This is a genomic window from Pedobacter nanyangensis (genome assembly GCF_003313505.1).
GTDB classification, from domain to species: domain Bacteria; phylum Bacteroidota; class Bacteroidia; order Sphingobacteriales; family Sphingobacteriaceae; genus Pedobacter; species Pedobacter nanyangensis.
In genome coordinates, this window is the sequence record NZ_QMHO01000002.1 from 476003 (window position 1) to 533673 (window position 57671).

The following is a 57671-nucleotide window of genomic DNA, read 5'->3' on the forward strand; positions in this document are numbered from 1 at the left end:
GTATAATCAGCGAAGCGGCAGATCTGGCACCGGCGTAAACATGGCCATAAACAGCAACGGCAGGTTTACCAGCGCTTACTTTGATATGTATGCCCCTATCGGTTAAATTTTTGTTGGCCTCACCACTTTCTATATACGAAACCGCCCGGGGCACGGCAAACACCACTACGGTATTTGCGGGAATGGTTTGGGTTTCTGAATAGGTACCGCAACTTACGGTCACTTCCGAAGTTCTTTTAGAGGTAATAAAGATATTCATGTTGGCCAGCTGATTATTACTGGGGTCATGTGTTGGAAAAACGGCCCAAAAATCAGTTCCCTCGTTAGATATATTCTGAGCTTGAGATTTTTCAGATAGGCCGAAAAACAGCATCAACAATAGGCAGAAGGAATAGTAAGGTTTCATTGTTAACTTAATCTAACAAAGCTGTTAAGTTATCAATAAAACCCAATAAATCAATGGCTGGCCTAAAAAAGTAGCCTCAGTGTAATTTCATGTGAGCCAGATGAAGCGGTCCTTAATTGCGAGGTGGTATAATCGTAAGCGTAACCCACTCCCACCATTTTGGCGATATTAAAGCCTACGTTCCCAAATAAAGCGTCGTTTTTGCGGTAGCCGCCTCCAACCCAGAAATTATCCCGGTAGGCAAATTTAAGGTTCAGGTCAAATGCTTTGGGCAATGGGTTTACCATTTTCAGCATTACTGATGGTGTTAGGGAAAAATCGTTACCCATCCAGAACTTGTAGCCAGCAGTCAAAAAATAATGGGCAACTTCCTTTCCGGTATTAAAAGAGCCATCAAAAGCGAGTTTATTTTTAATGATTTGCTGCATGGACGCACCTACAAAAAATTCTGCACCATACAGGTAAATGCCGGCGTTTAAATCCGGAGAAAATTTATTGATTTGCCCCGAAGTTGAGGTTACCGGATCTCCGGGCTCGTCAAACACCAACGACTGTGCATCTAAACCTAGCCTATTTACCCCTACACCAAGGCCAACAGATAAATTGATCCTATCCCCTATGGCTAAATGATAGGCGTAGGTTAGGTTGCCCGTAATGCGATTCAATGGCCCGGACTTATCATTGATAAACAGCACACCAAAACTATGATGCGCCATAGAGGCAGTATAATCAAACATTTCGTCCTTGGTTTGAGGTTCGGTAACGCCCAAATCATTTGAACGATAGTTGGTCATATCACCACCGAAGGAAACAGGCATGCTAAAACTCACATAACTTGTTTTGGGAGCATTTTCTAAACCTTGCCATTGGGTGCGCAAACCCAACCTCAAATCTTTACCACTATACAAACCCGTAACTGCGGGATTCAAAACAGACATATTTTGTACGTATTGCGAATAGTGTGGCCGTTGTTGTGCAAATACCGTAATCGATATCCATTTAAAAACGATCAAAACTACAAACCTTTTCATCTTAAAATAGTTACTGATCCTGTATATTTTTTACGGCCGTTGTTAGGCTCAATGATGTAGTAGTAAACACCTACGGGCAAATCTGTTCCATTTAATTTTCCATCCCAGGGCGTGTTATAGGGCGAAGCTTCGAAAACCTTTTGCCCGTACCTATTAAATATGTTGATCGTGCCTTGTTCAAAAGTTTCTAAATATTTAATATTCCAGGTATCATTTTTACCATCCCCATTGGGGCTAAAAACATTGGGTATGCTTGGGTTTTCATGTACGTTTACCAAATACTCGTAAACCAGCTGGCAGGCATTGGAAGTAACCGTTAAGGTGTATCTGGTGGTTTTTGTTGGATTGGCAATTGGATTCAAGACATTATCGGCACTTAAACCTTCAGAAGGGCTCCACTTATATTTGATATTTGTACCTGTTGCAGCGGCCTCAATAAGCTTTTGTCCGCCCAATAAAATATCTATTCCAGGTGGCAAAGTTATTTTCGGGAGCTTATTAACAATAACATTGATGTTTTTTTCTTCGATACAGCCTTCGTTGGTTGTAAATACATATTTGACATTAAAGTTGCCCGCACCACTTATTCTTGGGCTAAAAACACCAGTACTCGAAACCCCGGTACCACTATACCGGAAACTACCTGCTACGGCATGCTCATCGGTAACGGTGAGTTGGACAGGATCAGAGGTTTCGCAAAGCGGAGAAACTTCCTCAACTTTTAAAACGGGAACGGGATAAATACTTACTGTTACAAGTTCACTTTCAGTAAAGCATAACTTGCCCGAGTAGGCTCTCATTACTACTTTATAGTCTTTTTTAACTGCCAAATTAGGATACTTATGCGTATATATTTTACCTAAACTGGGGTTATCATCCGTAACAACAATATTTGGTCCGCCATTTTCGTAGTCAAATATCCATTCAATTTTACTGATTTTTCCAAAGGGAATACTGCTTTTATTTTCAAAGGAAACTTCATTATTGGCACAGGACGCTATACCATTTTTCACCTCAAAACCCGCTGCTGGGTTAGCGCCGCTAATGGTGACCTGTTGCGTAAATACGGCTGAACAGCCCTGATCTGTGGTACCTGACAAGGTAATATGGTAAGTGCCTGCGGCCTGAAATTTATGGGTAGGTCTTTGTTTGATATCTTGCAGCAAATCTTTATTGCCATCGCCAAAATCCCATTGCCAGGTTACAAAATTGCCCTTTACGGCAGTAGCCTCAAACTGAACGATATCATTAACACATGAACCAGGGTCCTTAAAGGTAATTTCTGGGTTTTCCGCAATGGTTATGGTTTTCATAACTGTGTCCGCACAACCGCTTGACGAAACTGAAATGAGTTTTACCTGATAGTTTCCCGCGGCCTTATATCTGGTGCTTGGAGCGTACTCAGAAGACTCAGGCTGTCCATTTCCAAAGTTCCAGGTTTGGCTAGCCACATTTGAATTTACCGAAGTAGTTTGGTTCGAAAATTTAATATCGCTATCGATACAAAATGGGCCAATTGCATTAAAATCTGCCTTTGGCGCAACAATAACATCAATATTTTTAGTTGCAAACAAGTTACAGCCCATATCGGTTAATACCTTTAGTTTTACCGTTTTAGTTCCATAGGTAGCGTACTTATGAACCGGGTTTTGCAATGTTGATTTCGTTCCATCTCCAAAATCCCATTCCCAGGCACTGATATTGCCCCCTGTTTTGGGCGAAACATCTGTAAATTGGATATCGGTACGGATACAGGCCTGGGCCGGGGCGTTAATTTCAGGAAAAAAAACGTCAAAAGTGGTGAAAATATCTTCATCAACCGCACAAATTGCCAATGCAGGTTTCTGGATCAATACTTTTAAAACATAATGTCCTGCGTGGTTAAACGAAGCTTGAGGGATCACATATTTATACAAATAATAGGTTTGCCCATCTTCTACGTGAGTGGTATAACTGGGAGTAGTTACCACTTCGGTTATAGCCCCATTATTGAAATTCCAAGTGAGCTTATCAGTGATGTAAGGCAACTTCAACACAAAATCCAAATTAGTACCTAGGCAAAAATTATTAGATGCAATGCTACCCCCGGCAGGAAAAACCTGTATGTTGCTCTTAAGGTTTTTAAGGTCGGTACCAGCCAAATAGGCGTATGACTCTACTGAACCGTAACCATAGGCAATGGCCACAAAACCGCCGTTGGCTATTAATCGATGCTGGTCTCCGGCATTGGTCACATCTACAACGGCATAGCTATATTCACTATTGGCAACAGGCTTAAACTGGCTGGAAATAGTTCCGCCATCCAAAGTAAAGCCCTGGATATCTGCCGTTTTAATGATAATATTTAGAAAGTACTTGGAGATATTGGTATTAACGCCCTGTACGCTATTCAACCTGGAGTAAACCGCAATGTCTTTTAAGGTTTGTTCAATGGGGTTAAGAATCGTCATCTCTGGATCTCCCAAAAACGGGCCACCCAACTGACTTTGCGCATTGTTTGCCAAATTGCAGGTTTGCGAAGTTTGATATTGTGCCACAGCAATAGCCGATGAAGCCTTAATCACATTTGGCGAAGCGGTGTAAAAAGTAATTACACTCCCCTTTTTATAAGGATTTAACAGCGGAGTGCCACTGGCCATGGTGGTGCTACCATTCACGTTAACGGTTGTATTGTCCTCGGCTACAATAATTTTAATGATATCGGTATTTCCATTTAATGTATTGTAAAATGGTGCCGATACGAAGTTGCGCCCCCAAGCCGTTACGGGAAACATCTGTTGGAAAAGGTTATCGCCCCCACTAGGTGATCTCAAATTTCCCAATTCGCAAAAAGCAGCCCAGGTAGTTCCAGAAAAAACTGCGATGGGCGTACATCCGCTAACCGCTTTAATTAAAGTACCTGTTAAATCATAAATGGATTGATATTGATAAACATCGCCTTTGTTCAGGGTAATTTGAAACTTGGCGTTTGCGGTTCTTAACCCGTCAGTACTTTCCTGTGTTGGGGTAATATCTACCACCGTACCGTCTTTGGTGCCTACAATTGCAAACTGGGAATATACGGGCTGTCCCGTTAGGGCCTTATTTTGTTCCGAAAAAACGTAATACTCCTGTTCAAGTGTTGCTGTTGGCAATACCAGTGTGGAGCCTGTCCTGGCATTATTGGAAATAACGCAATACAAGGAAATCGGCTTTGCCGAGCTAATGTTTATTCCCTTATCAAGCTCCTTTTTGTTGGAAGAGCCTATATAAACGTTATGCTGGTTGGGATTGATAAAAACCGGGGTAACCACATTGGCTACGATAGTTCCGCTGGCAATTGTTCTTCCGCCCGATTTTACTTCGTAAGTAGTATTCACATCAGACGACAAGAACAAAGTCATCCGAGAGACCAAGCCATCCACATGCCCGGTATAAGCCAACCAAAAATCAGTACCCCTATTTGAAGTAGACTGGGCTTGTAAACTTATATTAAAACAAAGCAGCGATAGGAACAGTATCGCCAATAGTAGCCGATTTTTCATTTCAGCTCAACTAAGCAACAGGAGATGGGTACCAAATCTTCATTAACGAATAATAAATATACGACGAAGCACTATACAATTAAATAAAAAGCATAGGTAAATTAAAACAATAAAGCCTGAGTATTTATGACAATAGATTTTGACGAGCGATAAATTCTAGCTGTTGGTTGGCTATTAAAAGCTTTTCGGTCAACTCCCTGTTCTCTTTTCTGAGCGTGTAAATTTCGATGGCTTTATCGATATTGATGCGTAAATCTTCTTCCATCCATGGCTTTTGAATATACCTGTAAACCTGTCCTTTATTGATGGCATCTATCACCGCATCGATATCGGTGTAGCCAGTCAGGATCATCCTGATAGGTTCTGGATATTTTTCCAAAATAGAAGCTAAAAACTCAACCCCAGTAGTTTTGGGCATTCTTTGGTCGGTTATGATTACCTGTATATCTTCGGTATCCAAAATCTTTCTGCCATCTTCTGCAGACTCCGCCGTAAAAACTTTGTACATTCTACGAAACGTTGCCGCAAAAGCGCTTAAATTATGTGGTTCATCATCAACGTAAAGGATATTCGCTGTCATTTCTTTCCTAATAAAAAGTTAAAAATACTTTTTTAATGTAATTCTAAAAAACTAATTTAGTCTTTTAGCCTTGAAAAAACATGTTTCTTCCGCAATATTTTATTTTTCCTAGATCAAACAATGCATTCTAAAGCCGCCCCCCACTCGTTAAAAGAGCTTATTGGGAAAACCCAAAAATTAAACGATATCTACAAGCCTATCAAACTGAATTTGAGCAATCAAGACGACCTCGATCAGTTCGATAAAATCCTCACAAATCAACCCAATATACAGGTTTATGACACCATCAAATTACAGGTTAAAGAGCTTGTAAAATGTTTGCAACCTTTTTTAGCGCTAAATCCTGCAAGTGTAGACGAAGCCGTTGAAAGGCGTTTCGCTGATACCCCCCAACATGCCTACGGAAACTGGTTTTACTATCCTTGGTCAAATAAACTGGTACATCTTTTAAACGAAGAAGAATTCACCATTGTAAGAACCAACCGAAATAAGTATAAAATAACCGCAGAAGAACAGCAGGCTTTAGCCACCAAAAAAATTGGGGTAATGGGCTTATCTGTGGGGCAATCTGTATCCTTAACTTTAGCTATGGAGCGTGGTTTTGGGGAGCTTAGGATTGCCGATTTTGATGAACTTGACCTCAGTAATATCAATAGAATTAGAACGGGCACACACAATATACAATTGAAAAAAACGGTAATTGTGGCCCGTGAAATTGCCGAAATAGATCCCTATCTAAATGTAGTTTGCTACCATGAGGGGATTACCGAAGATAATGTCCATCAATTTCTCACACAAGGTGGCAAACTAGACCTCCTGATTGATGAATGCGACAGTTTTGACATCAAAATCAACAGCCGGAAAATTGCCCGCCAGCTTCAAATACCAGTTCTTATGGAAGGTAGTGACCGCGGTACGATAGATATTGAAAGATTTGACCTTGAGCCACAACGCCCGATATTGCACGGACTGGTGGAGCATTTGGACATGGAAAAGTTCAGTTCGCTGAAAACTTTTGATGAAAAAATCCCTTACATTACCGCAGTCACTGGCCTAGAAACACTTTCTCCGCGAATGAAAGCCTCTGCAGTAGAGCTTATGGCTACCATTTCTACTTGGCCCCAACTGGCCAGTGCCGTTACCTTTGGAGGGGGCGTAAGCGCTGATCTGTCCAGAAAAATATTGTTGAATAGTTTAAAGATTTCTGGCAGGTTCTTTTTAGATTTAGACGAGCTTATTGCCGATCCACCGTTGGACAATGCCCCCAAACAGCCCGAAACTGAAAAGCAAATACTAAGCGTAGATGACATTACGGCCTTTATCAGCGAAAATGAGCTCGATAACTGGGACCATACCGGGAAAGAATTGTCTGAAGATGAGCTGTTGTTGTTAATAAATGCCGCCAAGCAAGCCCCCTCGGGAGGTAATAACCAACCTTGGAGATTTCATTATCAGCACAAGCAATTGCATTTGTTTTTGGAAGAAAGTGCCACTGGAGCATACCTGGACCCCCAGCATATTTCATCGTACACCTCTATTGGTGCAGCTATCGAAAACCTCCTACTTACGGCTGCAACACAACATTTAGCCGTAAATTGGCAGTTAACGCCCCAACTGGCACCCAAGCATTTGGCCATATTTAGTTTCAGTGACGGAACGGCACCAAGCGAACAGGAAAAAACACTGCAACAGCAAATCAGCACACGGCATACCAATAGAAAAGCGCCGCCAAAACAGGAAATCAGTGACGCCGACATGCAACACCTTTGTGCTTTGGTAGCCCAAACCAAAGGCCCTAAACTTACTTTTGTGAAAGATGCCGAAAAAATAAATGCACTTTCTAAAATCGCCACACAAGCTGATTTGCTCAGAATGTTTATCCCTGAAGCGCATGAAGATTTTATTACCCGCGAGATGCGATGGACCCCGGCCGAAGCACACGAAAGAGAAGATGGCATAGGCATACACACCCTTGATTTGAGCAATAACGACCAATCGGGAATCCGCATGTTGCGTGACCGCCGAATGATCGATTTCCTTCAAAAAATAAAGGGTGGTAGCGCTTTCGGGCGCCTGCTCTCCCAGCAATTCAACACCTCGTCGGCCATTGGATTAATCACCATCCCCCATAACGATGTATCAAATTGGATAGATTGCGGTATCGCAGCAGAGAGAATGTGGTTGGGAGCCACCCATTTAGAATTTCAAATACACCCAGTAAATGTCCCTTTAATCTTTTTTTATAAAAACTCTATAGAGAAAAAGTTACCTTTAACGGAAGAAATAAGAACACAATTAATTAAAGCAGAAAAAGAGTTAAATATTATTTTTGACGGGCCTGAAAATCAAATCCCAGCATTTATGTTTAGGATTTTCAAGGCAAGCGCATCTCCGGAAAGAACCATCAGAAAGTCGAACAATAAAATTTTCTCCATTGGAAGGGCATAATTCAGATATCAAGAACATCAACTTTACTGCGTTTAGAGCTATAAACGACAGAGCGGCTTGTATGCAGTTTGTTGAAGGCCACAGGCGTGTACTGGAAATATTTGGCATTACCCAAATCACCTCCGCAAAAGCTGATTGGGTTTCCAATCCCGACGTGTATGTTATGTTGGTAACTGATGCAGACACCGGAAAAGCATTGGGCGGTGGCCGAATACATAAGGCAAACAGAAAAAATCCACTCCCCATTGAAGAAGCTGTAGGCTATATGGATGAAAAAATCTATAAAATGGTAGATGATTATACCGACGCAGGAACTGGCGAAGTAGCTGGCGTGTGGAATTCGTTTGAAATTGCTGGTTTGGGCATTGGTAGCTTACACCTTAGCACGGCATGTGTGGCCTATTCAAAATTTATAGGGATTACTACGCTATTTGGATTGGCAGCGCCAGCCACCTACAGAAACGTGGTACGAGGAGGTTTCAGGGTGGTTACGGATTTGGGCAACAACGGGAAATTTTACTACCCAAAAGACGATATGACCGCTACGGTACTATTTAACCATGACATCATTGATCTACCGCTAACCCTGGAACCCCAAAGAACCATTGCTTTTGAAATGCGGAGAGATCTTATCTATAAAACCGAAATCACCTCAAAACAGGGCGATGTAGTAACGTTAACATTCGACCTATCCAGAACATGACAAAATGCTTTTTTAATAGGCTGTTGATCATCACATCTCTCCTATTTATTGGGAATAGGCAAAGCTATGCAATCAATGAATTAGATGCACTGCCCTTTAAAACTCAGTACTTCAAAGATGGCAGTAACCAATTTACCATTAACGAAATTGAAAAGAAGCCCTTTACCGCTTTACGATCAGAAATTTTCAACTTCGGTGTAGACGACGCCACCTTTTGGCTAAAGCTTGAGGCCGAAAAAGACTTAACTTTCGACAAAAACATCCTTTTAATAGAACAAGCCAGACTACTCATTGGCGAAATGTACTACCAAACCGCCAACCAGCACCCCAAAATAGCCAGGCCGTTCAACTTTTTTAAGGATAACGCCCGGAAAAGCGCACAGGGAATTGCATATCGGTTACCCCAAACCATAAAAAAAGGCGATATAATATACCTGAAACTCAAGGCACACGAAGCATTTATCAGTAAAATATCTGTCGTTAGCGAAAAAGAACTACATAATAAGTACACCCTTAAAGATATTATTTTTGGTATTTATACAGGCGTGATGCTGATCATGTTCGCCTACAATCTATTCCTCTTCATCGTTGTAAGAGACAGGAGCTATATTTTTTACGTTTTCTATATATTTTTCACCTGGCTTACGCAAATATCCATACAAGGTTATGGTTTAAAGTACATGTGGCAACAGTGGCCTGCTCTTAACCACTATTCTGTAGTGCTTTACTCTTTACTTGGACTGGTATTCGCCAGTTTTTTTACCACTTCGTTTCTTAACACCAAAGTATTTGCGCCAAAAATCCATAAACTGATTAAGGTATTTATACTATTAACTTTGGCCAATGTAGCACTGCTGTTTATTGCCGACACCTATGTGGGCTTTATCACCATGCAGCTAACTACGGTGTTGGGAGTGGTTATCGCACTTTCATCTTCCTATTATGTTTATTTCAAAAAACATTTCAAGCCGGCGGGATATTATCTCATCGCATGGTCTATTTTACTCATCGGCGCCGTATTGTTTATCTTAAAGGATTACGGAATATTGCCTTACAACACCTTTACCACCTATCTGCTACAGATATCCTCGGCAATTGAAGTCATGTTGCTTTCATTTGCGCTTGCAGATAAAATCAATTATTTCAAAAAAGAAAATGAAACCTCGCAGGCACAGGCTTTACAGGCTTCACTTGAGAACCAGCATCTCATTAAAGAGCAAAACGTAATGCTCGAAAAGAAAGTGAAAGAGCGTACCGAAGAACTGGAGAGTGCCAACCTAACATTAAATGATACGCTGAATAATTTAAAGGCCACACAATCTCAATTGGTTGATGCCGAAAAAATGGCCGCTTTAGGCCAACTTACCGCAGGTATTGCGCATGAAATCAACAATCCCATCAATTTTGTAACCTCAAACGTAAAACCGTTGCAACTGGATATCGATGATCTGAAGGACATCATCAAAAAATATGAGAGCATTGATTTTGAAAAAGAAATTAAACCGCAAATAGAGGCCATAGAAGCCTATAAAAAGCAAATCGATCTGAATTTCATCAACAACGAGATCACCTCACTCCTTTCCGGAATTAGTGAAGGAGCAAAACGCACCGCCGAAATCATCAGAAGCTTGCGCAATTTCAGTAGGGTTGACGAGACTGACATGAAAGCCATCGACCTTAACGAAGGACTGCTATCAACACTGGTACTGGTGCGCAACACCCTTCCTGATAACCTAACCGTCATCAAGGAACTGGGAAATCTTCCCAAGGTAGAATGTATGCCCGGTAAAATCAACCAGGTATTCATGAACTTAGTTTCTAATGCCGTGCAGGCCATTAAAAGCAAGGAAGTGCAGGAAGAAGAAGAATTCCTGACCATCAAAAGCTGGTACGAAGACCAAAAAGTACACATCAGTATTAAAGATAGTGGCACAGGCATGAGCGAGGAAGTTAAGCATCGCATATTTGAGCCATTCTTCACCACAAAAGATATTGGCGAGGGTACTGGGCTGGGCTTATCTATCGTGTTCAGTATCATCGAAAAACATAAGGGACACATAGATGTTGTATCAAAAGTGGGTGAAGGAACCGAATTTATTATTACATTGCAGGTAAATACACTATAAAAACTAAACGGCAAAATGAGCACACCTACAGTACGCGTCTTATACATAGATGATGAGGAAAACAACCTTCAGGCGTTTAGGGCAAGTTTTAGGCGGCAATATGAAATTTACACTGCAATATCAGCAGCCGAGGGTCTTTTGATCATGCAAAATGTAGATGTGCACGTAGTTATTGCAGATCAGAAAATGCCCAACACTACCGGTGTGGAGTTTTTCAAAAGCATTGTAGAAACCCACCCCGATCCCATACGTATCCTACTAACAGGCTATACCGATATTGAAGCTTTGGCCGATGCCATTAACCACGGCGACATTTACAGATACATTACCAAACCATGGAATGATCTTGAACTGCACAACTCCATTAAAAATGCTTACGATGCCTACAAAGCGAAAATAGACCTGCGCAACAAAATGACCGAGCTAGAGAAAACCAACGATGAGCTCAACAGGTTCATCTACAGTATTTCGCATGAGCTGAGGGCCCCATTGGTATCGGTTATAGGTATCATCAATTTGGTGAAGATGGAAGACTTGTACCACTCCAGTGGTGAGTACTGGTCATTGATCGAAACCTGTTCCAATAAGCTGGATTACTACATCCAAAAAACCCTGCAATACTACAAAAACACCAAGGATGTTCCCGACCATAGCGAAATAGAATTTGAAAAGCTTATTGGCGAGCTGATAGAGTTGCACGCCTACTCGGATAAGGATACCAAATTTAACGTAAATATTAATCAAAATGTTAAATTTGTAGGTGACGCTTTTAGGATCGAAGTGATATTAAGCAATCTCATTTCCAATGCCATAAAGTATCAGAAAAGTAATGAGCCAAATAAAACCGTAAATATTGAGATTGATGTTACCGAACATCAGGCCAGTATCAATATCAACGATAACGGCATGGGCATCCTTAAAGAACACCTCGAGAAAATCTTTACCCAGTTCTTTAAAAGCAAAATGCACCATGGAAGCGGCCTAGGGCTTTTCATTGTAAAAGAAGCATTAAATAAGATTAATGGTACAATTAACGTTAGCTCAAATATAGAAGATGGTACCACCTTTAAAATAACCATACCCAATGCCAAATAAGACTGGAAAAGTGTTGCTGATTGACGACAATGATATTGACCTAAAAATCAACTATAAAATTATTAAACTATCTGGCTTTTTTGAAGAGATTGTGCTATGCCAATCAGGTGAAGAAGGAATTGACTATATCAACAAACACCTTAATGAGCCTGAACTATGGCCAGATTTCATATTATTGGACATACAAATGCCAGAAATGGACGGCTTTGAGTTCCTTGAAATCTACAAGAATTTTTCGAGGGAGTTTTTAGACCACTGCAAACTGGCCATTTTATCCTCAACCCTTGATTTTGGGGATATCAAGAAAGCCGAAGCCAATCCCTTGGTGCTAAAATTACTTAAAAAGCCTTTGTACCCTAACGAACTGCAAACCTTGCTGCACAAACATTCAACCCTATTGGGAATTTAGCGCTATACAAAAGCTTTGAAGGGCCGGCTTAATTTAACGAAGCTGGCTTTTTTATTTTATCCGCAGAAATGCTGATTTCTTGGAATATACATTCCCTATCAAGCATATTGAATTCTAAGGTTTCTACTAACTTCCCCGCTTCGGTTTTTATCTCAAGCTGGTGCTTACCTACAGCAACATTTTGCACCACAAATACGTTAATGAGCTCTTGGGGGTTTTTCAAATCCTTGCAATCATTGATAGGACTTGGCCGGTCTATCGCCATTACCTGTAGTGTTCCACTTTCCTTTCCTTCAATAAAAAATCTTAGGTTTAGGGCGCCATCTCCGTCGTATTTAACGCCAATAGCGTACTGCCCAAACTTTTTGTTCAGGTTGTCTTTGTTGCATGATGAAAGAAAGGAAATTACCATAGATAGCAGGAAAATTGAGGCGTTTATTTTATTAAGCATTACGGATGTTAGGTTAGTTGTTTGCGACAAATATGTGTAATATTTTAAAAAGCACCAATACCTAAATTTGGGTATTTGATACCGTTCAGCATGTTTTCACAAAACCTGCCAAGGTAAACAACTTAGCCACAACGTTCTACCGTACCATAAGTGCTGTGCGTACGTGGCGACAAGAAAGGGATATTAAGATTAGAGGCCCTTAAAATAAAAAGTGCTCCCATAAATAAAGCAAACCACGGGATCAATTTTTGGCTATTAAACTTAAAATATTTCTTTAGGTAAACGCCACCCAGCGAGATCATGAGCATCAAGGGCGAGGTACCCAAACCAAAAAGCAACATAAACCCTGCTCCAGAACCCGAATTGGCCGAACTTAATGCGGTGGCCAAAGCCAAATACACCATGCCACAGGGAATCAAGCCGTTCAACATTCCTGCAAACAAACCCCAAAGTGGCAATTTGAATATCTTGCCCATCAATTTGCTTATTGGCCTCACCAAGCTGCTTTGCGTGCGCTGCAAAAGGGCCGTGTATTTACCTGTAAGTTGCAATATGGTAAACAATACCAATATTATTCCAATAAATAAGCTCAGCGTTTCCTGTTTGGTAAATACTGAAAATGCACTGCCAATTATCCCTACCAACAATCCCAAAAAAGTATAGGTACCTATCCTACCCAATTGGTACAATACTACCTGCAAAAGGTTTTTCCAGTGGCTTTGTCTTTTTAAAGGCAAGCCCAAAACAATGGGGCCGCACATTACCGCACAATGCACACTGCCCAAAAAACCCATTAAAAAAGCAAGCGGCATTAAACTCATATCATGATTTCTTTAGTAAATAGATAGTTTTTACCATTAGAGCGCCATTCCAATTTTAAAAACCACAGTCCTTTAACTAAAGGTGTGGTATCTACAATAATCAAATGTGCTTCTCCAATAGTTTTCCCCTGGCTGCTCAGATCTTTTTTGGCCTCAGATGGCCTCATCAGTGTCAATTGGTAATCAGCAACATCTTTTAACTGCAAAATAAGCTGGCTCTTGCTTAATTTAATAACAGGTGCTGCATCATCATTTAGGGTATTGCTTTTGGCTGCATATTCTTGATCATAGTTAATACCTTTTTCGTAGTAATCATCTTCTACCAAAGCATCGTTACCGTGGGTTTTGAACATGTACACTACCATACTGATGATAAACAGCATAAATGCCACCATTCCTAAAACTATTTTTGTTCCCCAATTCATTTTTTTTAGTAGTTAGTGGTTAAATAGTTCATTTATTCATTAGTTTATTCCGTTCCTACGTCGTCATTTCGACCTTGCGGAGAAATCTTTGTACTTTAATTTTCGAAACAGATCCAAAGATCTCTCCACTACGGTCGAGATGAGGGGCTATCTAGGGACCGTGCTAAATCACTATCCCCTCGTCGCAGTTCAATCGTCATTCGTAAACCCTCCTACGGTTGTGAAAAAAACGTGGTTTTTGCAGTACTAATCACCTTACCTTCAGTTTCCACTTCAAACCTAACCTTAGTTTTAAATGCCTCAATATCCTTCGATTTCTTGATCAAAAAGAAGGTTAAATGTGCCGTTCCTTCTTTTGGCAATATGGTATCTGCTTGTATCAATTCAATCCTGTCTAATTTATCCGCTGATTTAAACACAAACTTGATGTCCTTATTTGTTTTGTTAATCAGCTCTGCATTGTACAAATTGGCAATGCTGCCATCTGGTCTTTTTTGGTACAAGGTACCGCTCGCCCTTAAAACAGTGGTCTGTACATCCTCCCTTTTATAAATTAGGGAGGAGAAGATAATGATGACCAATACCAAAATCGAAGCATAACCATAAGCTTTAGCCCCTACCTTAAAGGGATTTCTATTCTTGATGAAATCATGATTATAAAAGCCTATCAACTTTTTAGGTTTGTTGATCTTTAACATCACTTCATCACAGGCATCAATACAAGCGGTACAGTTTACACATTCCAATTGCGTTCCTTTCCTAATATCAATTCCCGTTGGACAAACCTGTACGCATAAACCACAATCAATACAATCTCCTTTTAAGCTCTGGTCCTGGTTCTTTTGGATATGTCCACGAGGTTCTCCACGGGTTTCATCATAAGCCACAATTAAGCTCTTATTGTCCAACAAAACGCCCTGTAGCCTACCATAAGGACAAATTACGGTACACACCACTTCTCTAACATAAGAAAATACCCCATAAAAGATGAAAGTGAACATCCAGATGGCGACAAAACCAACGGTATGCTGGCTAATGGGTTCAGTAATGATTTGATATAGCGCATCAGATCCAATGATGTAAGCCAAAAAAACATTAGCAATGAGAAATGATATGGCTAGGAATAAGAAGTGCTTAAATCCCTTCTTAAACACCTTCTCGGCATTCCACTCCTGAGCATCTAATTTCTTTTGCTGATTGGCATCCCCTTCAATCCAATATTCGATACGCCTGAACACCATTTCCATGAAAATGGTTTGCGGACAAGCCCAGCCACACCATAATCTGCCCAATACCACCGTAAAGCAAACAATAAACAGGATGAAGATCAACATGGCCAAGGCAAAGAGATAGAAATCCTGCGGGGTGAATATCAGGCCAAAAAAAACAAACTTCCTTTCCAGGAAATTGAGCAATACCAATTGCTCGCCGTTCAGTTTGATAAAAGGGCTTGAAAACAAAAGCAGGAGCAATGCATAGCTTACCCATTTCCGCTTATTGTATAAACTACCATGCGGCTTTTTCGGATAAATAAATACTCGTCCCCCGCTTTGCTTATTGCTGTTTTGTTGTTTTGCCATTGCTCACTATTCTTTGCTGGTACTACCTTTTCCTATATCCGTCATTTCGACTGAAACGCTAGTGAAATGGAGAAATCTTTGGATATAACCTAAGAAAAGTTCAAAGATTTCTCCACTACGGTCGAAATGACGGCGGAACTGCATCTCTCCTAATTCGCTACCGCTTCCTCCGCAGCAGCATCGTATTTCTCACCCTGAGGTGCCTTAGGATTAGCCGGCTTGCTACCTTGCAGCGATAAAATGTAATTGGTTACCGCACTAATATTGGCCGAACTCATGTTCTTTTCCCAGCTCACCATTCCTTTTTCGGGCACACCATATTTAACCACCTTAAAAATATCTTTCACGCTACCGCCATGTAGCCAAAACTCATCGGTAAGGTTAGGGCCAACCAAGCCTTCGCCATGCTGACCATGACAAGCCACACAGTTGGCATCAAATACTCCTTTACCTACCGCAATTTGCGAAGGATCTACCTTTACGCTATTCTCATCAACAGATGACGCATTTTTGGCCAGAAACTTTTGTTTAGCCAAATCGGCCTTAGCCATTTCTGTTTTATACTCATCATCCTGTCTTTCGCCATACTCCCCAATATGATAATAGTATAAGTATCCGGCAGCAAAAATCAGTGTACCGTAAAACAAGATGTTAAACCAAGTAGGTACGGGGTTATTTAATTCCTTAATGCCATCATAGGCATGCGGAATTTCCAGATCTTTTTCGGCCGATAGTGGCTTTAAACTTAGCAACTTGGTCCAAATGGTAGGCCTATCCCCTTTTTGTTTTTCCCATTCCTCATAATCCAAAGCCTTTTCTTGGCGCTTCACATAAGGTGTAGGATTTAATTTCTCCTGATAAATCACCTTAAAACTATTGTATAAAGTAATGGCTACAAACAGCAGGATAATGGCAAATACCAACAAAGTAATGATCAGCAATTCTGTAGTGCTAATGCCCAATGACGGCTCGGGAATTACTACTGCCGTTTCCTCTGTAGCTGCCGCTCCCTGAGCAAAAATGCCTGAAACTGGCATCAGTAACATCATTAAAAAATTAAACTTCTTCATATTCATTAGGTTGAGGTTCGTTAATAGGCAGGTTACTCATTTCAACAATGTGGGTTTTGTTCATTTTAATGAGGTAGATCCCTACCATGATGAAGAAAACCATAAATATCAACAGCGATGCAATCAGGTAAAACTCGCCTCCTGCCAAATCTTTTATTTGCTTAAACATAATTTTACTGGTTAGATGGAATAGTGGTTTTATTAGCTTTAATATCAGTACCCATACGTTGCAGGTAAGCAATTAGGGCAATAATTTCACGATCGCTTTTCACCTCGATATTGTTCTGTTTCAAGTCGGCAGCAATCGCTTCGGCCTGCTCCTTAAGTTTAGCCTGTGCCACGGCATCAAAGTTTTCCCGATAAGGTACGCCCAGGGTTTGCATGGCACGTATCTTAGCCACAGTTTGAGTAGTATCAAGTTTCTGGGTAATTAACCACGGGTATGGTGGCATAATACTGCCAGGCGACATTGATGTAGGGTCGAGCATGTGGTTGTAATGCCAGGCATTAGAATACTTACCGCCAATCCGATGCAAATCAGGTCCGGTACGCTTACTTCCCCATAAAAACGGGTGGTCGTAAACAAACTCTCCAGCCTTGCTATATTCGCCATAGCGCTCGGTTTCCGACCTAAACGGACGGATGGTTTGCGAGTGGCAGTTCACACATCCCTCCTTGATGTAAAGATCCCTACCCTCCAGCTCAAGTGGTGTATAAGGTTTTACGCTTGAAATGGTTGGTACATTGCTCTCTATGGTAAAGGTTGGCATCATTTCTACCATCCCACCAATCAAAATCACGATCATCGAAAGCACCATAAATTTCATCGGTTTGCGCTCTAAAATACGGTGCCATTTTTTATCCGCCGGATCTTCGTGGGCAACCACTTTCTCCAAAGCCATTGCCTCAGCTTCCTCATTAGCAACCAACTTGCCTTTTAACATGGTTTTAGCCAAATTGTAAGTCATTACAATAGCGCCCAAGAGGTATAGTGCACCGCCAATTGCACGTAAAATATGCATTGGGATAATTTGTAAGGTAGTGGTTAAAAAGTTCGCATATTTCAACAAACCTTCTGGCGTAAATTCTTTCCACATTAAGCCTTGTGTAAAGCCTGCCCAGTACATCGGGATAGCATAAAATAAAATGCCTAGGGTACCAATCCAGAAGTGGAAAGAGGCCAGTTTTTTAGAGTATAATGCCGTTCTATAAATACGTGGTATTAACCAATACAAGATACCAAAGGTTAAGAAACCATTCCAACCTAAAGCACCTACGTGCACGTGTGCTACAATCCAGTCGGTAAAGTGGGCAATACCGTTAATTTGTTTTAGGGATAGCATGGGTCCTTCAAAAGTGGCCATGCCATAAGCAGTTAAGGCTACCACCATGAACTTTAAGGTCACATCTTCACGCACTTTGTCCCAGGCACCACGCAGGGTTAACAAACCGTTGATCATACCGCCCCAACTTGGTGCAATAAGCATTACGGAGAAAGCTACGCCTAATGATTGTGCCCAACCTGGTAATGAAGTGTATAATAAGTGGTGTGGTCCTGCCCAGATGTAAATGAAAATTAACGACCAAAAGTGCAGGATACTCAGTTTATAGGAATATACCGGGCGGTTAGCCATTTTAGGCAAAAAGTAGTACATCATCCCTAAATACGGCGTAGTTAAGAAAAATGCCACCGCATTGTGGCCATACCACCATTGTACCAAAGCATCCTGTACACCAGCAAAAACATAATAACTTTTCAAGAAAGAGATAGGCAGCTGAAAAGAATTAACGATATGCAGCACGGCAATGGTCACAAACGTGGCAATGTAAAACCAAATGGCCACGTATAAATGACGCTCCCTACGCTTAATGATGGTACCAAACATATTGATCCCAAACACTACCCAAATTAAGGTGATGGCAATATCAATAGGCCACTCCAGTTCTGCATACTCATGCGATGAGGTAATCCCCAAAGGCAGGGTAATTACTGCAGATACGATGATGAGCTGCCAACCCCAAAAGTGGATGTTACTTAAGAGGTTGCTAAACATGCGGGCTTTAAGCAGGCGTTGTAGCGAGTAATAAACGCCCATAAAAATAGCATTGCCCACAAAAGCAAAAATCACCGCGTTGGTGTGTAAGGGTCTGATACGACCAAAAGTAGTGTACTGGTTGCCCATGTTCATTTCGGGCTTAAAGAGTTGCATGGCAACAAGCAGTCCAACCAGCATTCCAATAACACCCCATACAATGGTAGCGATACCGAAATTTCGAACGATCTTGTTGTCGTAGGTAAATTTTTCTAGCTGCATAATATTAGAAATAGATTTGTTATAATGTTTGAAGCAAAGTTATTGTGGCCACTACCTGTGGCTCTTGACGAGCATTAGTCGGAAATATGATCTTGGTCACTTTTCTCGTCCTGCACCTCATCATCAAAGAGAATACGCACACTTGGGGTATAAACATCATCGTGCTGGCCGTTTTTTAGCGCCCAAAAGAAAGCTCCTAGAAAGATTAATGCGACGAGTACGCTACAGCCAATTAAGAAATATAGGATGGTCATGTTTTTAGTGGTTAGTTGTTAGTGGTTAGTGGTTAGTGGTTAGTAGCTAGTGGTTAGTAGTTAATTAATTTCCCCGCAGATTTCGCTGATGTTCCCGCTGATTAGAATTAGCTTATTATCAAATCATCTTATCAGCCAATTAATTTCCCGCAGATTTCGCTGATGTTCCCGCTGATTTTGTGTTTCTGCATTACTAACCATCTAACCAACTACTTCAGCCTATTCTTCCTTGCGAAATACCTGGTGGCTAAGCTGGTGAAACTGATAATGGTAATGGTACTGATGGGCATTAAAACTGCTGCGACCAAAGGATATAGAGTACCTTGAACGGCATAGTACACTCCTATTAGGTTATAGGCTGTGGCAATGGCAAAGCTAATTTTGATGGTCTTTAGCCCGTCGCGGCTTAGCTGAATAAACTTAGGCAGTAAACCCATGGCAGTCCCCTGCATAATGGCATCACAACCTGGGGTAAAATTGTTGATGTTGTCTGTAATGGCAATGCCGAAATTAGCCTGTTTTAAAGCACCTGCATCATTCAAGCCATCTCCCAACATCATTACCTGTTTGTTACGGGCTTGCAATGCTTTAATCTCCTCTAGTTTCTGATGTGGACTTTGGTTGAATAACAAAGGTGTGGAAGGTTTAAATACCGATTTTAGCAACTGCTCATCTTTATTGGTATCACCAGAAAGCACTTTTAGGTCAAAATCATCATCCAGTTCATTGATCAAGGGCGCTATTCCCTCTCTCCACTGCTGATCTACCGTAAAACAGCCTTTATATTCCTCGTCGATGACGATGTGAACGCCGCCATTATCTTTAGCGGGCACGTCAAAAGGCAAGGCACGTTTGCTACCTGCATAAATCATCCTGCCGTTTACCACGCCCATGATGCCTTTGCCCAGCACTTCATTGTATTTGGCAATGGCATAAATTTTACTGGGGTTAAGTACTTTAAGCACCTGCCTACTCAGTGGATGTGAAGAATTGTACAGCAACGAAGCCACCAACAACTTCTCTCCTGCGGATAAACTGCCTTCAAACCTAATTTCCGATTGATGCGTACTGGTCAAAGTACCTGTTTTATCAAACACAATGGTATCAATAGCAGCCAATTGCTCCAGCGCATCGGTATTTTTTACATAGAAGCCCTTTTTATCGAATACGGAAAGAATAGCCGATAAGGTAAAAGGCGTACTTAAAGCCAACACGCATGGGCAGGCCACAATGACCACTGCGGTAAATGCCGACCAAGCCTTGGTGCTATCATTTTGCCATAGCCAATAGCCTGTGGCCGCAAATGCGATTACAAACACGCCGATACTGAAATATTTGGCAATGCTATCGTTAAAGTTCTGTTTCCTGACATCACTCTTGTAAAACTCCTTGTTCCATAAACCTGTTAAGTAACTTTGCGAAGCCGGTTTAACGACTTCAAGCTCTATCGCTTCGCCCATCTGTCTGCCCCCAGCATACACAATTTCACCCAAAACCTTCTGCTGTGGTTCGGCTTCGCCAGTTACAAAACTCATGTCCAGCCAAGCATCCCCCTTCATTAAGATGGCATCGGCGGGCACTAATTCGCCATTGCGTATCAATAGTCGATCCCCAACGACTATTTCGCCTATGGCTACCGGTTTTTCCCGGCTATCTTTAAGGGTAGTAATGGCAATGGGGAAATACGAACGGTAATCCCTATCAAAGGAAATATGGTGGTAGGTGCGTTGTTTTACCCATTTCCCCATCAACAGGAGAAACACCAATCCCGTGAGGGTATCTCCAAAACCTGGCCCTGTATTAAATATCGTTGAAATAGCAGTACGGATAAAAAGTACTGCTATGATGAGCGCTAGAGGCGTATCTAGATTGACAAATTTCTGTTTTAAACTGGCGATGGCCGAAGTAAAGTAATCTCTGGCGCAGTAAAAGGTTACCGGCACACAAAAAGCCAAATTTAGCCAGGCAAATAAGTATTGAAATTCTTTTTCTAAGGCTGATAAACCGAAATACTCTGGAAAGCTGAACAGCATGACATTGCCCATGCAAAAGCCTGCAATGGCTATTTTCCAGATGAGCTGCTTGTTTACCGAATTGCTTTTCTCTTTCACTACATCCTGCAAACTGATCAAAGGCTCGTAGCCGATCTGGTTCAGCACTTCTACCACCTTACGTAACGACACCTGTTCATGTTTATAGCTGATGGTGACTTCTTTCTTTAAAAAATCGATACGTGAACTGAAAATAGCAGGATTGATTTTATACAAATGCTCCAACAACCAAATGCACGAACTACAGTGGATAGCCGGGATATAAAAAGTAACAATGGTATTTTCTTTGTCTTTGTAATTGATGAGTTGGGCAATAATGCTTGGCTCGTCCAGATATTCGTAATGCCCTTCTTCCTTTATCCGTTGCCCAGGTGTATCGTTATAAGCATAGTAATTGCACATGTTGTTTTCAGATAAAATCTGATAAACGCTCTGGCAGCCTATACAGCAAAAGTCTTTATCGTCGTGGCTTAGCTTCACTGCAGGCAATTGATCACCACAATGGTAACATACTGAACTTTGGTGGGTAAGGGTTGAATTGCTCATGATTGGGTTCTTTCTAATTGACTAAACTTTACTTTCCAACAGACCCTGAAATAAATTCAGGGTGACGGTAAACGGCGGTCCCTAATGCTGAACTTGTTTTACTTCGTAGCTTTTCGTTTCACTACAGGTCAGCATCGGCTTATAGGTTTTATTTCATACGCTATGTGCCTATGTGATTCATTATTTTATTCTGCTTTTTAAATAGCTGCGCTAAACAATTTCGTTTGTGGTTGCTTTTGCCATAGCCTGTCGTCAAAAGCCATACAAGTGTTTCGCAAAAACGATCGGCCCACAGGCAATATCTTTACCTCTTTGTTCCTTACAACCACTAGCCTATCGGCAATCATGGGCTGTAAACGCTGCATCACTTCAGCTGGCACCTCGGTATCAAAGCAAGTACTGTTTTGGCACATCAGGTTTAAAATATGTTGTCGAATACGTAAATCCTCCGTATCCAGTAAATGTCCTTTTTGTACGCTCAAGTTTCCTTCCTGGATATGCTGTTTATACTCCTCTACCGTTTTGGCGTTTTGTGCAAAGGCAGTTCCACAATCACTGATGGACGATACCCCAAGACCCAGCAAAATCTGTGTATGCTGATCGGTATAGCCCATAAAGTTGCGGTGTAACTTGTTTTGCTGATAAGCCACATACAAACTATCGGTGGCTAATGCAAAATGATCCATGCCAATTTCTTCATAACCAGCCTCCATTAACATTTCCCTTCCTTTTTGGTACAGGGCAAACTTTTCATCGCCTTGCGGGATATCTGCTTCGGTAAAGTGACGTTGTCCGGCTTTGATCCAAGGCACATGCGCATAGCTATAAAAAGCAATCCGATCTGGCTTTAGCCTAATCACCTCAGCAATGGTTTCGGTAAGTCCTTCCATGTGCTGACCGGGCAAGCCGTAAATCAAATCGTAGTTAATGGATTGGTAACCGATGTTTCTGGCCAGCTCGGTAATGTGTTTTACCTGTGCAGGAGTTTGGTAGCGGTTAATCATGAACTGCACTTTGGGATCAAAATCCTGGATGCCAAAACTTACCCGCTTAAATCCCAAGTCGTATAAAGTCTGTAGGTGTTCGGCAGTGGTATTATCCGGATGTCCTTCAAAAGAACAAGCCGCTGTAGGTTCAAATTGCGCCGCACCGGCGATGCTTTGTAGCAACTGTTTCAGGTTAGCCGCACTAAAAAAGGTTGGTGTGCCGCCGCCTAAATGGATTTCCTTGATTTTTGGACGCCCGCCCAATAAGCCCACATACATTTCCCATTCCTTCAACAAGGCATCAATATAAGGTAGCTCTACGCCGTGGTTTTTAGTGATACGGGTGTTACAACCACAATAAGTGCACAAGCTCTCGCAAAAAGGTAAATGAATATAAAGGCTAATACCCTCGTCTTTATGCTCGGTATAGGCAGTCAACAACCTCGATTTCCATTGTGTTTCATCGAAATGCTGGTTATCCCAATAAGGCACTGTAGGGTAACTGGTGTACCTTGGAGCGGCAATATTGTACTTGCGTAAAAGTTCGGCGGTTTCCATTAGTGCTCCTTTTCTTTGAGTGAAGCGCCGCAATCATTAGGACAGCAACAGGCTTTACCTACGCATTTGCCAGCTGCCCAATTATCTAAATTTCTAATGACCTGCTGCATACGGGACATGGCAAAATCTTCGCCCTCTTTAAAAGGTACATTGGCAATTTTAAGCCCCGCTTTTCCCGCTGCAACAAGGTTAATGTGCTTGGTTTCAAAGGATGATGTGGCGATGTACTTAATGCCCAAAGCCCCTAAACCCATAATCAGTGCTTCATCCAACGGATCTTCGTTAAACACAATTAATACTTCCTTACCTTGTGCAAAAGGTAAGGTTTCGCCGCTTAAGCTGTTGGCAATAATGGTGATATCATGTTTTTTGTGGTTAGCCAACACCAGGCACTCTTTTTCTTCAGGTTTAATATTATAGGCAATAGCTTTCATCCGTTCTAATTATCTAGATACAAAACTAGCTAGCCACCAAGCCATGGGAGTTGAGCGTGGTTATCAGAAAAAGTGATATTCGTCATAAATTAGGAATTAGTGAGTAGTGGTTAGGAATTAGGAGTTAGGAGTTAGGAGTTAGTCCCTACCGTTCGGGATTAGTAGTTAGTATTTAGATGGGTGGTATCCAAAATTCCCCTCTTTTAGCGGGGTGCCCAACGGGCGGGGTGTTTTTTGATTAGGAGCTAGGTACCAGTGGTTAATGGCTTGTGGTTAGCTGCGTCCATTCGCCCTTTTGTCATTCTGAGAGTGGCCCTGTCCCGACTATTCGGGAGAATGATCCCTGAGCTTAATGCTATTGATTGAGTTTCGGTTATTCGGTTAATTGTTTAATTGTTACTATGAACGTGAATACGTCATTATGCCAACTGAATTGTAAATGGGTTATTCGGTTAATTGGTTAACTGGTTAATTGTTACCTCAAACGTCGTACATACTTAAACCCTGCGTAATACAGTTGAGCAAAGCAAATAAACATCCCCAGCTTAAGTAATAATCCTCCACCCATACTTAAAATATCTTCCGAAAGGCTAACCCTAATCAGTCCGCCATAGTTAACCCTAAACAAAAAGATCACCAGCTCCACGGGAACCAGCAATAACAAACCAATTAATACCCTTAACCATGGGTGATACTTAAACTTTGGTAACCTTAACAACTGCGTAGCGCCTATCCATAGCACAATTTGCAACCAAAAGCTCCACCAATACTTGCCAAACATTCTATTGAGGATAGCAGCACTATCTGGTTCTTGGTGGGTCATCAATGTCCCAACAATAAGGATGATCCACAAGCACAAATAAACTATTCCTAAAGAGATGGTAAAACTACAAAATAGCCTATTGTACAAACGCTTTTCGGCTCTTTTGGGTAATAGTACTCCCAAGGGATATAAAATAGAGATGAAGCCAAAAATGGTAAATAAGTCTTTTTGGATGACTAAGAGGATGTTGTTGATGATTTCGAGCATTAAAAAATAACATTCTAAAAATCGATAATATTCAATATTGTACTAATTAAGGGTCACAAAAAATCTATAAAAGCTAATGTTTATTCGTATCCAATTTTTTCTGGTCTATCTGATACTTCTATATTATAATTTGGAAAACTTTTTAAATCAATAGTTAAGTTTTCATCATATGTTAAAGCTTTTTTCCTATTAGATTGAATTATGGTACATATATGACAATGATCTTCTTCATTGGATAAAATATTACGCAAAATTTTTTTCGAAAATAATTGACTTTTCAATTCACCTATTAAACTATTATTGTGTTTTATTAATCGTCCTTGTCGAGTCAACAATGCAATTATCATTGGCATTGAAGTGGAATGAAAACAATTATAAGATGAGCGTAGATATTCAGTAAGAAGTTTCTGATTAACCACCAAATGTGCAAAGTCTTTTTTTTTATCAGGTTCAACAGCTACAATACTTTCGTCGTAATTAATTATCCATTCAATTAACTTTTTATATTCATTGTCGAGAGGATTTGAAAAGTTTTTTGCGACATTATTATCAATAAATATATCTTTCATATCACTGGGCTTTAATTGCGATATTCATAACATCTAACATATAAGTATCAAAGAAACTAGCTGGAGCATTTTTTATCTGGCCACTTTTCAATAAAGAAATTTGATATTTTTTAGCACTACTGCCGTTGTTTTCTATATATAGGCAACTTATTTCGTCTTCTAGAATTTTTTCTTCACAAATAGCCAATCTAAGTCTATTAATTAAATATTCACTATGAGTTTCAATTATGTAATATTTATTTTCACGCTTTATACTACTAACAATATAATCAGCGAAATGAGCTTGTATCTTTGGATGTAAATGTATTTCAGGTTGAGCAATAAATAAAGTTGAGCCCTTACTCAATTGCAAGTCAGCAACTATAATTGGTAAAAATTGACTAATGCCAAAACCAACATCAGTAATGGACGACCAAACACCATTCTTCTTATTTTTAACTAAAATTTCATATCTACCTCCAGTCATTCTTTTTGATTTTATTTCTTCTAGAAGACCTAATTCTTTAAGTATATCACACAATTTTTTATACTTAGGACTTTTCGACGTTTCCCAAGCTATGATTTGATCTTCATAGTTCTCTCCAAATTTTCCGACTTTTAAATCAACTTTTGAAGTCTCATAATAAGTTCTCTCGGGAAATAGCCTAAAAGAACTTATATAATTTATATTATCATCATATCTATTGAATACTCTGGATATACCTTGAATGATACTCTCAAGATAAAAATTCCCCTTTTCTCGTATAGTTGCGTTAAGCTCTGAGATATTTTCGAATTTAAAATCTATTTTTCTTTTAACATGGCTAAATTTGGATATCTTTGAAAGAGTTCTATTTTGTTTCTCTTGAACATCAACATTTTCCTGCTTTGAAACTTCTTTTATAATATTATCAATACTCTCCAATATTTTTGAATACATTTTGGGCGATCTAAATTCTCTATTGGGATCTTTATCTATAAAATACTCGAAACTTAAGTCATATTTTCTAACTTTCTCAAGTTTTAGAGTATAGTAATCTGTAGTAGCTAATAAACTTTGAAGTACAGGTAATTCACGAACTTTATCAACAACCCAAGTAGTAGAAATTTTTTCTCTACAATCACTATCATTTTGATATTCAAACTCTAGAGTTATAACATTCTCCCTTTTATGACTATGTACAATCTCCGTGAAATCTCCCATATTAACATACTTACCATTAGGAGAAAATTGAAAAGGAAACTCTCTAGACTGCACGGCGCTTAGAATACTATAGAGAAAAGAGCTTTTACCACTACTATTTGCTCCAGTCAATAAGGTAATTTTTGATAGCTGAACTTCTAATTCATCATAACATTTAAAATTTCTTACCCTTATTTTTTCAATATTCATATTTTATGATTTTTTTCGCAACGAATATAAACAAACTAATATTTCTAGAGATTTTAATAAATCAAATATTCTTTTTAATAGGTTTAGTTCTAGGAAAGCTAACTGGATTATTAAATTACGATACCTACAATTCCATTTGAACTAAACCTATTATTTTTTCTTGATAACACAAAGATTACAGAGCTAAGATTTATTTAGATAACGCAATATAAATGAAGCATTTGAAACTTACAATCATCTACAAATAAAAAGGTCCGCCCTTTAAAATATGCTGATGCAACTCCAGTAATGTATCCTTGTACCATTTATCTGCATTTTGAAAATCATTTCTTCTGGTAATTTTCCCTAAAGGCGATTCCAAGAAAAAAGTAGCACAGGGCCTTACTTAGTGGTTGGTGGTTGGTAGTTAGTATTTAGAATAAGGAGCAAGGAGCAAGGAGCAAGGAGTAAAGAGCAGGGACATAGGGGTTTAGTTGAATCTTTCTAAAAACAACAAATCACTGTAAATAAATTAGTTGAAAAGGAATAAACAAATGAACTAATTCCCTAGCCCCCATACCCAATGAACCAACAAGCAAGTGAACTAATGAACTAATTAAAAAGGCTTGCTTTAAAATTACCACATACAAGCGGATATGAGCTAATTCCTAATAAACTAATGAACTAATTAAACAAACAACTCCCCTCCTCAACCGTTTTAACCATATGAAAAATATCAGCACCTTAAGCGTAGCTCTTGGCCTTAGCCTAACATTGGCCTGTAATTCGGCAGAGCGAGAACATAGAGATGGCCCCGTGGGCCCAAGCGATTCTGTGATTGATGCCACCACCAAGGCGCATATCAGTACGGCCGATGTAAATGTAGATGGCGCTGAAAAAGCATTCATCATCTCCATATATTCCCAAAGTTTATACACCACTGAACTGGCCACCATTGCCGCTAAAAGTCAGATGCCCGCATTGCGCAGCCTTGCAAAGGACATTACGCCAAGCTACCAAAAGCTAATGGCCGATATGGAAAAAATAGCCAAGGGAAAAGGCATGCTCCTTGAAAGAAATCTTTCTGAATCGCAACAAAAAGAATTGGACGCCATTAAGGAACTGGCCTCCCCAACACTAGATCAGCAAGTGCTGCAAAAGTTACAAACCTTGCAGGCCGCTTTTACCAATTTGTTTAAAGAGAGACAAAACCTGTACAATTCCGATTTAAAGCAGTATGCCGGCAACGCCCTTAAAGTGATCCAACAACAGCAAGCGCCAACCGCCAAACTTATGAAGCTGGTGAACGAAACAGGCTCGCAAAGTACCCGGCCAGGTGAAGTAGCCACGCCATAAAAGCTTATCTTTAGCTTTACAAACAACCTTAACCCATTACCAACAATGAAAATAGCCACCTATAACGTAAACGGCATCAACGGCCGACTTCCGGTACTATTACGCTGGTTACAGGAAGCACAGCCTGATATTGTTTGTTTGCAAGAACTGAAAGCCCCGCAAGAGAAATTTCCGCTACAGGCCATTGAAGATGCAGGATACCACGCGATATGGTACGGGCAAAAAAGCTGGAATGGCGTTGCTGTGCTCTCCAAAGACCCTAACATGAAAGAAATTAGTTCTGGATTGGCTGGAGACGATGAAGATTTACAGCGTAGGTATTTAGAAGTTTTTGTACATGAGCTATTGATCTGTTGCCTATACTTGCCTAACGGCAACCCTGCACCCGGACCAAAATTTGATTATAAGCTCCAATGGTTTACCAGACTGCAACAACAGTCGAAAATACTGCTGACCAAACAGCTCCCTGCATTACTCATTGGCGACTTTAATGTGATGCCCACCGAGTTAGATGTTTATAAGCCTGAACGATGGGTTGACGATGCGTTGTTTAGACCCGAAACACGTGCTGCTTTTCAGGAGTTGCTTAACCAAGGTTGGACAGATGCCATTAGAACCTTATATCCCGGTGAAAAAATCTATACCTTTTGGGATTACTTTAGAAATGCCTATGGCCGAGATGCTGGACTTCGTATAGATCATTTCCTGTTGAGCCCAGCGGTTAAGCAGCGTTTACAAGCAGGTGGTGTAGACCGCCATGTGCGTGGTTGGGAAAAAACCAGCGACCACGCCCCTGTATGGATTACCCTGGAAGACCACTGACCGTTATGAAAACCAGCGCAGGCATTCTTTTATACCGTTTTCACCAGCAACAGCTCCAGGTATTCTTGGTGCATCCTGGGGGTCCGTTTTGGAAAAATAAAGACCTGGGCGCATGGTCAATTCCTAAAGGCGAATACAGCCCTGACGAAGATCCCCTAGTTACCGCAAAAAGAGAATTTAAGGAAGAAACCGGTCAATCTATTGCGGGCGAATTTCAGCCCCTGGGACAAGTCGAACAAAAAGGTGGCAAGCGCATTACCGCATGGGCGGTACAAGGCGATATAGATGCCAGCAAAATTACCAGCAACTTCATTAGCATCCCTTGGCCACCCCGCACCAATAAATTTATAGAAATTCCAGAAGTAGACAAAGGTGAATGGTTTGACGCCGCCACCGCCCTCACTAAAATTAATCCAGCCCAAGCTGCTTTTATCTATCAATTGGCAACTATTACAGGGTTTTTAATGTAGTTAAGGAGTAAGGAATAAGGAATAAGGAGTAAGGAATAAGGAATAAGGAGTAAGGAGTAAGGAACAAGGAGCAAAGTTTAGGAGTGGAATGGAATAGTTAATCTGCAATAATTAAATAAGCATAGTACAAAGATCTCTCCGTTTCGGTCGAGATGACGGTGTAGGAAAGGAATGAGCTAATAAACTAATGAACCAGTGAACTAATGAACCAGTGAACCAATAAAGAAACACCCCGCCCTTTGGGCACCCCTCTAAAAGAGGGGAATTTGGAACTGCTCATCTAAATACTAACTACTAATATCTAACTACTAAATACTAATATCTAACTACTAAATACTAATATCTAAATACTAAATACTAACTACTCCCCCTAGCTATTGCTTAATCTGGCTCAAACGCTCTATAGATACCACATAAATGGCATTACCATGCTTTTCAATCAACTTTTCCTCTTTAAAATCAGCGAGCATGCGACTTACCGTTTCGCTGGCAGTGCCTACAAAAGCCGCTAAATCATCACGGGAGATTTTCAACGTACAAGTATCCTCATTCGCTTTAGCAAACTTTCTCGACAGTTGAACCAAAGCCTCGGCAACGCGTTTACGTACCGAGAAGTAAGCTAATTTCAGCATTTGCTCTTCCTTAAAACGGATATTTCCAGACAACAGTTCAATAAAAGCTGTAGCCATTTCCTGATGGTTAAACAAGGCATCCATGAAATCGGCTTTGGGAATCAACAACAGCTCTGTATCCGTTAAAGTAGCCGCATTATCGGCATAGCTTACTCCACAGCATAAACTCTCGTAACCGAAAAAATCGCCATCCTTATAAATATTCGACGAAAGTTCCCTGCCATCCTTAAAGCGCTTATAGGTTTTCACCTGACCACTTTTAATCAAATACAAATAGTTAGGCTCATCGTTTTCTACATAAATTACCTGTTTACTGGCAAAGCTCCTGCCCTTTCCCTTTTGCTTCAGCTCAGCAAAAATAGTTTGCAGATCCTTCGGTGCCGACTTAAAACCAACAGATTGAGTTTTCTTTTTAAGACGACTTTCAATCGCATTAAATAACTCCAAATCATCAAAAGGCTTGGTCAGATAATCATCTGCACCCATTTCCATGCCTTTGCGCATGTCGGCCCTTTCAGCCTTTGCTGTCATGAAAATAAAGGGAATACTGGCCAGTTTAGGGTTTTTGCTCAGCAGGTACAATACGCCATAGCCATCCAGTTCGGGCATCATAATATCGCACAGGATAATGTCTGGCGAGGAACTGAGGGCCATTTCTACCCCTAGTTTACCATTCTTGGCCGATAGCGCTTCATAACCTGCCAAGGTCAATACTTCTACCGTACCTTCTCTAATGTCGTCGTTGTCTTCTATTACCAGTACCTTCTTCATGATCTATTATTTATGTTGATGAAACAGCAAATTTCATTTTATTTATCACCAATTGCCTTTGACTTATCGCTAGGCATCATATCAAGCCTCAGCATCGCCTCTACGTTACCTTAAACCCCGACCTTGGCTTTTGCGGATACCACAACAAAAGCCTTAGCAGCTCCTTGAATAGCAAAAGACGCAGTCGGCGACTTTTCCTCCCTTTTGGTCGCTCAAAAGGGAGTGCCTATGCCCGGCATAAGGGCAGGAAAGCCTAAAGCCTAGGGCAAAAACTACTTCTCCTTTTCAAAAGAGAACTTTAGCGTAAACGTTGTCCCTTTATTTTGCTCTGTTTGACAAACCACTGTACCATTCATTAACCCTACATATCGTTTTACGATATTAAGCCCTAAACCCGTACCCGGAATATCGCCCGTATTATGTGCCCTAAAAAAGGGTTCAAATAAATTGATTTTATCCACTTCCGGAATACCAATTCCATTATCCTTAACCTCTACAATCAGCTCATTCTGTTTTAAAACCGTATTAAACTGGATCATGGTATTTTCGCCCGAATACTTAATAGCATTCGAAATCAGGTTAATGATACAATTTTTTAACAGGTTATGGTCTAAAAACACCTGCGCACTGGTACCCGTGTGTTCATACACAATCAACTGGTTTTGTTTACTGATCAACTGCATTTCCTCCACAATCTCTTCTGCAAAGGAAATAATATCAAACCAATTGGCCCTAGGCTCAACCTTGCCCGCTTCCAGTTTTTCAAGAGATAGAAAATCGTTAAGGATGGTGGTCAGGTTGTTAATGGCATTTTTAATCTTCGAGGTATGCTTTTCTACATTAGCCTCATCATGTTTAGAGCTGTATTTATCAATCAGCGAAGCTGAAAGTTGAATAGAACTTAAAGGTGTTCTAAACTCATGGGAAGCCATCGATACAAATCTGGTTTTTAACTGGTTAAGCTCCTTTTCTTTCTCAAAAAGTGCACTTACATGCTCTTTGGCAGTTTCCAGTTCGTTAATGGAACGGATAAGGTCCTGTGTACGCTCCTTGATTTTCTGTTCCAGTTCTTCGGTATAGCTTTTGATCTTGAGTTCATCTTCTTTCTGTCTGCTTAAATCGTGGATGAAACCCGTAAAAATGCGTCGATCAGAGAACTTTACTTCACTTACGCCTAACCTGAAAGGAAATTTAGAACCATCCTTACGTTGGCCTTGCACCTCCCTACCTATCCCAATGATATGACGTTCTCCTGTTTGGCGGTAATTGGCAATGTACTGATCGTGCCTTGCCTGATCGGGTTGAGGCATCAATACTGACACATTTTTCCCAATCAGCTCGCTACGCTCATAGCCAAATAACATAAGTGCCGAAGGATTAATATGCTCAATCACCCCAAACTCGTCAATGGTAATGATCCCATCAATAGCATTCTCGATAATCGCATTTAACAACTTGGCTCTTTCCATGTATTTAATTCAAAAGGTTGTTCAAAGTTAAAATTTTTAGGGATTAGTGGTTAGTACTTGGAATAAGGAGCAAGGAGTAAGGAAAAAAGACTGGGTGTTTCTTACTAGTTCATTGGTTCACTAGTTCATTAGTAAATTAAGGTGTAAAATGGGTTATTCGTTTAATTGTTTCTTTTGCATTGTCTCATATCCCCCTCTCCGAGGGGGCAAGGGGGAGGAAAGTATTTATCAGTTTTAATTCTCCCTCTTAATCTCCCTCCAAAGGGACAGATTGTTCAATGCTTTTGATCCCCATCATCTTATTATCAAATCATCCCATTAGCTAATCACCAACTAAGTCTTTACTCCTTGTTCCTTATTCCTTGCTCTTTACTCCTTGCTCCTAATTAAAAACCACCTTCTCCAACCGTTCCTCTGATAAACGAAGCTCATTTAACACCTTCACATTAGCCAGTTCGGCAAATAAACCTTTATAGTAGTTGATCCCCTTATGTAACTGATCCTTAAAGCCATCCAAGTGTTTCTTCTTCTTCTCGCTAATATCCTCCCAATAGCGTTGAATCTCCGCTTGCAGGTAATCAATGTACAGGTTCAGCTCGTTTACAAATACATGCGGTCGTTGTACTTTTTCCAACAGGTTAATGCCGCCATAAATGTGTTTTACCATTTCATCCAACGAGTAAACCTGATTAAAAAACGCCAAGTTAGGTCCAGGGCAAATCGCTACCGCTTTGCTTTCCTTTGCCTTTAGCATATTGGTTTTGATATAGGTAGAAGTACACAAACCTTCGCACAAGCACACTTTTTCGGTAATGCGCTCGTAGGCCTTTTGGTGAGCTGCTTCATCCAGCTGTTGCGCAGCCAACTCCTTTAATTTCAGCTTTTGGTACTTACTGGAGGCCGTGCAAATGGGTTCCTTGGTAAACTCGGTATTGGTACACAAATATTTCTTGGTACACGGACTTCCAGGTTTTCCAGCCGCAATACGATCCAAACGTTGTTGCTCGGCGCTGCTATATTTGAAATTGTTAAACAGTACCCCCAACGGCGATGAATTGCTTAAATAGTAATCCTGCTGCTCTGCCTGGGCCAACTGCTGCAAGGTTTGTTCATCTACATTGGTGACCTCCGGCACCAGTAAAAACGGACTGCCCCAGCCTGTAGCATCTAGGCGATAATACTTGAGCAGAAATTCGTTCTCCTGTGCTGTGCCAATGCCGCCCTGCACGGTAATGCGCTGTTTGGGCATTTGAGCAATGCTGATATTCTTTTGCTGCAAGGCCTTAAGGTACAGCGTTTCCAATTCCAGCAACATTAAAGCACGACTTTGTTTAAACTCTTCTAAAATAGGCCCCAGCAAAAAGCCATCCGTAGCAAAGGCATGTCCACCACAGTTTAAACCTGATTCGATCCTAAATTCTGATACCCATAATCCTTTCTTTGCCAAAAACTTTGCTTGGATCAATGCCGAGCGATAGTCGCTAACCTTTAGGATAATACGCTTGTCCAAATCCCCCGCTTCACTGGGTTTAAAACACTCAAATTGCTCAATATAACTGTACAACCGGGGGTTCATTCCTGCAGAAAGCACTACAGAAGCTTTTAGTTCACTTTCGGCAAAGGCCTTAAGTGCCGCTAAGGCGTCGGTATTTTCATCGCCCAAGTAGGTACCATCTTTATCAAAGTTCAGCTTATCTACCTTGGCCATAATGTTCACATCGATATTGCCCTTTCTCATGCGCTGACGTAAACGGTCTTGGAAGATTTTCTTTCTTGGTCCTTCGGGATAGTCCATCATGAGTTCATAACCGTGCTTGGTCACCGAACCCTCGGGCAGCAGTTCAAAGTAGCGGCATATATCGCTTCCAGGCACAAAATCCTGCTGCTTAAGTGCCTCAAACTGTTCGTTAACCAATTGGTTAAGTAAGTTCAAATAAGCAGTAATGCGTTGTGCCCTACTATCCTCAACCTTTTTATCAATAGGCCGGTAAGGAATTTGTGCCAACTGTGAATGGTATTTGCGCATGCGCTCGGTAAGTTCATCATCAACTATAGAAACCACAGATGAAATACCATAGCGGGCTACTTTTAACGGAGTATCAATAGAAAAACCTAAGCCTAAAACGGGAATATGAAACTGATGGGGCATAAAATAAAATGGTGCTTTTCCGTCAAAATTATTGACACTGCTCACCTTTTAGCCGGTCACAGGTCACATTAAAAAGTGATTTGTATCATATTTAGGGACTAAGGGTTAGGAATTAGGAGTTAGTGGCTAATTAATTAGCTAATAGGATAATTGGTTAATGAGCTAATTACGTTCCTACATCGTTATCTCAACTACTTTGTTATTCTTCTCCTATTTTGAGCGAAGGATCTATGTAAAATGGATTATTCGGTTAATTGTTTAACTGGTTAATTGTAGCTCAATCCATTCCTATCCCGTCATCCTCACATACGCGGGGATCTTATAGCGTTATAAAATTTTTTATTGCTTTAAGATGCCCAATCGAGTTGAACATGACGTACCATTAGCACCACAAGCTAACTAAACACCCAGTCCTTGCTCTTTGTTCTTTGTTCCTTGCTCCTTGTTCCTTACTCCTTACTCCTTACTCCTTGCTCCTTGTTCCTTGCTCCTTGCTCCTCAGTATCAATTCTATGTTAAGCCAAACAGTTAACATTAACAAAATGATAATATACACTTAACGTCACAATGCCCTAGCTTTGCAAAAAGCCCATTCCATGAAGAAAGACAAACAAAAAGCCCAAGTTAAAGCCGATCGTAAAAAAGCAGAAAAAGTAATTAAAGCCACGCTAATTACCGAGCTCACCACCTTAGCCAGCAAATTCGCTGAACCTTCAAAGAAGCTAAAGAAACTGATCGAGAAATCAGCATCGGCATTTGCCAAAGAAATCAATAAAAACATTAAGCCTGCTGAAAAAGTAGCTACCGAGAAACCAGTAGAAACTACCGAAACTGCAACGCCAGCCAAAGTAAGCAAACCACGTGCTGCCAAGAAAACAGAAAAGGAAACAGCAAAATAGTTCTGTTAATTTATTGCACATAAATAGCTGTAGCGGTGCTGCTTGCATCATTATGGCTATTTTATTTTACGCACTATTTGTTTAAAAATTGAATTTCTATTTCATTTAGCAAATAATTAATTGCAACTTTGTATCAATAATGCAAAGGAGAACAACATATCGTAAAAAGGCAGCAAATCAATTTGCGGCATTTTTGTTAACGATATTGTTCTTGGCCATTCCGCTGGTGCAAACCTTGCACACACACCACGCCAGCAGTTTTTTCAGCAAAAACAATACAGAGAAATCATTTACCGATGCTAGTGAGAAGTGTCTCATTTGTGAGTACACTGCCGAAATAAAAGGCAAACAAATTCTCATGAGCTATCCACCAGTATTGGATATACCTACACAAGTATGTGCAACGCTTAACAGTTTTGTATATACCCGAATTTATAAGTTCACCCTACAGAACTTTTCCAACAAAGGCCCTCCCAGCCTTTTAGCTTAATTTTCTTTTAAGGCAACATACCCTGGGTATGCCCTGTCTGTAATCCGTTTATTTTTTAACTGAAAATGCCCTAGGGCGCTTTCTCCAAGCTATTTCTTGCTTTTGGTGATGACTTGCATCGCTATGTGTTAAATGTCATTATTTAGCGCTAGCCGGTTATATCGCCAAATGCTGAAACCAATTATTTCTGATGAAAAAATGGTATGCATTATTTTTTAGCTGCTTTTTAGCGAGCAATGTTTTGGCGCAAACTACCGAAGTGTCGGTATATGTAAGTACTGCACAACAAACCGCCGTTAAAGGTGCTAAGGTATCTTTAAACCAAGTTACAGTACTTACCGATGCTACTGGGACCGTTGTACTCAAAGACATCCCTTTGGGAAATTATGTACTAACCGTGCAAGCTACGGGCTATGCCGATTATGAAAAGCGTATACAGCTTACTGCAGCCAACAAGCATATCCATGTAAAGCTTAAGCCAGAAGTCACTTCACTTAAAACGGTAGTGATCAACAGCAATGCTCAAAACATCAAAAAAAGCAGTGAAGCCAGAAGCATAGAGGTGGTAGACCAGCGCTTTGTGCAACAACACTTGGGTGGCAGTTTAATGCAAACTTTAGATCGCCTACCGGGGATCAGCAATATTGGTATTGGTTCAGGCCAGTCTAAACCGCTTATCCGTGGCTTGGGCTTTAACCGGGTGGTGGTGGTAGACAAGGGCATTAAGCACGAAGGACAGCAATGGGGTGCCGACCATGGCTTGGAAATTGATCAATTTGCCGCTGGCGAAATTGAAGTCATCAAAGGGCCTTCCTCCTTTTTATACGGCGCTGATGCCATTGGAGGTGCCATTAACCTCAAGCCCATTAACATTCCGATGGGCCAAGGTTTTGGGGGGAGCATTAACCTGATTGGCAAGTCTAACAACGATCATTACGGTACTTCTATCAACCTTTTTGGTAGCAACAAGAAATGGTTTTTCGACAGCAGGGTCACTTACCAAAGCTATGCCGATTACCGCGTACCTACCGATACCGTTTATGTGTACGACTTTGCCGTTGGCCTGCATAAAAATAGATTACGCAATACTGCTGGCAGAGAAACCGGATTACATTTTAACACTGGATATGTGGGGCAACATTTTAAAACTTCCCTGCATGCCAGCAACAGTTATGCTAAAAGCGGCTTTTTTGCCAATGCGCATGGTTTAGAACCTCGCAGGGTTGATCAGGCTTTGCATGACCGTTCCAACCGGGATTTGCTTTCGCCCTATCAACGCGTTAATCACTTTAAGCTCATTAGCCGTACCGAAATTAGCCACCTAAGCAGTAAAACAGAGGTAGAACTGGGCTTTCAGCGAAATTTCAGACAGGAGTTTAACCACTACGTTAATCACGGTTATATGCCTCCCGTTTATCCTATCGAGATGAACATTCCTCAGCATTTAGAACGGGAATACGACAAGTTCATCTACTCGGGTAATTTAAGACATAGTTTCATGCTAAATCAGCATCAACTACAAATTGGTTTAAATACCGATTATCAGGACAATAGCATTAATGGCTGGAGCTTTTTAATCCCAGGTTTCCAACAGTTCAATACTGGCTTATTTGTGTATGATAAGTATGTGCTGAACCATCAGCTCATTTTGCATGGCGCCTTGCGTTACGATTATGGCCATATCCAATTTGAAAGATATGATGATTGGTTTACTTCTGAACAAAAAGAAGGGAATACGACTACCATTGAGCGTTTAACCCGTGCCGCTAGTTTCAGTAGAGATTTCAACAGCTTTGTATGGTCGGCAGGCATGAACTATAACCCCGGTAAATTGGGTTTTAAGGTAAATATTGGCAAAAGTTTCAGGATGCCAATTGCCAAAGAGCTGGCAGCAAATGGTGTAAACTACCATTATTTCAGTTACGAAAAGGGAAATGCCAATTTAAATGCCGAGGTAGCTTATCAAGCTGATTTGGGCATTACTTATACCGAAAAGAAATGGGGAGTAAGCTTTAGTCCGTTTTACAACTATTTCCCTAACTATATCTACTTAAATCCAACCCCTTACCACGATTATTATTATGGTGCAGGCAACCAGGTATTTGAGTACACCCAAAGCCGTGTAATGCGCTATGGCGCCGAGCTTAAACTTAACTACCAGTGGCTGCCTAGTTTTAGTACCGAGCTTTTGGGCGAATACTTGTACAGCGAGCAACTATCAGGCGATAAAAAGGGTTTTACTTTGCCCTTCTCTCCTGCTCCTTCCGCACTGATTAACCTTACTTGGTCGCCAAAACTATCGGATAAACTGCGTAATAACTACCTATCGGTAGATTACCGCCTTACTGCTTCACAAAACAATATTGTACCGCCGGAGAAGAAAACGCCTGGCTATCAAGTGGTGAATGTGCAAATGGGCACCACCTTAAACTTGAGCAAACAAGTATTTGAACTGAGTGTACAGGCACAAAACCTGCTCAATGCCAAATACCTCAATCATACCAGTTTCTATCGTTTAATCGAACTACCCGAGGCTAGTCGTAACCTCATCTTATCTATCAAAATGCCTTTTAAAATCAATTAAATAAATCACTAACAAACATTAGCATGAAAACAAAACATATGCTGGTAGCCTTTTTGGTCTTAGCAGGCACCTTTACCGCATGTAAAAAAGACAAAGCCGAACCTGAACCAGCAAAGCCTAGCGTTCAAAACGTTGAAATTGGCTATGCCAATAATAAACGGGCAATACGGGGGCGAGATTTCCACCTGAATGCAGATGTATTGGCAGGCAGTAAAATCACCTCTGTAATGGTCAAGATTTTACAGAAAACGAGCCAAACCTATACCGCTAACTGGAAATTAGAAATCACCTGGGATGAGTTTAAGGGCGTAAAAAACACCAATGTGCATAAACACTTTACCATTCCAGCCGAAGCGCCAGAAGGCACCTACGACTTCTTTTTTATTGTAAATGATGAAAATGGTAGCAAGCTTGAACTAAAGGAAGATTTCGTGATCATCGATGCGGCAAATATGCCTGTAGATCCTATCGTAGACCGAGATATCTTCTCCAGAAATGGCACCATGATCTACTACATGAATACCTATGTAGAAAATCCTTTGGTGTTTAAAAAGAATGATGAGTTTACCGCTCGTACGCAAATCAAGCAAATTCAGGGAGATGGGATCCTATATACCGTACTCATCAACAGAAAGCTGAACTATTTCCCTGAAACGGTTGGTCAATTGGACCCAGAAAAAGGGATCATCATTTCCAAGATAGAACATAAAGGCCTTGGACCCGCATCAAGTATCACCACGCTAAAAAATGTAAATGGTGTTTGGGGCGGCGACTCCATTTTTATTGGAGCGCAAAATGACGGTATTGGCAATGCCATTTCTGGCGAAAAAGCATGGGCTTCGGGTCAGTATAATTTGGTGATCCTTTACCACAACTCTACCTATAATGTCAGTACGCATAAATCAATTCCCATCACCATTAATTACGAATAATAAATCATATCCATTAACCATTTAATATCAAATTTTAATCAAATGAAAACAAACAAATTTCTACTCTTAGCCTTACTTTTTGTTACGGTGTTAAACGCTTGTAAAAAAGACGACGATGAGGTGATTACACAAGCGCCTAAAATTACGGCACTTGAGATTGGCAGCAATAATAACAAAACCGCGTACCCGGGCAACGACTTACACGTGGAAGCAGCCATTGAAGCACTGGGAAACATTGCTGAGGTAAAACTAGAAATTAACCCAGTAAGTGGCACAGGTTGGAAACTAAGCACTACCTATACCGATGGTTTCAAGGGGTTAAAGAATGCAGAATTCCACAAACATATTGACGTGCCAGCCACTGCCGCAGTGGGTAATTACAAAGTAGTGCTTACCGTAACCGACCAAATGGGTAAAATCACTAAAGTAGAATCAGATTTAAAAGTAGTGGTTGACCCTACTCTACCCTCAGTAACTAACCTTGAAGTGGAATATGAAGGCAACGATGAAATACACCTTGATGCTACCGTAAATGCGCCTGGAAAAATTGCTAAAGTAGTGGTTGAAGTACATGGTGGTACTTATAACAAAGAGTTTGAATTTACCGATGCCGCTATGGTTGGACAAACCACTTACAAGTTCCACAAACACGTACACATCACTGGCGCACCAAACGGGCACTACCATATTCATGTAAAGGTGATTGATCAAGCGGGTAAATCCATTGAAGTAGAAGATCATTTTGATAAGAAATAAGGCAGTTTTTAGTTAGGAATTAGGAACAAGGAGCAAGGACTTAGTTGGTGATTAGCTAATAAGCTAGTGGGATGATGGGATAATTTGATGATAGGAATAAATAGCACTGAACAATCTCTTCCCTTGGAGGGAGATTAAGAGGGAGGATTAAAACTGATGAATACTTTCCTCCCCCTTGCCCCCTCAGAGAGGGGGATAAGAGACAATGCGAATGACATAATTAAACGAATAACCCATTTTACACCTTAATTTACTAATGAACTAGTAAGAAACACCTGGTCTTTGTTCCTTACTCTTTGCTCCTTATTCCAACTACTAACTACTAACTACTAACTACTAACCACTAATAAAAAATGAACAAATTAAAAATCACCAGCCTCGCCATCATCCTCCTTTTGGGTATCGCAAGCGGCTGTAAAAAAGGCAAAGAAGAGGTCGATACCATTTATCCTACCATTTCCATAGAAGCGGCGAATGCTTTTCCCAAGCAATGTAGCATCCTTAAAAGAGGTGAAAAATTTATCTTTAGAGCTGATTTATCAGATAATATCGCTTTAGGCTCTGTAAGTGTGGATATCCACCATAATTTCGACCAACACAGCCACAGTACCGAAGTATTAGGCTGTAACATGGATACTAAAAAGACCCCAGTTAATCCGTTATTATACATTAAGGACTTCCCCATCCCCAGCGGACAAAAGAACTACCAAATTGCACAGGAAATTGAAGTGCCCGCCAATGTAGATCCAGGCGATTATCACTTCTTAATTAGGTTAACCGACCAATCAGGTTGGCAAACCATCAAAGGTTTAAGCATCAAAATACAATAACGCATTATGAAACCAATTAAAGCATTATTCATTATCCTATCGGTTACCTTCATGAGCAGCGGATGTAAGAAAGACCACCATCACGACGAAGCCACACCTGAAAAACCGTTTGTGATTACCGAACATTACATTGCCGGAACACTTAGCCCAAAAACAGGAAGCAAGTACACCAGTGTATTCTTTATCCAACTTTTAAAAGATAACAAAGCTACCTTCATCAACTCCTCAGCAAACAACCTAGCGGGAACCTATACCCTCACCGATACGGAATTGGTTTTTGAAGTAACAGGCGGCAACGCCCGTATCGCCAAGTTTACCCTAGATAAAGACAAAAAAGTAACTAGCGCATACTACAAAGCGCTAACGACCGAATATGAAGCAACAGGCGAATTACTTCCCGTAAAAGAAACCAATGAACTGGTTGGAAAAACCTTTAAAGGTGATGAGTATAAAATGGGCGAAGTAAGCAATAGAACTGGCCTAAGCTACAGTTTTGGGGCTAACGCCTATGGTTCTGGAACTGATGTTGCCACCATCGACAAAACAACCAATAATTATACCCTTATTGGAGGTAGTGGATTTAAATATGTAAATGGTAGCACTGTAGAGCTGGGCTTTGTTTCCAATAAAAAGCTCACTGTTTTCAGACTAAGTGGCCTGTATTATTATGGGAAGTACCAGCAACAGTAAATAAAGATCGTTCGTTTAGGTTAGTTGCAATGGCCCCAGTGGATTCTGGGGCTTTGCACTTTTTCTATTCAAAAAACCTCGTAGGTTTTAGAAACCTACGAGGTTTAACTACTTATCTGATCGTAGCAGTCTACTACTGTCTTGATCCAAAAACAACACTGCCTTAGGATGTGTTCTTAATATCGTAGCTGGGTTTTCGGTACTGATTTCACTGTTCAACGTATGAGCTACCGCCTGAGCTTTTGTTGGTCCAGGCACTACACAATTAATATAACCAGCACTCAACAAAGCTGGAATGGTTAAGGTGAGCGCTTGTTTGGGCACTTCATTTAAAGCAGCAAAACAGCCGTCATTTACTTGCTGCTGCCTACAAACCTCATCTAAAACAACCACTTTTACTATTTTAGGATCTTCAAAATCAGCTACTGGAGGGTCGTTAAAAGCCAAATGTCCGTTTTCGCCAATTCCCATGCATACCACATCCACAGGATACTTGGCCAATAAAGAAGCATATCGAGTACATTCAGACTCTATATCATCGGCATTGCCATTCAGGTAATTCACCGACTTGAAATTGAACTGGCTAAACAAACGTTCTTTCAAGAAATTCCCAAAACCTTGTGGGGCATCGGCAGCTAAGCCAATATATTCGTCCATATGAAAGGCATTGATCCGTTGCCAATCAAGGTTCTCGTATTTTAGAGACTGTAAAAATTCGTTTTGCGAAGGTGCTGCGGCAAATATTACATTTATTTCTGCTTTTGTGCCCAGCAGCTTGTTCACTTCCTTCGCAAATTTTTCGGCTGCTGCTGCTCCCATTTCTTCTCGGGTACGGTATATTCTGGTATCAAGTTTATTTTCGTAATCTGTGGTCATAGTGGTATTTATGTTAATGCTTTAATGCCGTCTATCAACTAACTGAAGGCTAATTCTCCAAAAAAGTCTTTCCGATGAAAGTCGGGCTGTTCCGCTTCAATCATGTTCCAGGTTAAAAAATGTGGTTGCGGTAGGCCATCGCCACACTTATAGAAATTGCCTTTGGCTTTAAGGTGATGGAAGGAATCCAATTGATGTACCATAAATATCTCTTTAGGGATCACCAGCATAATTTCCCAATCAAATCCATCGTTACCGTTTAGCGTACTGTTGGCATTTATTCTGGAAGAAAAACTGAGCTGCCTGATCACTTCAATAGGCAGCAGTTTCCTGTTATTACGATCAGCACCGTAACCTATTTTGGTAAAACCTAAGCAATTAAATTCCAAGTTATAATAGCCCCAATCGTCAAAAGCGATAAAGAGCTCTACACAACTATCGTTATGGATATTGCCATTGGTAACTTCATTTGCGGCAAGGTATTTTTCGGTAATGATGTATTTTAACAAGATGGCCTGTCCATTGTGGGCCATGGTAAATTTGGCCTGTACATTGGCCTGATAAGCGGGCCAGGGGTTACAATCAATAGGTATAGCCCTCAAATGGTCCATCAATTGATTGAGTTTTTCTACCTTTTGGGTATCTTCTGTTTCTAAAAAAGGGATCTCTAATCTTCTCACGCTCATTTCCGCTGTGTATCGGCTTTAAATTTTGATTTCATCTTTTGTATAAACCACGTTTCCTTTCACTATGGTGGTTTTAATGTTGATATCATCGTCAAAAATGACAATATCCGCATCTTTGTCCTTCACCAATTCGCCTTTGGTTTCTTGGATATTCAGGATTTTTGCCGGTGTTGCACTGGCCATTTTAACGGCATCCAGCAAAGGCACTTCGGCCAGTTTAATCATATTTCTCACCAAACGATCTGTAGTGGCAACACTGCCTGCAAATGCGGTACGGTCTGGCAATTTGGCTACACCGTCTTCAATAATTACTGCTAAACCGTCTTTTAAACTACCCAATATGCTTTTTCCTTCAGGCATGCCTGCCCCCCTCATGGCATCGGTAATGAGGGCGGTATTTTCTGCGCCTTTAATTTTGTAGATCAACTTCAATAAAGGAGCTGGTAAATGTACCCCATCTACAATAATCTCCACGGTCATGCCATCCAACAAATAGGCGCTTTCAATAGCTCCCGCATAGCGGAAAGCATTACGCCTGGAAACACCCGACATACAGGAGTAAAAATGTGTGGCATGGGTAAAACCTACCTTATAGGCCTCTACTACCTCTTCATAAATGGCATCGGTATGAGCAATAGCAGCAAGCACGTGATGTTGTTGCAAAAATTTGCCAAAGGCAATAGTGCCAGGTAGTTCGGGTGCTGCACTCCAACGCTTGATATGTTTGGATGCCGCCAACACTTCTTGGTACTCCGCTGGATCTGGATTTCTGATGTAGCGGGGATCTTGGGCACCCTTTTGCGACATCGCAAAATAAGGGCCTTCAATATGTATCCCTACGAAATCAGCTCCTAGGTGGCTTACCGCTAGAGCTTGCTCGTAAATATCCAAGGTTGCCAGCAAGTCTTCCTTTTCACAACTCAATGTAGTAGGCATTAAGGCCGTAGTACCATATTTGGCATGTGTGTTGGCAATAGCTAAAAAAGCATCCAAGGTATTGTCCATAAAATCGTGGCCACCACCACCATGAACGTGCATATCAATAAAGCCAGGTGAAACATAATTACCGTTGGCATTGATCTCCAATGCACCTTCCACAGCAATATTGTGGGCGCTAATCTCTGCGATCTTTCCATCAGCAATAATTAATGTCCCTTCCTTTAATAAACCAAAGGGAGTAATAATTTGAGCATTGAATATTTTGGTATAATTTTTCATGATAGTTTATTTTGTGGTCCAGCTTTTTATTTTGTGGCCATAGAAAGCGTAAAAAATAAGGTAAACGTAACACGGTATCAGTACCCAATAAGCCTCTCTTAATCCATGTTGATCTGCCCAATAACCGTATAAAAGCGGCATAATGGCATTACCGCAAAGTCCCATGATCAGCAGCGAGGCTCCCGTTTTGATAAATCTGCCGAGGTTATCTAGCGCCAAGGGCCAAACGCCAGCCCATATCATAGAATTGGCAAAACCCAACAACACAATAAACCATACGGAAATATCTGTTTGGTGACCAAACAAAACAGTTTGTTTGGAGAACAACAGAATGCAGCAACTTAGCACTAAGCCTAGCACAGTACAAATCTTTAAAGCTTTTAGCTGCGATAATACTTTGGGGATAAAGGTAATCCCTAATAAATAGCCAACAATGGTGGCCGTAAGTGTATAAGATGGAAAGGTTTTGGCTTCCATAAAATCCATGCCGTGGTGGGTGGCATAATTTACGATACTATCTACCGCAATTACCTGCGAACCCACGTGAAAGAAGATCGCAAAAGCCCCCAATACCAAATAAGGAAAATCGAGAACGCTGCTTTTGCCCGCATTGGTGCTCAAAACCTCTGCCGATTCATGATCAGTATCTATTTCTGGCAAAGGAGAAAACCTTACAAAAAGCCCCAAAACCAACAGTAGTGCGGCTACCACACCGTACGGAAGCACTACCCTTTGAATAAGCGCATCCAAGGCTTGGGCTTTTTCCAGGCCCTGCAGCAATGCAATTTTTTTAAACAGGGTACTATCGGTTGGGTGCAAAACTACTGCCGAAAACAGCAACGGCGCAATAATGCCTGCCAGTTTGTTGCAAATGCCCATAATGCTGAAACGTTGGGCAGCTCGTTCCTTGGCGCCCAAAATGGTGATGTACGGATTGGCCGCAGTTTGTAAAATGGCCAAACCTATGCCCAATGTAAACAATCCCGTCAGAAAAATCCCATAAGTTCTTGTTAATCCGGCAGGTACAAAAAGTAATGCACCTATACACATCGCCCAAAAACCAAACATCATTCCTTTTTTAAACCCTACTTTTTTTAATAAATAGCCCGCAGGCAACGACATCACCAAATAAGCAATGTAAAAGGCAAAGGCCACCAGGTAAGATTGGAAGTGGTTAAGCTCGCACGCTATTTTAAAGAACGGAATAAGAATAGCATTGATCCAGGTAACAAAACCGAAAATGAAGAACAGCAGCCCTATAATTGATATGGATACCACACTGTCCCTTTTGGACAAACTACTCACCTGCACTGCTCTATTTGGTTCCATCGTTATTTATTTTATCGGTTTTGGACAATTCGCTACCTCTGCCTGCGTGGTTAAAAGTTCTAAAAATTAATTGGCCGGCCATATTTACCGGCTGCGTATATCGGGGGCTTTTCATGGTTGGTACGGAACCATCCACGGTGTACCTAATGCTAAATCCAGGTAACTGGACGTTTGCAGCTACTTTGCCATTTTCAACTTTCAAACCTGGTGTAGGAATACGGTAATTGAAACCACCGGCATAGTGGTCCAGTCGTTTAAGCTCTCTTTTTCCTAAATTGTGGTAAAAGCTAGAAAGTGATTGCTCATACTGTTGTTTGGCGAGGCTTTCGTTGGTTTCCTCGGCCCAATCCGGACTTTTTGCCCAAGCTCTTTCGGCCAAAGCCAATAATCTGGGCAACAGTAAATATTCCAAGTGATCTTTATTTTTGATGGTTTCAGACCATAGCTGGCCCTGTAAACCAACAATATTGCTTTTGCCTGTAGCAGTAAGTTTTTCTGCTTCATTTAGCACCTTTTCACTAAGTTGCCTACCTAAGTAATTTTTCTGCTGATTTTTCAAATAATTATAGGGAATGAAACTGAAAGGTTTGTCGAGTTCCGTAAAACCTCCCCAATAAAAACCAGGTTCCTGAAATTTCTTAAAGTAGGCCATATCAAAATAAAAAGTGCTTACAAAGGAAATGATGACTTTATAGTTGCCATTGGCCAAGCGGTAGGCTAAATCTTCGTTGCCCAGCAAGTTATTCCATACGTTTACATGCACGTTCTGATTACTGAATTGATCGTTTACCAACCACTTAGATTTACCATTTTCCACGGCTTTTTTTAAGCCTACCTCTTCCCAACCTGATAAATAAAGCCCCTTCTTTTTAAGCATGGTATTCACTTTACCAAAATAGTAGTCCCAAAGGTCTGTGGTAGTTTGTATGCTTTTATCTTGTTGTTTTAGTGCATTAAATGCAGGAGATTTTTCCCAAACGCCCTTAGGTACCTCATCACCACCGAAGTGAATCGTTTCTAAAGGAGCATTGGCTTCGCGGTACATGGTGATGATTTCATCGGTCACTGTTTCTAAAAAGCGGTACACCGATGGCATGGCTACGTCCATCACGTTGTCGTTCCATTTTTGCACAGAGCGATAAACCGACTGATCTTCGGGATGGTGGAGCAAATACTGTTCTGCAGCAGTTTTATTTCCTTTTTTCAATAAATCTTGATAACGTTTATCCATGGCCTTAATAGCAGCTCTGGCGTGCCCCGGAGTTTCTATTTCGGGAATAACACGGATATGCCTGGCTGTAGCGTAACGTAAAATCTCCTTAAAATCTTCTTTACTATAATAACCACTTCCAGGCAGTTGATCTGCATAAGGTCCAGATCCGTACGCGGGTTGCAAATGACTTCCCTTGGCATCCAAATGTGCACGCTTGGCACCCACAAGGGTAAGTTCTGGTAATGCTGGTATTTCTAACCGCCAGCCTTCATCATCGTTCAGGTGAAAATGCAGGGTATTGATCTTGTACAACGCAAAAACGTCCAACAGCTTCAATATCTGTGCTTTTGGCTGGAAATTCCTAGCTACATCAAGCATAAAGCCACGGTACCCAAAACGCGGACTGTCCGTTACTTCTACGCCAGTTAAAACAATGGTCTTATTTTTGTTACTTGCAAATGCGGCGGGATCAATCAAAGTTTTTAAAGATTGGATGCCGTAAAAAATACCGGCATTGCTACCTGCTTTAATAACTATTCCATTTTCATTTACGCTTAGGCTATAGGCTTCATGTGCCGAACCATCTTTCAACAAACTAATCGTAGGCTTTGCATTGGAGAGTTTACTGGTGCCAATTTTTTTGCCAAACAGCTTAGCAAGATCAGTGGCCAATAAATTGGCTTCATTTTCAAAACCGGCTTCATAACCAATGGTCAGCTTTGCACTTAAAGCCAGCGACTTTGCATTTTCCTGATAGCTTATTGGTGTAGGAAATACCTTCGCCAATTTGTTTTCGCTTACCTCGGCAATGCTCTGGTTGGCCTGAAAAATCATTTCGGGCGTGGTTTCCTTGTCGCCACCTACCCTATAAAACTTTTTTTGATCAGGAGGCGCTATAAAGCCTACTGGCTTAAATGGTACAATTTCATTGGTGCTGTCCCAAACCAGATAAAAACCTTGAGGCGAATCTGAAGTGTTTACCATCCAAGCGTTAGCGAGCATTTCATATTTTAAACTTTCTCCTGGTTTAAGTCCTTTAAAATTCTTACCGGGTGTAAAACAGGATAAATCGCCATTGAGATGAGCCACATCAAACGCTTGGCTGGTGGTTTTTGGGCTAATCACCCTAATAAAATTGAAGTACAATTTCCATCCTTCTTTTGGCAAGGTGGTTTTGCCCACATTCTTGATTACCAATACAGATAGCCCCTGTTCGTCTTTCAGGTAGTTATTTTCGAGTGGTTGCCAAGTAATGGCCAAATCTAAATCCTGCACTTTTTGGATTTGTGCAAATGCTATAGTTCCAAACAAGCTGAACAATATGGTATATAGAAACTTCATCTTAATCATTGGTTTTACTTCTGGATAATCGTTGGATCAAGAGCTTGATTTTGGCATTCCTCAATTGGTTTTCCTGATCAAGTTCTGCATCGTATAAAACATGTTTATGGAGTGCGATAAACCTTTTGTCCAGTTTTGCGGTATCTATCTGCTGCAATTGTTTGAGGATATCCGGTATCCTGCTTTCCCTAAAATCTACACTGTTCACTTCTATTTCGAGAGCCATGTAAGTGAGGTACTGCACTCTGATATCGGCCATTAGGCGATAATGTTCAAATTCTTCTTTGTTTTTTAAGGGCTTAAGCTCATAAAGTTGATTTACCGCCAGCTTAGCACTATCCAGTAGCTGAAGGATGTTTACGTTTTTATTGCTCACCACACCTTGGTTAACCTCATAAGGAGCTTTGGTGAGTGCATCCCAAAAGATTTTACTTTGTGTTTCGTTAAACCCGTAATTTTTAAGGCTGTAGTTTTTGGCAAATTGCTCAATGTTTAATGGTTCTTTCGCTTTTAGGGCTTCAAAATAAGCATCAATAAGCATGTTAAAGCCTGTAATGGGATACACCCTTCTAATGGCATATAGGTCTACAATATCCCTGGTGGTTTCAAACACAGGAGAATACAATCCCGAAGTAGACCACGAGGTCATGACAATACCTTTGTAGCCGAAGTTACGGGCCGTTGGGATAAAATCTTTGATGTTCTTAAAGTGCTTTTCCCATTGGGTTAAGAAATAGTTATCCGGATGGCTTCTGATAGCGGGTGATCCCCATATCTCAAAACCGCTCTGCAACAGCTTGCTGTGATCGCCAAACATGTTAATGTCCCAGCCGTAATTCCAATCGATAAAGATGGTTTGTTTCGGTAAATACTTTAATGCATCTGGATATTTAATGGCAATATCAGCCCATAGCACGGGTGTTTTGCCCAAGCTTACCACCAAATCGCAAAGCAATTTGATATAATCGCCATACAAACGGCCCTTGCCCAGTTCTTGTGCTTTCTTCTTTGATTTTTCGGAATGTCCGAGCAAATAGGTTTCATCACCACCAATATGGATATATTTAGAGCTGTGGGTAGAAATCAAATCGGTGTACAGATCCTTAAATAGCGCCTTGTTTAAATCTTCTTGTAGCGGATCAACCTGCGAATAGTCTTTTTGGTCTTCTCTTTGGTTTTTGTACCGATAGTTGCGCAGGATATACTCCACGTGGCCAAAACTTTGCTGCAGCGGAATTACGTCAATATGGATGGATTTGCAGTAGCCGATAAAATCCACCACCTCTTCCCTGGTATAGGCAAACCTGTTGGCAATCATCGGATGATTCTTAAACGGATAGGTGGCCTCCCATTCCATCACCAAGGTATTGACACCATTTTCGCTCAGCTTTTTGGCAAACTGTTTTAATGCAGGCATTTTCATCACTTGTATCCTAAGATCTAAGTGAAAGCCCTTTACCAAAAAGTCATTGTTTTTAGGGTTTGCCTGTGCTAACACCAAACTTGCGAAGAGTACGAAAATTATACTGAGAATGTGTCCTTTTTTCACCTGAATGTTATTTAATAAACTTGAAACTTTTACTTTGATTTCCTACTACAATGCGGGCCACATATAATCCTGCCGGAATATTGCCAAGGTTGTAACTGTAGTTGTTGACTTGTTTTTGATAGTGTATTTTTTGGTTCAGTACCTTCTTTCCCGAAAGATCGGTAATGCATATATCTCCATTTCCAACGGAATTGGCCAAAGCCGAAATATGGATGGCATTGCCTGTTTTAGAGAATTGGATATCACTGCCTAATTCAAAATTAAGCCAGGCTACCTTGTCAAAAGTTGTGGTTTTCCCATCCTGATCTACCTGTTTAATTTGGTAATAGTTGTTGCCAGCCGCTGGGTTAAAATCCGTATAGGTGTAGTCGTTCTGCACACCGGCCACTGCTTTGCCTGGCACTTTGGCAATGGCTTCAAAACCATTTGAACTTTGTGTTTTTCTCCACACTTCGAAATAGTCATTATTTTTTTCCGAAGACGTTTGCCATTTAAGAAAAGCGCTATTTGACCGCTTAATTGCTACAAAATCCACAAAGCTTACTGGCAGCGTACTGGTAGGAATAAACCTGATATCGAAATTGCCAAATCTGGTAGTCGCTAAAATCCCAGCTGTACTTCTAACGCCTTGTAACATGATGCTATTAAACTCAGTTCCAATAGCCATCTCGCCAGTGCGCGGAAAATTAACCAATGATGAAGCTCCCATAATTCGTGCGCCGTTTACCCAAATATTAAAGGTTCCCGATGGCAGCGTGTAAGTGTTGCTACCTCTCACATATTGGTGCGCACTGCTGTGGTTGTTGGCATATATCTCCAGGTCGTAATTGCCGCCATTTTTACTAAAAGTAGCAGAGTTGATGGTAATTGGCGCACCATCAGTACCACGATAAGAGAAGGTGATGGTGGTGCTGGTTAAATCCCATCTCAAATAATTGAAAATGCCGGGCACAGTTCCTCCTTGTAAAATGGCTGTATTGTTAAAGATGTTGTTTCCTTCGGTTGCGCTAGCACTGTTCCCAAAAGCATAGGTAATTGCACCGGTACTTGCCGTAGTATTATCAAATGACATTTTAAAAAAGGTACTGGTAACCGCACTTAGCCCCTGGATATTATATAAAGATAATTTGTTTGGTGCAGAAGTAGAATTGCTTGCCGTTAAGGTAACTGATGCGGGCAAACTATTAATGGTAAAACCGCCCGAAGAACTTGCGCCGGTATATACCCTTGCGTAACCACTTGCCGGATAAGCTAAAAATCCGGGTACGGCACTGGTAGATACTGATGATTTTGACGTACCTGTTGCATTGTAGGTACTGCCGTTGTTCCCCGTGCCACTACCAAAATCATAATTAAATGGCGTATTACCCTCTCCCTGCCAAACACCCTGCGCATCTGCGTTAACAAGTTGGCCCAGTAATAACGATGCGATGAATAAACATTTCCTTTTCATGATGCGGCTTTATTTGGTAGCGTTCATTTGAATGTTGCTTAAACTGAGGGTAAGTGCATTAGGCACAGAACCTTTGCTGTGGTAGCCCTGAAACATAAAGCTATTTAATGGGGCTTCAGGTGCCAATTCTCCACTTGCCGGAATACCTGTTCCGTTTTCGGTACTGATCAAATTACCATCTACCCAAATATTAAAAGTTGCCGGCGCAAGTTCATAAGCTTTGCCCTGCTTGGTATATTTTTGCGCTGTTGCGGCATTATTGATGTATAGCTCTACTTGATGCTCACCGTTTTTGGTAAAGCTATTGGCATTAATCAATTTATAGCCATACGAGCCGTTGCTTAAAATTCTGTAAGAAAAGAAAACCGCCTTATTGGTGCTAAACTCCCACCGTAGTCCCGCAAATACACCAGTAGCATCTGCGCCAGTAAGTGACGCGGTATTCTTAAAAATATTATTTCCCCTAGCATGGCCTATACCAAAAACTACCGCACCATTTGTTGGATCATTGTCGCCTTTGAACGAAACGTTAAAGAACAGGCTTGATACAGGGCTTGCCTTGGCAATATCATATACCGCAAATTTATTTGCACTGGCATTGCTTGAAGCTACTAAAACCACCTTTGCGGCCACATCTTTACCTGCTATTTTAATGGTACCACCTGCATTAGCGCCAGTAGTTACTGCGGCAAAACCTGATGGCGGATATGCTAAAAATCCAGGAGTTGCGGTAGAGGAAACAGAGGTTTTAAGGGTTTCGCCGCTGGTAAATTGATCGCCAGCATTACCTGTTCCTTTTCCAAGGTTGTAGCTCCAAACCGTCCCCTTTTGGTCAAAAGTTCCGGCCTCGGCCCAGGTTTTGTTTTGTGCATGGGCTATGCCTAAAAACAGCATTAATGCCGTGGTAATGTGTAGTATTTTTTTCATATTTAATTAGTTTAATGGTTTGTTTTATTTTGCTTGATAAGCTCCTGGCGTAAATTTGCTTAGGTTTATGTTGGTTCCATAGAAATCTTTTGAGCCTAAGTCGGGAAGCCAATAGTTACCTTTTATTTCGCTTTTGGCCAATGCCTTGTTTAAAATTGGACTGGTAGCTTTAAGCTTAAAACCTGTTGCAGAGGCAAAACCTTTACCGTAGTTCAATGGATTTACCAACTGCGGATCTGTAAAAATTCCCTGATCATCCTTTACATAAAACTTCTCGTAACCGAAATAAACATTCCCATTGAAAATGGCCGTTTGCCCTCCAGATTTCACCACCAATTCCCCCTGTCCCTCATGGTAAAAAATGTTGTTATAAAATTTAGAAGTGTTTAAGGCTTCATCGGCAATAACCACCGCCTCATGCGCCTTATTTAATACGATGGTATTGTTGTGCGCAATGGCCGTTCCCCTAACATGGTTTGCCCAAACCGGGAAATCGAATACATGCAATCCTTTTATACCATCGTTTACACTCACATTGTGTCTAATGATGGCATCTTCTGAAGTACTGGTAATGAGTACAAAACCACCTTCATTATCATGTGAATAGTTGTATTGGATCACGGTACGATAGGCATCTTCATCTGCATCAAACGCCTGCCCGTCTTTACCACCTCTGGTGTGGTACACTTCGTTGTATTGAAAAATGGTTTCATCGGTACTGCGGCACCATAAGGCTACTCCATATCTTACCAATTCCTCATCAGCATGGTGTGTTTCCCACACTTCGTTATGCTCTACCAGTGCTCGGTAAGTGTATCTCACAATCACACCGTCGCCAGCACAATGATGGATTTTATTTCTTCTGATCACCAAATTGGTGATAGGCCTGTTACCTTTCACCGCTTTTTTGCCATCGGTTAAATTGGTGAAAATACCCAAACGCACCACATTGGCAATCTCACAATCTTCAATCAGGATATCATCAAATTTGCTTTCGGCATTGCCGATAATTCCAATACCACCGGTGTTCTTTCCTTTCATTTCGAAAGAGTAGTCGCCCATAACGTCGTGGATGTAGAGGTTTTTGAGGTGGATATGCTTTCTCGAAGCGCCATTATCTTTCACCAGTACTCCCAATCTACTTCCAATAGTGGTTGCGTTATTGGTGATTTCCAAGTGATTAACCTCCCAATAGTCTACATCTTCTAATTTTAATACTTCTGATACCTTTCCTTCTCCGTCCAGCAAAGCTTTTTTTGTGCCGCTATAAACGGAAACCACAATGGGATTGGCCGCATCGCCAGATCCTTTTGGAATTAACTGCCCCGCCCAACGATCGCCGGATTTAAAAAGTAGCGAATCACCGGCCATAAACTGGTAAGCATTTACCTTTTGTAGCGATTTCCATGCTTTTGCAGGTGTTTTTCCATTATTACTATCGTCACCATTTCTGGCATCCACATAAAAAGTACTTCCCTTTCTTTGGTTTGGGGCCGCTGGTGTATTTGCTTTTTTACAGGCGAAGGCCGAGAACTGGATGCAAAGAAATAAGAGCGTAAATGTTTTGATCTTCATTTTATTGGATGTTTACGGTAATTTTAAGTGGCGTATTGTAAAAACCGCCATTGTTGTCTTTGGCCTCTACGATGATTTCATCTGTATTTCCACTTCCGGAGTACAGGTATTTGATCGAACCATTCACCAAGTCGGTTTGTGAAAAGCTAGCGTTAACAGGCAATGGGATACCATATTTCACCAAATAACCGTTAGTAGGTATCTGATTAATGATATAGCTGATATTTTTGTCATCAGCGCCATTCATTTTGAGCTGCGTAGTGCTAAGTTTAGCAAAACCATCTTTTGCCGAAACATTAAGGGCGGCCGCATTTCCAAAAGTTAAAATGGTGGCTGGCGGACTTGAGATACTTAAATAAGCCTTGAATTTTCCTGAATCGAACTCCCTAGGATAGATTTTCACGAAGTTATCGTTATTGTGATTCATCAAAATATTCAGGAATGTTTTATTGCTGCCATACAGCTGGCTCACCAATGAAGTTACATCCATGGTGATCCAACCAGTTTGCCCGGCGGCCAACGAAACATTGGCTAAACTCACCCTATCATAAGTAGGTGCGGTTGTCCAGGTCACTGTAGTTTCATCAAAATTGGTATCAGCACCTGCGTAAGCGGTTAACGATGAAGCCAGACCAGTAAAATACACGTAAAAGTTGATTTTAGCCAATCCAATTTTGTTTCCAAAACTAGGTGTGGTCAACGGAAATTGGAATAGCCCCATCCTATCTACAGAAACATCTTTACCGTTCGAATTCTTCATATCAATACTGGTAGCATTGTTAAAGTTCTTGTTCCTGTTTGCGGTACCATTCTGGATAAAAAGATCCTTGGTTACATGAATGATATCAGTTTGCGCACCTACCGAGCCCGAGGGAGCATCAGGTACCGCATCTTTCAATTTATAAAAGGTGAACTGGTCTGTAACGTGTGCAATACCATTTTTGAATTCCAAATTCTGGCTTCTAATGGTTGAAGGCGGCGAAGTTAAATCGGTAGAATTGTTGGCCGTAAGCACATATTCGTTTGAGCTGGTTGCACTTCTGGTGTAATAAATAAAGCTTCCGTTTATAGTTTCAAACTTTCTGGTTTCGCCAATGGCCAAATCAAATGAACGTAACCTGCCTTTAAATATCTGATCAGACAAAATGTTGCGAAGTACGATGCTTGGCACGTCGTTAAGGTTGGTATATCCCAAACTACTAACCATATTGTTCACTGCCTGGTTGGTTAAAAACAATACGGTGTAGTTTTCTGGTTGGTTTAAAAACTCCGTTAATCCAGCTTTTTTAACTACTTCTGCATAAAGATTCAAGTTGGTTAGGTCTGAGCTATGATCTATTTTAAGGAAATCGGCAAAGGTCATTCCTTTTAAATTGGCACCTGCATCCACCGCTTGTGGCTGTTCGTTTTTCAGGAACTCTAACTTGCCACAACTTAAGCCAGTGCAAGCTAAAGCAATAGCTAAAGATTTAATGATGATTAATTTCTTATTCATAACAAGTTTGATTAATTATTGATAGTATGAATTTTGTTTCAACAAGGGGTTTAACCTGATTTCGTTCAAGAAAATTGGCCACACGTAGTTGTCTTCGTTGTTTAAACCATTGATGGGCTGCATTACGCTGATGGCTTTGCCGGTTCTCACTAAATCGAACCAACGCTTGCCCTCAAAGCAAAGCTCTTTTGAACGTTCGTTCAAGATAATATCCTCCACTTGGCTCTTGTTCAGCCCACTATAATCGGAAGGCAATAAACCAGTTTCACCTGCCCTTACCTTCATTTGGTTTACAATGGCAATGGCCTCTGCAGGTCTGTTCAATTGGTTTAAAGCTTCTGCACGCAATAATAGGATATCAGAAAGACGGTACATGATGATATTCTTATCGTCCATTGTACTTCTTACAAAGTTGGTTTTATCGAAAAACTTGGTGATGTCCCTACGTTCGTTATAGCTGATGGTTGCGCGTTTATCACTGGGCGAAAACTTGGTCATTAGCGGTACACTCACCTGAAATGCCGGTTGAAACCCTATATCGCCGTAAACCTGAATATAGAAAGACCTGGCACCACGTTCGGCAAAGTTAAAATCGATCTCAAAAATACTTTCCGTAGAAAAACCGTGTGTAAACTGCCTGGCATAGGTGGTGTTTTCCAGTGCCGTAGCATCCGTTAGGGACGTTAGGGAATAATTAGCGGTATTGTTTAAAATCCGTTGCGAAGCGGTTAAGGCTTTTTCATATTGATGGCGCCACATATACAGATCGGTGTAAATAGCATTTACGGCACCAGCAGTTAGCAAAGCCTTGGTAGTTTGCGACGGCGAGTAGCTGGTAGGCAATAAAACGGCTGCACTATCCAAATCTAACTCTATACGGTTGTAAACCTTAGCCGTATCCGATCTTTCTACATAGTAGTTCTCTGTAGCATCTTTTAGCGGTTGGGTTACGATAGGCAATTCACCCCAAATCCTGGTCATGTTAAAATAGCAAAGCGCCCTTAAGGCATAGGCTTGGCCCAGGGTTTGGTTGTATTCGGCGGTTTTATTAGCATAAAGGCCTTTTTGGCTCATTAACCTCACATTTTTAATGATCAGGTTACTTTGATTTACCACGGCATACAACTGGCTCCAATTGGTAATTCTTAAGCTGGGATTTACATTATTGGTTAGCAAGTTTAACGATTCGGTATTTAGCGAAGTTAGATTTTGCGCTACGTTATCGGCCCTAGCTTCGCCATAAAAAACACCTTCGGGACCCATGGCGGCCTGTAGCAATGTATATGCGCCATTTAGTGCCGCAGTAGCCTGCGATGTTTCTTTCCAGAAATTTGCGTCTGCATATTCTGTAATGGGGTTAAGCTCCAAAGCTTTTTTACAAGCAGAAAGCCCCAAAACCAGTAATAGCATATATGTAAATAGTGTTTTTTGATTTTTCATAGCACTATAAATTAATGTTTAAAGAAAAGTTATACGACCTTGTTCGTGGAAATGCGCCTCGGTCTACCCCACCCGCTAACGAATTGGTAGAGGAGCTAACCTCTGGATCATAACCCGAATATGAACCCAATGTGAACAAATTAGAAACGCTAAAACCTACGCTTGCTCCCGACAGCCTCACTTTTGATAGAATGTTTTTGGGCAACCTGTAGCTCAGTGCAATGTTTTGCAATCTGATAAATGAGGCATCTTCTACAAAGTGATCCGAAACGGCGTAATTTAACATGGGATCGGTTTTTACCAACCTCGGAATGTCGGTTACATCTCCTTGGTTTCGCCATCTTCTTAACTGGTCAGTAGAGAAATTTTGGTCTATTGGCGAAGAATCTAAGCTTCTTTTTAATTCATTAAATACATCGGCACCAAAACTATAGGTAAACAAGAAACTAAGGCTGAAATTCTTGTAGCTGAACTCATTGAACAATCCACCTGTAAAATCAGGATTTGGATCACCTATAATCTGCAAATCGTCGTCGTTGATGATACCATCGCCGTTAAGATCTTGCCAAATCATATCACCACCTTTATATACCTTACCATTTGCCGATCCTTGTCTGTAGGGAATCACCACGCCCGTATTTTCGTCCCTTTTATATACATTATCTTCGTCCCTGGCATAAACTCCCAGTTTCTTCAAACCATAAAATACCCCCACAGGCTGACCAACCCTAGCCATGTTAAACAAGTTTGGCCGGTAATCCTGTCCATCTGGCAAGGAAAGGATTTTGTTGCGATTGTAAGCGAAAGTAAAGGTGGATGACCATTTAAACGGCGCTACAATATTTACGCTGGTTAGCGTAGCCTCAAAACCTTTGTTCTGTAACGAACCGAAGTTGCCTGGCACCGTGGTTACGCCGGTGGTACCGGGAACAGTTACATCAAACAACAAATCTTTT

Annotated in this window: 48 protein-coding genes (2 of these 48 running past the window's edge); 15 read left to right on the top strand and 33 right to left on the bottom strand. The window is 41.0% G+C overall.

Annotation, left to right across the window (positions count from 1 at the left end; all coding sequences use genetic code 11):
- The 4 genes from DUT71_RS05175 to DUT71_RS05190 all read right to left on the bottom strand — a co-directional run.
- Nucleotides 1-406, bottom strand: the 5' end (the start) of a protein-coding gene (locus DUT71_RS05175; protein WP_113661449.1) for a PKD domain-containing protein. It extends 3665 nt beyond the left edge of the window; the window shows 406 of its 4071 coding nt (coding positions 1-406); its start codon is at nucleotides 404-406; its stop codon lies off the left edge, out of view.
- 62 nt (nucleotides 407-468) lie between these two features.
- Entirely contained in the window at nucleotides 469-1437 is a 969-nt protein-coding gene (locus tag DUT71_RS05180) for a PorP/SprF family type IX secretion system membrane protein (RefSeq protein ID WP_113661450.1), read from the bottom strand.
- The gene (locus tag DUT71_RS05185) at nucleotides 1434-4961 is read right to left on the bottom strand and encodes a PKD domain-containing protein (RefSeq protein WP_113661451.1); all 3528 of its coding nucleotides are present in this window, start codon (nucleotides 4959-4961) and stop codon (nucleotides 1434-1436) included. The genes DUT71_RS05180 and DUT71_RS05185 overlap by 4 nt, the downstream gene beginning before the upstream one ends.
- A gap of 124 nt (nucleotides 4962-5085) precedes the next feature.
- Complete coding sequence (locus tag DUT71_RS05190; protein WP_113646033.1) at nucleotides 5086-5541, bottom strand: response regulator; 456 nt, start codon at nucleotides 5539-5541, stop codon at nucleotides 5086-5088.
- 120 nt (nucleotides 5542-5661) lie between these two features.
- On the opposite strand from DUT71_RS05190, the gene DUT71_RS05195 reads away from it, so the two are divergent.
- From DUT71_RS05195 to DUT71_RS05215, 5 genes are read left to right on the top strand one after another with little or no spacing between them, the layout of a single operon-like run.
- Nucleotides 5662-7989, top strand: coding sequence for an Rv1355c family protein (locus DUT71_RS05195; protein ID WP_113661452.1), 2328 nt, complete (start codon nucleotides 5662-5664; stop codon nucleotides 7987-7989).
- The gene (locus DUT71_RS05200; RefSeq protein ID WP_162795947.1) at nucleotides 7976-8692 is read left to right on the top strand and encodes a hypothetical protein; all 717 of its coding nucleotides are present in this window, start codon (nucleotides 7976-7978) and stop codon (nucleotides 8690-8692) included. Before DUT71_RS05195 ends, DUT71_RS05200 begins: the two co-directional genes overlap by 14 nt.
- Nucleotides 8689-10818 carry a 7TM diverse intracellular signaling domain-containing protein gene (locus DUT71_RS05205; RefSeq protein WP_113661454.1) on the top strand — a complete coding sequence of 710 codons (2130 nt, stop codon included), beginning with the start codon at nucleotides 8689-8691 and terminating at the stop codon, nucleotides 10816-10818. The genes DUT71_RS05200 and DUT71_RS05205 overlap by 4 nt, the downstream gene beginning before the upstream one ends.
- Before the next feature lie 15 nt (nucleotides 10819-10833).
- Nucleotides 10834-11913 (top strand): hybrid sensor histidine kinase/response regulator, encoded by a 1080-nt coding sequence (locus DUT71_RS05210; protein ID WP_113661455.1) that lies wholly within the window; start codon nucleotides 10834-10836, stop codon nucleotides 11911-11913.
- Nucleotides 11903-12322 carry a response regulator gene (locus tag DUT71_RS05215; protein ID WP_113661456.1) on the top strand — a complete coding sequence of 140 codons (420 nt, stop codon included), beginning with the start codon at nucleotides 11903-11905 and terminating at the stop codon, nucleotides 12320-12322. Before DUT71_RS05210 ends, DUT71_RS05215 begins: the two co-directional genes overlap by 11 nt.
- A gap of 28 nt (nucleotides 12323-12350) precedes the next feature.
- Here DUT71_RS05215 and DUT71_RS05220 read toward each other — a convergent pair whose 3' ends face one another.
- The 14 genes from DUT71_RS05220 to DUT71_RS05285 form a co-directional block, all read right to left on the bottom strand.
- Nucleotides 12351-12773 (bottom strand): hypothetical protein, encoded by a 423-nt coding sequence (locus DUT71_RS05220; protein WP_113661457.1) that lies wholly within the window; start codon nucleotides 12771-12773, stop codon nucleotides 12351-12353.
- Nucleotides 12774-12895: 122 nt separating this feature from the next.
- Complete coding sequence (locus tag DUT71_RS05225) at nucleotides 12896-13594, bottom strand: sulfite exporter TauE/SafE family protein (RefSeq protein WP_113661458.1); 699 nt, start codon at nucleotides 13592-13594, stop codon at nucleotides 12896-12898.
- The gene (locus DUT71_RS05230; protein WP_113661459.1) at nucleotides 13591-14019 is read right to left on the bottom strand and encodes a FixH family protein; all 429 of its coding nucleotides are present in this window, start codon (nucleotides 14017-14019) and stop codon (nucleotides 13591-13593) included. The genes DUT71_RS05225 and DUT71_RS05230 overlap by 4 nt, the downstream gene beginning before the upstream one ends.
- A gap of 212 nt (nucleotides 14020-14231) precedes the next feature.
- Entirely contained in the window at nucleotides 14232-15599 is a 1368-nt protein-coding gene (gene ccoG, locus DUT71_RS05235; protein ID WP_113661460.1) for a cytochrome c oxidase accessory protein CcoG, read from the bottom strand.
- Nucleotides 15600-15748: 149 nt separating this feature from the next.
- Complete coding sequence (locus DUT71_RS05240) at nucleotides 15749-16669, bottom strand: cbb3-type cytochrome c oxidase N-terminal domain-containing protein (RefSeq protein ID WP_240186864.1); 921 nt, start codon at nucleotides 16667-16669, stop codon at nucleotides 15749-15751.
- Nucleotides 16656-16838: a hypothetical protein gene (locus DUT71_RS05245; RefSeq protein WP_113661461.1), complete on the bottom strand. Its 183-nt coding sequence runs from the start codon at nucleotides 16836-16838 to the stop codon at nucleotides 16656-16658. The genes DUT71_RS05240 and DUT71_RS05245 overlap by 14 nt, the downstream gene beginning before the upstream one ends.
- 4 nt (nucleotides 16839-16842) lie before the next feature.
- Nucleotides 16843-18984: a cytochrome-c oxidase, cbb3-type subunit I gene (gene ccoN / locus DUT71_RS05250; RefSeq protein WP_113661462.1), complete on the bottom strand. Its 2142-nt coding sequence runs from the start codon at nucleotides 18982-18984 to the stop codon at nucleotides 16843-16845.
- 74 nt (nucleotides 18985-19058) lie between these two features.
- On the bottom strand, nucleotides 19059-19238 hold the full coding sequence (ccoS, locus tag DUT71_RS05255) for a cbb3-type cytochrome oxidase assembly protein CcoS (RefSeq protein ID WP_113661463.1): 180 nt from the start codon (nucleotides 19236-19238) through the stop codon (nucleotides 19059-19061).
- Between the two features lie 209 nt (nucleotides 19239-19447).
- Complete coding sequence (locus DUT71_RS05260) at nucleotides 19448-21835, bottom strand: heavy metal translocating P-type ATPase (protein ID WP_113661464.1); 2388 nt, start codon at nucleotides 21833-21835, stop codon at nucleotides 19448-19450.
- Between the two features lie 197 nt (nucleotides 21836-22032).
- Entirely contained in the window at nucleotides 22033-23379 is a 1347-nt protein-coding gene (gene hemN / locus DUT71_RS05265; RefSeq protein WP_113661465.1) for an oxygen-independent coproporphyrinogen III oxidase, read from the bottom strand.
- Nucleotides 23379-23813, bottom strand: a complete 435-nt coding sequence (locus tag DUT71_RS05270) for a Rossmann-fold NAD(P)-binding domain-containing protein (protein ID WP_113661466.1) — start codon at nucleotides 23811-23813, stop codon at nucleotides 23379-23381. Before DUT71_RS05270 ends, hemN begins: the two co-directional genes overlap by 1 nt.
- A 475-nt stretch (nucleotides 23814-24288) precedes the next feature.
- Nucleotides 24289-24843 carry a hypothetical protein gene (locus DUT71_RS05275; RefSeq protein WP_113661467.1) on the bottom strand — a complete coding sequence of 185 codons (555 nt, stop codon included), beginning with the start codon at nucleotides 24841-24843 and terminating at the stop codon, nucleotides 24289-24291.
- A gap of 80 nt (nucleotides 24844-24923) precedes the next feature.
- Nucleotides 24924-25412, bottom strand: a complete 489-nt coding sequence (locus tag DUT71_RS05280; RefSeq protein ID WP_113661468.1) for a hypothetical protein — start codon at nucleotides 25410-25412, stop codon at nucleotides 24924-24926.
- Between the two features lies 1 nt (nucleotide 25413).
- A complete protein-coding gene (locus tag DUT71_RS05285) occupies nucleotides 25414-26784 on the bottom strand; it encodes a DUF3696 domain-containing protein (protein ID WP_113661469.1) in 1371 nt (456 codons plus the stop codon).
- Between the two features lie 705 nt (nucleotides 26785-27489).
- Between DUT71_RS05285 and DUT71_RS05290 the strand changes: the two genes are divergently transcribed.
- Genes DUT71_RS05290 through DUT71_RS05300 form a run of 3 tightly spaced genes read left to right on the top strand, consistent with a single transcriptional unit; the run spans nucleotide 27490 to nucleotide 29411 of the window.
- Complete coding sequence (locus tag DUT71_RS05290; RefSeq protein WP_113661470.1) at nucleotides 27490-28119, top strand: DUF4142 domain-containing protein; 630 nt, start codon at nucleotides 27490-27492, stop codon at nucleotides 28117-28119.
- Between the two features lie 45 nt (nucleotides 28120-28164).
- Nucleotides 28165-28941: an exodeoxyribonuclease III gene (gene xth / locus DUT71_RS05295; protein WP_113661471.1), complete on the top strand. Its 777-nt coding sequence runs from the start codon at nucleotides 28165-28167 to the stop codon at nucleotides 28939-28941.
- Between the two features lie 5 nt (nucleotides 28942-28946).
- Nucleotides 28947-29411 (top strand): NUDIX domain-containing protein, encoded by a 465-nt coding sequence (locus DUT71_RS05300; RefSeq protein ID WP_113661638.1) that lies wholly within the window; start codon nucleotides 28947-28949, stop codon nucleotides 29409-29411.
- A 374-nt stretch (nucleotides 29412-29785) separates the two neighbouring features.
- Here DUT71_RS05300 and DUT71_RS05305 read toward each other — a convergent pair whose 3' ends face one another.
- The 3 genes from DUT71_RS05305 to DUT71_RS05315 all read right to left on the bottom strand — a co-directional run bounded on the left by DUT71_RS05305 (nucleotide 29786) and on the right by DUT71_RS05315 (nucleotide 34477).
- Complete coding sequence (locus DUT71_RS05305; protein ID WP_113661472.1) at nucleotides 29786-30814, bottom strand: response regulator; 1029 nt, start codon at nucleotides 30812-30814, stop codon at nucleotides 29786-29788.
- Between the two features lie 272 nt (nucleotides 30815-31086).
- The gene (locus DUT71_RS05310) at nucleotides 31087-32283 is read right to left on the bottom strand and encodes a PAS domain-containing sensor histidine kinase (protein ID WP_113661473.1); all 1197 of its coding nucleotides are present in this window, start codon (nucleotides 32281-32283) and stop codon (nucleotides 31087-31089) included.
- A 382-nt stretch (nucleotides 32284-32665) separates the two neighbouring features.
- Complete coding sequence (locus DUT71_RS05315; RefSeq protein ID WP_317048849.1) at nucleotides 32666-34477, bottom strand: hypothetical protein; 1812 nt, start codon at nucleotides 34475-34477, stop codon at nucleotides 32666-32668.
- A 551-nt stretch (nucleotides 34478-35028) separates the two neighbouring features.
- On the opposite strand from DUT71_RS05315, the gene DUT71_RS05320 reads away from it, so the two are divergent.
- The 7 genes from DUT71_RS05320 (at nucleotide 35029) to DUT71_RS05350 (ending at nucleotide 41613) form a co-directional block, all read left to right on the top strand.
- Nucleotides 35029-35331, top strand: a complete 303-nt coding sequence (locus DUT71_RS05320; protein ID WP_113661475.1) for a hypothetical protein — start codon at nucleotides 35029-35031, stop codon at nucleotides 35329-35331.
- Between the two features lie 139 nt (nucleotides 35332-35470).
- Nucleotides 35471-35821: a hypothetical protein gene (locus DUT71_RS05325; RefSeq protein ID WP_113661476.1), complete on the top strand. Its 351-nt coding sequence runs from the start codon at nucleotides 35471-35473 to the stop codon at nucleotides 35819-35821.
- A gap of 190 nt (nucleotides 35822-36011) precedes the next feature.
- The gene (locus DUT71_RS05330) at nucleotides 36012-38405 is read left to right on the top strand and encodes a TonB-dependent receptor (protein WP_113661477.1); all 2394 of its coding nucleotides are present in this window, start codon (nucleotides 36012-36014) and stop codon (nucleotides 38403-38405) included.
- Nucleotides 38406-38428: 23 nt separating this feature from the next.
- Nucleotides 38429-39337 (top strand): DUF4625 domain-containing protein, encoded by a 909-nt coding sequence (locus DUT71_RS05335; RefSeq protein WP_113661478.1) that lies wholly within the window; start codon nucleotides 38429-38431, stop codon nucleotides 39335-39337.
- 42 nt (nucleotides 39338-39379) lie between these two features.
- Nucleotides 39380-40093, top strand: a complete 714-nt coding sequence (locus DUT71_RS05340; RefSeq protein ID WP_113661479.1) for a DUF4625 domain-containing protein — start codon at nucleotides 39380-39382, stop codon at nucleotides 40091-40093.
- 353 nt (nucleotides 40094-40446) lie between these two features.
- Nucleotides 40447-40923, top strand: coding sequence for a DUF4625 domain-containing protein (locus DUT71_RS05345; protein ID WP_113661480.1), 477 nt, complete (start codon nucleotides 40447-40449; stop codon nucleotides 40921-40923).
- Between the two features lie 6 nt (nucleotides 40924-40929).
- Nucleotides 40930-41613 carry a hypothetical protein gene (locus DUT71_RS05350; RefSeq protein ID WP_113661481.1) on the top strand — a complete coding sequence of 228 codons (684 nt, stop codon included), beginning with the start codon at nucleotides 40930-40932 and terminating at the stop codon, nucleotides 41611-41613.
- A 108-nt stretch (nucleotides 41614-41721) separates the two neighbouring features.
- On the opposite strand, the gene DUT71_RS05355 is transcribed toward DUT71_RS05350, so the two are convergent.
- The 12 genes in view from DUT71_RS05355 to DUT71_RS05410 are tightly spaced (at most 38 nt apart) and all read right to left on the bottom strand, a layout consistent with a single transcriptional unit that may run on beyond the window.
- The gene (locus tag DUT71_RS05355; protein WP_113661482.1) at nucleotides 41722-42489 is read right to left on the bottom strand and encodes a glucosamine-6-phosphate deaminase; all 768 of its coding nucleotides are present in this window, start codon (nucleotides 42487-42489) and stop codon (nucleotides 41722-41724) included.
- A gap of 38 nt (nucleotides 42490-42527) precedes the next feature.
- Nucleotides 42528-43175 carry a carbohydrate-binding family 9-like protein gene (locus DUT71_RS05360; protein WP_113661483.1) on the bottom strand — a complete coding sequence of 216 codons (648 nt, stop codon included), beginning with the start codon at nucleotides 43173-43175 and terminating at the stop codon, nucleotides 42528-42530.
- An 18-nt stretch (nucleotides 43176-43193) separates the two neighbouring features.
- Entirely contained in the window at nucleotides 43194-44393 is a 1200-nt protein-coding gene (nagA, locus tag DUT71_RS05365; protein ID WP_113661484.1) for an N-acetylglucosamine-6-phosphate deacetylase, read from the bottom strand.
- Between the two features lie 6 nt (nucleotides 44394-44399).
- Entirely contained in the window at nucleotides 44400-45722 is a 1323-nt protein-coding gene (locus tag DUT71_RS05370; RefSeq protein ID WP_113661485.1) for a sugar MFS transporter, read from the bottom strand.
- Nucleotides 45709-48276: a family 20 glycosylhydrolase gene (locus tag DUT71_RS05375; protein ID WP_162795948.1), complete on the bottom strand. Its 2568-nt coding sequence runs from the start codon at nucleotides 48274-48276 to the stop codon at nucleotides 45709-45711. The genes DUT71_RS05370 and DUT71_RS05375 overlap by 14 nt, the downstream gene beginning before the upstream one ends.
- Before the next feature lies 1 nt (nucleotide 48277).
- Nucleotides 48278-49825 carry a family 20 glycosylhydrolase gene (locus tag DUT71_RS05380; RefSeq protein WP_240186865.1) on the bottom strand — a complete coding sequence of 516 codons (1548 nt, stop codon included), beginning with the start codon at nucleotides 49823-49825 and terminating at the stop codon, nucleotides 48278-48280.
- Nucleotides 49826-49832: 7 nt separating this feature from the next.
- Entirely contained in the window at nucleotides 49833-51278 is a 1446-nt protein-coding gene (locus DUT71_RS05385) for a T9SS type A sorting domain-containing protein (protein ID WP_113661487.1), read from the bottom strand.
- A gap of 9 nt (nucleotides 51279-51287) precedes the next feature.
- Complete coding sequence (locus DUT71_RS05390; RefSeq protein ID WP_113661488.1) at nucleotides 51288-52205, bottom strand: hypothetical protein; 918 nt, start codon at nucleotides 52203-52205, stop codon at nucleotides 51288-51290.
- 24 nt (nucleotides 52206-52229) lie between these two features.
- Complete coding sequence (locus tag DUT71_RS05395; RefSeq protein ID WP_113661489.1) at nucleotides 52230-53780, bottom strand: right-handed parallel beta-helix repeat-containing protein; 1551 nt, start codon at nucleotides 53778-53780, stop codon at nucleotides 52230-52232.
- A gap of 1 nt (nucleotide 53781) precedes the next feature.
- Nucleotides 53782-55275, bottom strand: a complete 1494-nt coding sequence (locus tag DUT71_RS05400) for a CBM96 family carbohydrate-binding protein (protein WP_113661490.1) — start codon at nucleotides 55273-55275, stop codon at nucleotides 53782-53784.
- A 15-nt stretch (nucleotides 55276-55290) separates the two neighbouring features.
- Nucleotides 55291-56715: a RagB/SusD family nutrient uptake outer membrane protein gene (locus DUT71_RS05405; RefSeq protein WP_113661491.1), complete on the bottom strand. Its 1425-nt coding sequence runs from the start codon at nucleotides 56713-56715 to the stop codon at nucleotides 55291-55293.
- 4 nt (nucleotides 56716-56719) lie between these two features.
- A protein-coding gene (locus tag DUT71_RS05410) for a SusC/RagA family TonB-linked outer membrane protein (RefSeq protein ID WP_113661492.1) crosses the window boundary here: on the bottom strand, nucleotides 56720-57671 show its final stretch. 2180 nt of this gene lie beyond the right edge of the window; only the last 952 of its 3132 coding nucleotides appear in the window; its start codon lies off the right edge, out of view — the gene reads right to left on this strand; the stop codon is at nucleotides 56720-56722.

Excerpts from the sequence above, each read along its gene's own strand:
- DUT71_RS05180 (WP_113661450.1), bottom strand. The coding sequence starts at position 1,437 with ATGAAAAGGTTTGTAGTTTTGATCGTTTTTAAATGGATATCGATTACG.
- DUT71_RS05185 (WP_113661451.1), bottom strand. The coding sequence starts at position 4,961 with ATGAAAAATCGGCTACTATTGGCGATACTGTTCCTATCGCTGCTTTGT.
- DUT71_RS05190 (WP_113646033.1), bottom strand. The coding sequence starts at position 5,541 with ATGACAGCGAATATCCTTTACGTTGATGATGAACCACATAATTTAAGC.
- DUT71_RS05195 (WP_113661452.1), top strand. The coding sequence starts at position 5,662 with ATGCATTCTAAAGCCGCCCCCCACTCGTTAAAAGAGCTTATTGGGAAA.
- DUT71_RS05205 (WP_113661454.1), top strand. The coding sequence starts at position 8,689 with ATGACAAAATGCTTTTTTAATAGGCTGTTGATCATCACATCTCTCCTA.
- DUT71_RS05210 (WP_113661455.1), top strand. The coding sequence starts at position 10,834 with ATGAGCACACCTACAGTACGCGTCTTATACATAGATGATGAGGAAAAC.
- DUT71_RS05215 (WP_113661456.1), top strand. The coding sequence starts at position 11,903 with ATGCCAAATAAGACTGGAAAAGTGTTGCTGATTGACGACAATGATATT.
- DUT71_RS05220 (WP_113661457.1), bottom strand. The coding sequence starts at position 12,773 with ATGCTTAATAAAATAAACGCCTCAATTTTCCTGCTATCTATGGTAATT.
- DUT71_RS05225 (WP_113661458.1), bottom strand. The coding sequence starts at position 13,594 with ATGAGTTTAATGCCGCTTGCTTTTTTAATGGGTTTTTTGGGCAGTGTG.
- DUT71_RS05230 (WP_113661459.1), bottom strand. The coding sequence starts at position 14,019 with ATGAATTGGGGAACAAAAATAGTTTTAGGAATGGTGGCATTTATGCTG.
- ccoG (WP_113661460.1), bottom strand. The coding sequence starts at position 15,599 with ATGGCAAAACAACAAAACAGCAATAAGCAAAGCGGGGGACGAGTATTT.
- DUT71_RS05240 (WP_240186864.1), bottom strand. The coding sequence starts at position 16,669 with ATGAAGAAGTTTAATTTTTTAATGATGTTACTGATGCCAGTTTCAGGC.
- DUT71_RS05245 (WP_113661461.1), bottom strand. The coding sequence starts at position 16,838 with ATGTTTAAGCAAATAAAAGATTTGGCAGGAGGCGAGTTTTACCTGATT.
- ccoN (WP_113661462.1), bottom strand. The coding sequence starts at position 18,984 with ATGCAGCTAGAAAAATTTACCTACGACAACAAGATCGTTCGAAATTTC.
- ccoS (WP_113661463.1), bottom strand. The coding sequence starts at position 19,238 with ATGACCATCCTATATTTCTTAATTGGCTGTAGCGTACTCGTCGCATTA.
- DUT71_RS05260 (WP_113661464.1), bottom strand. The coding sequence starts at position 21,835 with ATGAGCAATTCAACCCTTACCCACCAAAGTTCAGTATGTTACCATTGT.
- hemN (WP_113661465.1), bottom strand. The coding sequence starts at position 23,379 with ATGGAAACCGCCGAACTTTTACGCAAGTACAATATTGCCGCTCCAAGG.
- DUT71_RS05270 (WP_113661466.1), bottom strand. The coding sequence starts at position 23,813 with ATGAAAGCTATTGCCTATAATATTAAACCTGAAGAAAAAGAGTGCCTG.
- DUT71_RS05275 (WP_113661467.1), bottom strand. The coding sequence starts at position 24,843 with ATGCTCGAAATCATCAACAACATCCTCTTAGTCATCCAAAAAGACTTA.
- DUT71_RS05280 (WP_113661468.1), bottom strand. The coding sequence starts at position 25,412 with ATGAAAGATATATTTATTGATAATAATGTCGCAAAAAACTTTTCAAAT.
- DUT71_RS05285 (WP_113661469.1), bottom strand. The coding sequence starts at position 26,784 with ATGAATATTGAAAAAATAAGGGTAAGAAATTTTAAATGTTATGATGAA.
- DUT71_RS05290 (WP_113661470.1), top strand. The coding sequence starts at position 27,490 with ATGAAAAATATCAGCACCTTAAGCGTAGCTCTTGGCCTTAGCCTAACA.
- xth (WP_113661471.1), top strand. The coding sequence starts at position 28,165 with ATGAAAATAGCCACCTATAACGTAAACGGCATCAACGGCCGACTTCCG.
- DUT71_RS05300 (WP_113661638.1), top strand. The coding sequence starts at position 28,947 with ATGAAAACCAGCGCAGGCATTCTTTTATACCGTTTTCACCAGCAACAG.
- DUT71_RS05305 (WP_113661472.1), bottom strand. The coding sequence starts at position 30,814 with ATGAAGAAGGTACTGGTAATAGAAGACAACGACGACATTAGAGAAGGT.
- DUT71_RS05310 (WP_113661473.1), bottom strand. The coding sequence starts at position 32,283 with ATGGAAAGAGCCAAGTTGTTAAATGCGATTATCGAGAATGCTATTGAT.
- DUT71_RS05320 (WP_113661475.1), top strand. The coding sequence starts at position 35,029 with ATGAAGAAAGACAAACAAAAAGCCCAAGTTAAAGCCGATCGTAAAAAA.
- DUT71_RS05325 (WP_113661476.1), top strand. The coding sequence starts at position 35,471 with ATGCAAAGGAGAACAACATATCGTAAAAAGGCAGCAAATCAATTTGCG.
- DUT71_RS05330 (WP_113661477.1), top strand. The coding sequence starts at position 36,012 with ATGAAAAAATGGTATGCATTATTTTTTAGCTGCTTTTTAGCGAGCAAT.
- DUT71_RS05335 (WP_113661478.1), top strand. The coding sequence starts at position 38,429 with ATGAAAACAAAACATATGCTGGTAGCCTTTTTGGTCTTAGCAGGCACC.
- DUT71_RS05340 (WP_113661479.1), top strand. The coding sequence starts at position 39,380 with ATGAAAACAAACAAATTTCTACTCTTAGCCTTACTTTTTGTTACGGTG.
- DUT71_RS05345 (WP_113661480.1), top strand. The coding sequence starts at position 40,447 with ATGAACAAATTAAAAATCACCAGCCTCGCCATCATCCTCCTTTTGGGT.
- DUT71_RS05350 (WP_113661481.1), top strand. The coding sequence starts at position 40,930 with ATGAAACCAATTAAAGCATTATTCATTATCCTATCGGTTACCTTCATG.
- DUT71_RS05355 (WP_113661482.1), bottom strand. The coding sequence starts at position 42,489 with ATGACCACAGATTACGAAAATAAACTTGATACCAGAATATACCGTACC.
- DUT71_RS05360 (WP_113661483.1), bottom strand. The coding sequence starts at position 43,175 with ATGAGCGTGAGAAGATTAGAGATCCCTTTTTTAGAAACAGAAGATACC.
- nagA (WP_113661484.1), bottom strand. The coding sequence starts at position 44,393 with ATGAAAAATTATACCAAAATATTCAATGCTCAAATTATTACTCCCTTT.
- DUT71_RS05370 (WP_113661485.1), bottom strand. The coding sequence starts at position 45,722 with ATGGAACCAAATAGAGCAGTGCAGGTGAGTAGTTTGTCCAAAAGGGAC.
- DUT71_RS05375 (WP_162795948.1), bottom strand. The coding sequence starts at position 48,276 with ATGAAGTTTCTATATACCATATTGTTCAGCTTGTTTGGAACTATAGCA.
- DUT71_RS05385 (WP_113661487.1), bottom strand. The coding sequence starts at position 51,278 with ATGAAAAGGAAATGTTTATTCATCGCATCGTTATTACTGGGCCAACTT.
- DUT71_RS05390 (WP_113661488.1), bottom strand. The coding sequence starts at position 52,205 with ATGAAAAAAATACTACACATTACCACGGCATTAATGCTGTTTTTAGGC.
- DUT71_RS05395 (WP_113661489.1), bottom strand. The coding sequence starts at position 53,780 with ATGAAGATCAAAACATTTACGCTCTTATTTCTTTGCATCCAGTTCTCG.
- DUT71_RS05400 (WP_113661490.1), bottom strand. The coding sequence starts at position 55,275 with ATGAATAAGAAATTAATCATCATTAAATCTTTAGCTATTGCTTTAGCT.
- DUT71_RS05405 (WP_113661491.1), bottom strand. The coding sequence starts at position 56,715 with ATGAAAAATCAAAAAACACTATTTACATATATGCTATTACTGGTTTTG.